Origin of the sequence: Hydrogenophaga sp. R2, assembly GCF_049843595.1 — a bacterium.
Lineage (GTDB): Bacteria > Pseudomonadota > Gammaproteobacteria > Burkholderiales > Burkholderiaceae_C > Hydrogenophaga.
Genome location: NZ_JBBHZN010000002.1, coordinates 442,923 through 498,946, shown reverse-complemented (window position 1 = coordinate 498,946; position 56,024 = coordinate 442,923). Strand labels below are relative to the sequence as shown.

The window sequence follows — 56,024 nt, the reverse complement described above, 5'->3', positions numbered from 1 at the left end:
TTGGCACGAAGATCGAACACCGAATCGGTTTCTGGAGAAGCCTGGCAAAAATCTCTGGCGTTGCCAAACGTGACCCAGCTATGCCGCAGGTCGTAAAGAGTTGAACGCTGATCTCCCGTACAGCTCTTCATGAGGATGGATGCCCACTTACGTATGTGGGCCTCATGCCAAATCTGATTGGGCTTACTCGGATCACCAAAGAGGAGGTCAGTCTGCTCGCTCATCCACGAGTTCAGTTCCCAAGTCAGGTCGTCCATGGTGCGCTCAGACACAGGTGAAGCGCCGGCAGGCCCAGAAACTGGAGCCCTGTGGCGTGCTTCAAGATACTCCAACAGGTTTTGCACTGTGCGGGGCGCGGTTGACGATACAAGCCTCCTTGACTCGGAGGTCTTGAGGCTAGGATCGGCACGGGTCGGATCCACCGCCACGTGGAGCTGCTCGTCCATCAACTGAAGGTTGTTGAGTCGAAGACGCAGGGCCTCGCCCGGACGAAGCCCAAAGTCACAGCAAAGTCCAATCAGCAAACGTGTCATCGGCAGGATCGGGTCTCCCGGGTTCAGCGCTATTGCTTCATCCAGCCAATCAAGAGCTCGATCAACTTCGTGTGGGAAGACCACTTGAGCACGAACGTTGACTGAGGTGATCTGCTTTTGCAACCGCGGCAACTTGACCGGATCCATCAGCTCCATTCTTATGAGCAGTGCTAGTAAAGCCTGGCTGAGCGCGCTTACTGACGGTTTGTTCGAATCTTCTGCGGATGCATGCACCTCTTCGATCCGTTTGATCAGCTGCTCTGGGTCGATCTTGGCCGGGTCCATGTCCTGCAAAGCAAGAAACAGTCGCTTTGCTCCGCCTGAGAAGTAGCGGCCAATGCTGGCAGGGGCAAGCTGGTGCTCCTGAACCAGGATCAAGGCCACCATGTGCAGCAGACGTGGCCACGGATGCAGGTCACCCAGTCGCGCTTGTATGTTCTTCAACTCACGCATGACCGCTGCGCGGGCTGCTCCTTGTCCCTTCCCTGCGTGAGTTGCCTTGACGATGTCATCCACCAAGTCGGCAGCACGATCGTGAACCCATGCCGAGTCGCCCTGGATCGAGACTGAGGGCAGTTGATGCAGCGATATGCTTCTTGCAAGCTTCGCCTCACCGATCGCGAGTTCCTCCTCCACCTCCAGATCAAGGACTTGCGCGTTCATAGCGAGGCGTGTGGTTTCTCTGGCTGCCGTGCTCGGATCGAGAGCGCACATGCGGAGCTGTCCGATCACATGTGCACGCAGCGCATTAGGCAGATGGACCACCGCATATGCCTGCGCGCTGGCGAGCAGCGCATTCCAGCTAGGGGGCAAATGGGCCCTTCGCGGGTGCCGTTGCATTGCAAGGAAAAGCTCTGCGATGCAGTCCTCCGGTGATTCCCATACAACCACCTCGTTTACTGCGATCACTGTGAAGCTGCTCACTGCACGCTCGTCATACATGAGCGTTTCAGGACCGCCCCTGTTGAGAATGCTGTCTGCTCGATCGTCTGCCGGCTGAGGTACGACCCAGCGAATAAAGTGCTGATCCTGGTAGGCGTGAATCTTCTTTAGCGCGGCGAAGGCGTTAGGTATGTCCTCGGGCTGCACGACTAGATCGAAGCCGACCAAGCAGCCCAGAGCAAGTGAGCTTGGTGAAATCAGCGGATTTGCTTCAAGCAAGAAAGCCTGAAAGTCCCGTAAAGGTTTTACTGGCTCATTCCCAGACTTGACTGTCAGATGGCTGCGCTGGTGCCGCTTGTGCTTTGATGTCATAGAGGTTCTCTGGTTACGCCCTGCGCAGCCCAGTTGCCATCTTTAGCCCTAGCCTTGCAATGTGGTTTGACTGAACCGCTTCAACTTCTTGCATCAGCTGCGCCAGGGTGGAGTTCCCGTACGCACTCGTGGGGCTGTTGCCAGCGACGGTGTGGCGCAAGAAGAAATCGAGCACCTTGTCTGAGCACCCAGCGCGGTGCAGATGGGTTGCCCAGTAGTGCCGGCCTACGTTTTCCTCGCAGCGCAACATCGGGGGAAGCACGTTCCACGTGGTCTTGCTGTTCGCCGGGCGGATCCCGTTCTTGTAGATACGGAAAAGCACAGGGACCCGCGCGTGCTGTCCCACCTGCATGAGGTGCAGAAGTACTTCTTTCCCAACGGTGGTTTTGCTGGTTTGGGGATCCCGTTGGTACCGACCAAGTAGAGCGTCGCAGTGGGCGTACCAGTTGGCGAGGAGGCCACGCACGATGCTTGTCAGTGCTGCGAATCGGCTGCCACTCTTGGACGGGTCCGATTTGTCGGTCAATGTCAGCAATACCGCATCTGGCCTGGCTGTGTCAGCCGTCAACTCGTACTGCACGGAAGGGCGTAGCCCCAGGAGGAAGCTGAGCGCCATCGCTGTGAAATCTGCATAGGCGTTATGGATATCGATCGCTGTCGCGAGAGACATTCGCTTGCCCTTGGGTAGCTCTTCGACGCGATCCACGTAGCAGGCCCAGATGGCTTGCAGCGCGTGATCTTTCAGGAGGTAGGGCGACCCGAAGGCACACGCTGACCCGATCGCAGCCTCGTTGGTCTTCCACCCCTCGCTTGACAGAAACCTGCACCATTCAGCTTCGAAGTCCTCACTTTCAAGGCACACGTACCATGGCCGAGCGCGTCCCACCAGATCCAGGCGCAGGAAGGCAAGAGACCGATTGGTGGACTTCATGCCATAGTCCCGGCCCTGTGTTGGGAACGTGTTGCGCGCCCTCGCTGAAGTCGGAGTGAGCCCATGTGCCGGCAGCGTTTGCTCGGAGATCGCAGAGACACCAGCTTGCAATTGATGATCTCGTTCGGCCTGCGGCAGGATGTCCACGAGTCGGATGACTGGTTGCCAATCGGATACCGATTCGGCCGCACCAGCGGACATTGTTTGCAGCGCAGCGATCAAGTTCATCGGCCAAGGGATGAAGTAGCTTTGCTGCGTAGGTTGGTAGATCTGGCCGTGGTCAAGCTCTAGGCGCCGACGTTCTACCAAGTGATTCAATGCGACATGTAACCCGCCTCGTTCGAGATCTAGCGTCAGCACTTCGCCGGGGAGTACCTCATCGCCTAACGCGAGCGTTGTGACCCCGCGTTCGTTCATCCCCGTAAACAGGCACATGGCCTCCACCACAGCGCCGGGAGCGGCCTTTTCCAGGCGTCGGCGTAAGTCCGCCTGGTACTCGACCATCTGCTCTCGTGTCAGCTGACGGTGGTTACGCACCCCGGTGCGATCTTTGACGTCTGCGTTCAGAGCGGTGCCAAGCAGATGAGCTTTATGTTCGTCGCCGACGTCCGATAGCTCCGACCTATGGACGACCTTGCCTCCATTGCGAGACGTGACGATGGCTTGCAATCGTTTGACCTTGCCGCTTACCGCCTGGCTCCACTGCTTCCCGAAACCGAGAGCCTGCATGTCAGCGGTAGTCTGAGCATTCTCAAATCCGGGCTTGGGCACCTTCCCAAGATCACGACGGAGGTGGTCCAGAAAATGCGGCTGTAAACGACGTCCTTCCGCCATCGCCAAGGCGAGTTCCGCTCCAAGCGCGATGGGTAACTCGATGCTTTCGGGGTCCAACTCCATGCAAAATGCCCAGGCCCCGCTCGTACCCAATCGGCCGTTCATGTGGATGAGCGGTGTCACATCTAGCAGGGATTGACCTTTGGCGTAGCTCGCCAAGCGGAACGCCAAATCGGTCTGGCGAGTTGTCACCTCGCCATAAAATTGGTATCGTTTGCTGAAGGCAATAAGCGATCTGCTCAGACAGTTGATCACCTGGCTGAATCTGGGCTGATCTCTAGGCACCTCAATACAGCCAATGATCTGCTTTGCCAACTCAGTGAGGTCTGGATCCAGCCCAAGAAAGAACTGGTCCTGCGGCGTGAAAATGACTCTTAACGATCCCAAATCTGACACGTAGCTACCTTGCGACTGACAGTTGTCTCAGCCCATCCCTGCCCATCAGAGGATTTCTACTGCGATCAACCCTTGGCTGCTGCGTGAAATACCTCACATCCAAATCAGATGGATTCGGTGCTGTCTACGCGTCAGCTTTTTCTAGAGTGCATGCGGCCTGAGAGGTTTGCAAGTACTGGCAGTCTTGAGGCGCTCGTGTCTATCCGAATTACGATCCGTCGAGATATCACTTACACAATTAAAGAAATTGAAACCCGCTTGATCCATCCTCTGATATCGGCAGATTAGTATTCAAATCTGTTTAATTTCGAGCCCGGCGGCCCTAGACGGCATGTAATACTAAAAAATATTTTTTGCGCCGTGGCGTTGGCGCAACAACTGCCGGGTGGGGGTTGCTGGTTTCACGTGCGGGCCAACTTTTCAGGTGTCTGTTACACGTGTCTCGCCACAGAGGTTATAGTCGTTGACTAGGTTGGTAGCGTTGGGACTGGTACAGAGGTTTTTGTGCTCGGTTTGTGACAGTCCAAGACTTATGGTCGTTGTAAGGCTCCATTTGATGTCACAACCGAAATGCGCTAAGTCATTGATCTTGTTGAATAACGTCAATGACTCCTGAATAGAGCCTCTCCAAATCGATGGAGTTACGCATCGGTTTTTTGCGCTCCGAAGCCAAGGGTCGTGGGTTCGATCCCCGCCAGCCGCGCCACCCCTCCCCGACCTTCGTCGCCCCCCGGGCGAATCCGGCTCCCGCGGCTTCAGTGGTCGCCGTCCGGCTTGTCCCGCGTCAGGCGCTCCGCAAACGAGATGCCGATGGCCGACAGCACGAAGGTGAAGTGGATCACCGCCACCACCGCCACGATCTGGATGTTCTCCAGGCTCAGGTCCCCGCTCAGGTAGGTCTTGAGCGCATGCACGCCCGAGATCGAGATGATGGCGAATGCCAGCTTGAGCTTGAGGTTGTAGGTGTTGACATGGTCCAGCCAGTCGGGCTTTTTCATGTCCTTGCTGTCGAAGTGCCCGGTGGTCACGAACAGCGACACGCCGGCCAGCGCCACCACCCACACCAGCTGGGCCACCATGGTCATGTCCACCAGCTCCAGCACCTTGATGATCAGATCGATCTTCTCCAGATCGCCGGTCAGCAGGGTGGTCATGAGCTTGTAGGTCTCCAGCAGGAACTTGCCCAGGATGCCCAGGATGATGGTCACCAGCCCCACATAGAAGAAGAGCATGGTGAAACGCATGCCGTAGAGCAGCGAGCCGATGCTGGAGAGCAGTTTTTCCATGAGGCGCGGAGGTGGTGAAAGGCGCGCCAGAATATCACTGGGGTCCGCACCCGGTGGCTGTTCCAGGACGAAGTCAGGCCGGGGTGAACGCCTTTTCCATCTCGCGCCGGAACCGCACCGCCGTGGCGTTGGCATCGAAGGCCACATCGTTCCAGCTCACCGCCTGACCGGCCGGCACCGGGCGCAGCAGCTTCACGCCATGCGCCAGACCCAGCGGCAGGCCGCCCAGGGCCAGCGATTCGCTGGTGGGCAGCAGCTTGCCGTACACCGTGTAGCCGCCTTCGCCGTCGAGCACCTCGCCGACCTTCAGGTCGCGCTTGGCCGTGGCCACCACGTCGCCATGCCAGCAGATGGGCGCGCCGGTGGATTCGCCGCGGATGCCGATGGACGCCACCGTGATGCCCAGCTCCAGGCCGATCAGGTGGAACGGCTTGTACATGCTCGAGTACTGGCCGCTGGGGTCGGTGACGAGGCCGTATTCCTTGAAGCAGCGGGCCACGTATTCGCTGTCCGCCGCGAAGGTGACATACACGCCCCAGCGCAGATCGCGGAACACCGGGCGGGTGTCGCGCTCGACGCTGGAGATCACCTCCACCTGACCGCGCTGGTCCAGGATGCCGCCGTGCTCGCGCGGCTTGAGAATGCGGGCCAGATCGTCCACGCCCACGGCCGGGAACTTCAGCCCGCTGGGCGCGGCCAGGCCGGTGGCGTTGGCCACGGCCGCCATCTCGATGGCGCTCTTGGTGCCGTCCAGGAAGCTGTTGAACATCTGGGCGTTCATGCCGCCCCGGGCCGCGTCCTCGGCGGTCAGGCCGTAGTGGTTCCACACGGTTTCGGGCGTGCTCTCGTGGTAGGTCGGCAGGTACTTGGTGCCCTTGCCGGCCGCCACCACACCGAAGCCCGCCGCCCGTGCCCAGTCGACCATCTCGCAGATGAGCGCCGGCTGGTCGCCATAGGCCAGCGAGTAGACGATGCCGGCCTCGTCGGCCCGCCGCTTGAGCAGCGGGCCGGCCAGCGCGTCGGCCTCCACATTGACCATGACGATGTGCTTGCGGTGCTCGCAGCAGGCCAGCACATGGGCAATGCCCACCGCCGGGTTGCCGGTGGAGTCGATGACGATGTCCACATGCGGCGAGGCGATCAGCGCCATGTTGTCGTCGATGATGGCCGTGTTGCCCAGGCGGGCCGCCTCGTCCAGCGTGCGGGCGCCAAACGCCTCGTCCTTCCAGCCCACGTTGCGCAGCGCAGCCCGTGCGCGGTCGGGGGACAGATCGGCAATGCCCACCAGGTGGATGCCGGGGGTGCGCGGTACCTGCGACAGGTACATGGAGCCGAACTTGCCGGCGCCGATCATGCCCACGCGAAGGGGCTGGCCGGCGGCGGCGCGCTGCTGGAGGCGGGCGTACAGGTTCATGGTCTTTCGTGTTGTGGAGACAAGGTCAGGCGCGCGGGAACGGCAGCTCGCGCAGCGGCTTGCCGGTGAGGCGGGCCAGGGCATTGGCGAAGGCCGGCGCCAGCGGCGGCAGGCCTGGCTCGCCCATGCCGGTGGGCGGATCGGCGCTGGGCACGGTGTGCACGCTGATCTGCGGCATGTCGGTGATGCGCGCCACGTTGTAGTCGCCGAAGTTCTGCTGCTCCACCACACCGTCCTTCAGCGTGATGGCGGCACCCGGCAGGCACATGCCCAGGCCCATCAGGGCGCCGCCCTGCACCTGCGCTTCCACCGTGCGCGGGTTGATCACCCGGTTGCAGTGCACCCCGGCCGTGACCTGGTGCAGCACCGGCTGGCCGTCTTTCATCGACGCCTCGACCACGAAGGCCACCACCGACTCGAACGATTCGTGCACCGCCACGCCCCAGGCGCGGCCGGCCGGCAGCGCCTTCTTGCCGTATCCGCTCTTCTCCACTACCAGCTGCAGGGCGGCGGTGTGGCGCGGGTGCTGGCTGCCGAACATCTTGAGCCGGTAGGCCACCGGGTCCTGGTTGGTCTCGCGGGCGATCTGGTCGATCAGCGTTTCCATGACGAAGGCGGTGTGTGTGCTGCCCACGCTGCGCCACCACAGCACCGGCACGTTCACCTTGGGGTGGTGCACCGTCAGGCGCATGGGCAGCGGGTAGGGCGCGCGCATGCCTTCCACGGCCGTGGCGTCCACGCCGTTCTTCACCATGCCCGATTCAAAGGGGCTGCCGGTGACGATGGACTGGCCCACGATCACATGGTCCCAGGCCAGCACCTGGCCGCTGGCGTCAAAGCCGATGCGGGCGGTGTGCAGGTGCATGGGGCGGTAGTAGCCGCCCTTGATGTCGTCCTCACGGCTCCAGACGGTGCGGATGGGTGCACGCACCCCGGCAGCCAGGGCCGCCTTGGCGATGCCGCAGGCCTCCACCACATAGTCGCTGGTGGGAATGGCGCGGCGGCCGAAACCACCGCCGGCCGACTGCACCTGCACCTTCACCTGCTCGGGCTTGAGGCCCAGCGCGCCGGCGGCGGCCATGCCGTCCAGACCGGGCATCTGCGAGCCCATCCACAGGGTGGCGGCCTTGCCGTCGAAATCCACCGTGCAGTTCAGCGGTTCCATGGGCGCATGGGCCAGGTAGGGGAACACGAACTCGGCCTCGATGGTCTTCGGTGCCTGGGCCAGCGGTGCCATGTCGGCGTCGAAATGCTTCGCGCCCGGCTGTCTGGCCAGTTCGCGGTACTGGGCCAGCTGGCGCTGGCTGTCGACCTTCTCGACCTGGCTGGTGTCCCATTCGAGCTTGAGCGCCTCGCGCGCGGTGCGGGCCGGCCAGTAGCCGTCGGCCACGATGGCGATGCCCTCGGCACCCCGGTCCAGCGGCACACGCAGCACCGCCTTCACGCCCTTGACGGCACGCGCGGCGGCGTCGTCCACCGACTTCAGGCGCGCACCGAACACCGGCGGCCGTGCCACCACGGCGGTGAGCTGACCCGGGCGGGCCATGTCGATGCCGAAGTTCTGGCGGCCGCTGCTCTTGGCCGCGGCGTCCAGCCGGCCGGTGGGCTGGCCGATCAGGCGGAACTGCTTCGGGTCCTTGAGCGTGACCTGGGTCGGCACCGGCAGGGCCATGGCGGCCTGGGCCAGTTCACCGTAGCCGGCGCGCCGGCCGCCGGGGCCGATGACCACACCGGCCTGGGTGCGCAGGCTGGCCGCGTCCACGCCCCAGCGGGTGGCGGCGGCCTGCACCAGCATGGCGCGGGTGCGGGCGCCCAGCTCACGGTACTGGGTGAAGCTGTTCTTGATGGAGTTCGATCCGCCGGTGAGGTGCAGGCCCCACAGCGGGTCGGCGTAGGCCACGTCGTTGGTGCCCAGCTGGCTGCGCACGCGCGACCAGTCGGCATCCATCTCGTCGGCCAGGATCATGGGCAGGGCGGTCTGGATGCCCTGGCCGAACTCCAGCCGGTTAACGGTGATGGTCACGGTGCCGTCCGGTGCGATGGCCACGAAGGCGCCGGGCTGCTGCACCGGCTTGAGGCCGGCGGGTGCCGGGGCGTTCTGGCTCTGCGCGGCCAGCGGGAACAGGCCGAGGGCAAAGCCGCTGGCCACGGTCATCTTGAGAAAGCTGCGGCGCGGCAGCTCGGCCACGGGCGCGTCGGCGTTGCGGGCCAGCAGGTGCTGCAGGCCCGGGGGGAGTTCGTGCAGGGAGGCGTTGAGCATGGTGGTGTCTCCTTCAGGCCAGGGCCTTGGCGGCATCGGCCACGGCGGCGCGGATGCGGGCATAGGTGCCGCAGCGGCACACGTTGCCGGCCATGGCGGCGTCGATGTCGGCTTCGCTGGGTTTCCGGCCCTTGGGCAGCGACTTCAGGAACGCGGTGGCGCTCATGATCTGGCCGCTCTGGCAGTAGCCGCACTGGGCCACGTCGTGCTTGATCCAGGCGTCGCGCACCGCGCGGCCCACCGGGTCGTCGCTGGTGACCGATTCGATGGTGGTGATCTTGCGGCCCTCGACGCTGGCGATCGGGGTGACGCACGAGCGGATGGCCTGGCCATCCACATGCACCGTGCAGGCGCCGCACAGGGCCGCGCCGCAGCCGAACTTGGTGCCGGTCAGACCCAGCGTGTCGCGCAGGGCCCAGAGCACCGGGGTGGAGGGATCGATGTCGACCTGCTGGCTGCGGCCGTTGACGTTCAGAGTGGTCATGGTTGCTCCTGAATGAGGTCGGCAGTGTCGGGTGCCCGACGGCGGGGGCGGTAGCCTGAACCTGCGCGATGTTTGCCCAATCCTGTGACCATACTGCAGGATCGTGCGAGCGTCGGTAGCATCCGCGTCACCCCAGCCGATGTCCGCCGCCATGAACGTCCCAGCCGATGCCCTCCGTGATGCCCGATCCTCTCTGGCCCGGCGCATCCTGCGCCGCGCCGGTCCCGGCCAGCTGCTGCGCCCGCCGGAGCTGCCCGGCCTCATGCTGATCCGCCAGGACGACGCGCTGCTGGACAACTGCGCGGTGTACGAGCCCTGCGTGGCCCTCATCGTGCAGGGCCGCAAGCGCGTGCTGCTGGGCGACGAGACGCTGCTCTACGGCGAGGACCGTTACCTGATCGCCTCCATGGACCTGCCGGTGCGCACGGCGGTGCTCGAAGCCTCGCCCGAACGCCCCTACCTGGGCCTGGCCCTGCGGCTGGACTGGCGCGAACTGGCCTCGCTCATGCTGGAAGTGCCGGCGCCACCGCCCGGCCGCAGGACCGTGCTGCCCGACAGCCGCGCCATGACCACCGGTGCCTTGTCGCTGCCGCTGCTGCAGGCCTTCGACCGCCTGCTGGAGCTGCTGGACCACCCTGAGGACATGGGTGCCCTCGCGCCCCTGATCCAGCGCGAGATCCACTACCGCCTGCTCACCGGCGAGGCCGGTGCCCGGCTGCGGCAGATCGCCACGGTGGACACGCAGAGCCACCAGGTCGCGCGCGCCATCGCCCGCATCAATGCGCAGTTCCATCAGCCCCTGCGGGTGGAAGAACTCGCCCGCGAGGCCGGCATGGGCCTGTCCACCTTCCACCACCACTTCAAGCAGCTCACGGCCATGACGCCGCTGCAGTACCAGAAGCAACTGCGCCTGAACGAGGCGCGCCGGCTGATGCTGTCGCAGCGGCTGGACGCCTCCACCGCGGCCTTTCGCGTGGGCTACGAAAGCCCGTCGCAGTTCAGCCGCGAATACCGGCGTCTGTTCGGCGTGCCGCCCTCGCGCGATGTGGCGGGCCTGCGCTCGGTGGCCGAGCCGCTGGCGGCCTGATCAGGCCACGGCGGCGGGTATCCAGGTCATCAGTTTCTCGCGCACGTTGCCCGGTGTGTCCAGGTGGCCGCCGCCCACTTCCACGAACTGCGAGCGTGGGTTGGCGGGCAGCTTGTCGACGAAATAGCCGCGCACGCCCTTGAACAGCGGGTCCGATTCACCGATGGCGGTGAACACCGGCACGCTGGCCGGCACGCGGGGCGCGGTGACACCCATGTCGGCGTCCGACTCGGGGTCGAACCAGGTGAGGTACTTGCGCGCCGTGGTCGCCACCGGGATGCGCCGCCCCTGGTTGATGTCGGTGAAGCGCTCCACGCTGTCGCCCTTGCCGGCCGCCACCAGCGCCCGCGCCTCGTCGATGCTCTCACGCACGGGCTTGAGGGCCGGCACCGTGTAGTAGCCCCGCGGCACATGGCCCGGGGCCAGCAGCACCAGGGCGTGCACCGTGCCGCCGCGGGCGGCGAAGCTCAGCGAGGCCGGCACGCCCATGCTGTGACCGGCCAGCACGATGCGTTCGGCGCCCTGGTCCTGCAGCGCTTTCACATGGCTGGCGATTTCCAGCATGGCCTGGTCCCAGTCGCCTTCCAGGTAGCGGTTGCGCGACCAGGGCATGTCGGGGAACAGCACCTTCCAGCCCGCTCCCCCGAATGCTGCCTGCAGACCGGTCATGCTCGGGTCCTGGTTGCTGCCGGGGTTCTTGCCGTGCAGCAGCAGCACGCCGATCTTCGGCCCTGCCGGCTGGGCCAGACCCGGACAAGCGAAAGCGCCCAGGGCAGAACCCGTGAGCGCAGAGATGACCGCATGGAACTGGCGGCGTCGCATGGTGTGTCTCCTGTCCGGCATCTGCGGCCGGTGGGACCATTATGGCGACGCCGCCGAACGCATCAACGCTGGTGCATCAACGCTGGTTGGCGCAGTTGGCGTAGAAGGTGGTGGTGGCCGGCCAGTCCGAGAACACGCCGAGCACGCCGATGTCCTTGGCCAGCACGTCGAGCACGCGGTACACATCGCCTTCGCGCTGGATGGCGCTGTCGACGTTCTGGAAGTAGAAGCCGTTGTTGCCATCGGCCAGGATGCCGGAGCGCTCCAGCGTCCAGGTGATGATGTCCAGGCCGGCGGCGCGCGCGTTGCGGGCATAGGCCGAGGGCACGATGCGGCCGTTGCCGTCGGTGCTCAGCAGGGCAAAGATGGGCGGGGCCACGATGCGGATGCCCTGGGCCTTGTACTCACGCAGCTGCTGGGCGGTGGGCAGGTCGGCGTTGGTGTTGGCATCGTCCAGGAACACGGCCTGGCGACCGAAGTCGGGCGTGTTGCGGACCCAGTACAGCACGTCACGCTGGTCGAACGACTGCGGCCACACGCGGCTGGGGTGCACGCCGGCCTGGCGGTATTCGTCGATCAGCTTCTGGGCATAGGCCTCCTGGGTGAAGCCGTTGAAGGGCATGTCCACCACCGGGCTCTTGAGTTCCGGGGTCATCTTCACGCCCAGCTTCTGGAACAGCGCGATGCTTTCCTTGTGGGTCAGCAGCGTGCCGCTGGTGGGGCCGGCATACAGGTCGGTGCGCCAGTTGGCGGTGCCGCCCAGGTACTCCTGCACGTTGCGGGCGCGCGGGTTGAAGGCGTCCATCTTGCCGCGCAGCGTCTTGAACTCGGCCAGGGTGATGTCGCTGGTGCGGCACTCGGCCGTGGCCGGCTTGACCAGCTGGCCATCCGGGCCGAAGGTGGCCGGCGTGAACGGGGTGGTGCACTTGGCGGCCAGGGGCGTGGCCAGGATGTTGGTGGTGGTGTGCAGGTCGTTCTGCGCGTGGCGGCAGACCAGTTCCTTGTCCTGGGTGAATGCCACATCACATTCCACGATGCCGGCACCCATGCGGGCTGCAGCGGTGTACGACTCCACCGTGTGCTCCGGGAACTGCAGCGGGGCACCGCGGTGGCCGATGGAGAAGTCGCTGGGCTTGAAGCGGCCGTTGCGGGCGCACTGCTGGAGCTGCTGCTTGAGCGGGCTCTCGGCCATGTCGTCGGCCAGGAAGAAGGGACGGGGACCCAGCTCGACGTGGGTCGGGCGGTCGATGCCGCGCAGGTCGCGGTCGTGGCGGTGGTGGTCGCGCGGGCCATTGGCCATGGCGCTGGTGCCGAGCGTCAGCGCGGCCAGGGCGGCAAGAATCAATCGCATGGATACCTCCTCAGGTGCAAAGGGCTGTTGGGGTGTGGCGCAGGCAAGGCCCGCGCATCCATGCTGGAAGCGCCGTATGGAAGTGCTGTGGCAGCTCCGTGGCAGTTGGGTGTCAGCCGCCCGGCTTCAGTGGCGGACCCGGATGTCGTCGTTGCGCACCTGCAGGCGCTCGATGTGGCGCTGCCACTGCGGTGCCAGTTCGCGCACGGCGAAGTGACAGGGATCGGCCGGCCGGGGTTCGAACAGCAGCAGCGGATTGCGGGCCGTGCGCGACGGCTCGGTCGGCAGGCCCTGCGCAGGCTGTTCGGTGTGACCCCAGATCATGTGGTGCTCCTGAGTGGGCATTCGCGGTACATGCCTGCACTATCGGCCGTCACCCCGCCGGACTTGACCCTGCAGCAGCTGCGAAATGTCCATGGCCGCTGCCTGCAGGGCCGGCAGCATGAGCCGGCGCATCTGGGTGGCGCTGTGGCGGCTGGCATGGCCCGACACGTTGAGGGCGGCCACCGCGCGGCCCGAGGCATCCCGCACCGCCACGGCCATGGAGATCAGTCCGTCCTCCAGCTCCTGGTCCACCAGCGCCCAGCCTTGCCGGCGCGCCTTGTGCACTTCGGTCATCAGGGCGGGTACGTCGGTCAGGGTGTGGCGGGTGCGGGGCTGGCGCTCGCTGGCGTTCAGGCGCTCGCGCACGCTGCCGTCGTCCAGCCCGGCCAGCAGCACCCGGCCCATGGAGGTGCAGAACGCCGGCAGGCGCGAGCCCACGCCGAGGTTGACCGACAGGATCTGGTGGGTGTGCACCCGCATCACATAGACGATGTCGGTGCCGTCCAGCACGGCGGCCGAACACGACTCGCCCAGCTGCTCCGACAGCCGCTCCATCACCGGCCCGGCCAGGTGCCACAGCGGCATGGACGACAGGTAGGCCATGCCCAGCTCCAGGATGCGCGGCGTGAGGCGGAACAGCTTGCCATCGCTCTCCACATAGCCCAGCGTCTGCAGCGTGAGCAGGATGCGCCGTGCGCCGGCGCGGGTCAGGCCGCTGCGCTCGGCCACGCTGCTGAGAGTCTGTTCGGGCGCCTCGGCGCTGAACGAGCGGATCACGCCCAGCCCGCGCGCGAACGACTGCACATAGCCATCGCCCGGCACGGGGGCATCGGCGGATCGGGCGGCGGTCTGGGCCATGCAGCAACTCCGGCGTAAAATTCAAATGACGAACACTTGTTCGATATTAGAATAAACGGAGACAGCCCTTGATCAACAAGATTGCCCCGTCCGTCGAGGCGGCGCTGGCCGGCATTCCCGATGGCGCCACGGTGCTCATCGGCGGCTTCGGCACCGCCGGCATCCCCGACGAGCTCATCGACGGCCTGATCGCCCAGGGTGCGCGCGACCTCACCGTGGTCAACAACAACGCCGGCAATGGCGACCACGGTCTGGCCGCGCTGCTGGCCACCGGCCGGGTGCGCAAGGTCATCTGCAGCTTTCCGCGCCAGGCCGACAGCCACGTGTTCGACGGCCTCTACCGCAGCGGCCGCATCGAGCTGGAGCTGGTGCCCCAGGGCAACCTGGCCGAGCGGCTGCGCGCCGCCGGGGCCGGCATCGGCGCCTTCTTCACGCCCACCGGCTACGGCACCGAGCTGGCAAAAAACCCCGACGGCACGCCGAAGGAAACCCGCGTCATCAACGGGCGGCCGTATGTGCTGGAGTACCCGATCCATGGCGATGTGGCCCTCATCCGGGCCGAGCGCGGCGATCGCTGGGGCAACCTGACCTACCGCAAGGCCGCGCGCAACTTCGGCCCGGTCATGGCCACGGCTGCGCGCCGCACCGTGGCCAGCGTGTTCGAGGTGGTCGAACTCGGCGCGCTCGATCCGGAGGCCGTCATCACCCCCGGCATCCACGTCACATCGGTGGTGCAGGTGCCCCGCACCGCCACCCGGGCCGGTGGCCTGAAGGAGGCCGCATGAGCTCCACCCCTTACCAGCGCCGCAGCAAGGACGAGCTGGCCCGCCGCGTGGCGCAGGACATTCCGGACGGCGCGTACGTCAACCTGGGCATTGGCCAGCCCACGCTGGTGGCCAACCACATCCCGGCCGGCCGCGAGGTGGTGCTGCACAGCGAGAACGGCATCCTGGGCGTGGGCCCGGCGCCGGCCGCCGGCGCAGAGGACTACGACCTCATCAACGCCGGCAAGCAGCCGGTCACGCTGCTGCCGGGCGGGGTGTTCTTCCACCATGCCGACAGCTTCGCCATGATGCGCGGCGGCCACCTGGACATCTGCGTGCTGGGGGCCTTCCAGGTCTCGGCCACCGGCGACCTGGCCAACTGGAGCACCGGCGAAGCGGGCAGCATTCCGGCCGTGGGCGGTGCCATGGACCTGGCCACCGGCGCCCGCCAGACCTGGGTCATGATGGACCTGCTGACCCGCCAGGGCCAGAGCAAGGTGGTGTCGGCCTGCACCTACCCGCTCACCGGCATCGGCTGCGTCAAGCGCATCTACACCGACCTGGCCACGCTGGCCTGCACGCCCGAAGGCCTGCGGCTGATCGACACGGTGGACGGCCTGTCCCGCGCGGAACTCGAACAACTGGTCGGCCTGCCCATCATCGGCTGATCCCATCCCCCGCTTTCCCTTCATTCCGGAGACCCCATGACCCAAGCCTTCATCTGCGACGCCATCCGCACCCCCTTCGGCCGTTACGGCGGCGCCCTGTCCAGCGTGCGTACCGACGACCTGGGCGCCATCCCCATCAAGGCGCTCATGGAACGCAACCCCGGCGTCGACTGGGCGGCCGTCACCGACGTGCTGTATGGCTGCGCCAACCAGGCCGGCGAGGACAACCGCAACGTGGCCCACATGGCCAGCCTGCTGGCCGGCCTGCCCATCGACGTGCCGGGCGCCACCATCAACCGCCTGTGCGGCTCCGGTCTGGACGCGGTGGGCACGGCGGCCCGTGCCATCCGCGCCGGCGAGGCCGGCCTCATGATCGCCGGCGGCGTGGAGAGCATGAGCCGCGCGCCCTTCGTCATGCCCAAGGCCGAATCGGCCTTCAGCCGCAGCAACGCGGTGTACGACACCACCATCGGCTGGCGCTTCATCAACAAGCTGATGAAGGAGAAGTACGGCGTGGACTCCATGCCCGAGACCGCCGAGAACGTGGCCACCGACCACGGCATCGAGCGCGAGGCCCAGGACCGCATGGCCCTGGCCAGCCAGATGAAGGCCGTGGCGGCCCAGAAGGCCGGCCACCTGGCGCGCGAGATCGTGCCGGTGAGCATTGCGCAGAAGAAGGGCGACCCGGTGGTGGTGAGTGCCGACGAGCACCCGCGCGAGACCAGCCTGGAGTCCCTGGCCAAACTCAAGGGCGTGGTGCGCCCCGACGGCACCGTGACCGCCGGCAACGCCAGCGGCGTGAACGACGGCGCCTGCGCCCTGCTGCTGGCTGACGAAGCCAGCGCCGCCAGGAACGGCCTGACCCCCAAGGCCCGCGTGGTGGGCATGGCCACGGCCGGCGTGGCGCCCCGTGTGATGGGCATCGGCCCGGCACCGGCCACGCAGAAGCTCATGGCGCAGACCGGCCTGAGCCTGGCGCAGATGGATGTGATCGAACTCAACGAAGCCTTTGCGGCCCAGGGCCTGGCGGTGCTGCGCCTGCTGGGGCTGCCGGATGACGACGAACGCGTGAACGCCTGGGGCGGTGCCATCGCCCTGGGCCATCCGCTGGGCGCCAGCGGTGCGCGGCTGGTCACCACGGCCGTCAACCGGCTGCACGCCACCGGCGGGCGCTATGCGCTGTGCACCATGTGCATCGGCGTGGGACAGGGCATTGCGCTGGTGATCGAACGGGTCTGACGTCGGGCCGGCACCACGCCGGCGGGGCAGGGTGAGGTCTTCGGTACGCACTTTCTCACGCCGGCGCGTCCGGATCGTGTGGCCGGCATGCATACCCAGCCGGGTAGGCTTATGCTTCCGGGTCTGCCCGCTGCCTGCCATGAATCCAGTCGACCCGAACCGCCCGCCCTTCAAGATCCTCATCATCGACGACGAGCCCAGCATCGTGCATGTGCTGGCGCGCACGCTGCTCGGCATGGGGATGTTGCGCTTTGCGGTGCGCGGCGAGGACGCCCTGCGCGTGCTGGCCGAAGATCCCCAGGACCTGGTGCTCACCGATGCCGACATGCCGGACATCTCCGGCTTCGAGATCATCGAGCGCATGCGCCAGGACCCGCGCATGGCCCATACCCCGGTGATCATGATCACCGGTCACTCGGCGCCCCAGATCCGTGAACACGCGCAGGAGCTCGGCGTGTCCGAGTTCATGGTCAAGCCCATCGACCGCGATCTGCTCAAGGCCACGGTGCAGCGGCTGCTCGGTGCCGGGCCTGCCACGCAGGAACCCCCGTCCGCGGCAGCACAGCCGGTCCCGCCCGAGCCCACGCCGGCTGCGGCGGCCGACGCAGTCGACGGACACCCTGCTCCCAGCGGTCTGGCCTCCATGCTGCTGGACCGCGTGGCCAGCATCCTGGAAGACATCGACACCCTCCGGGCTGGAGGTGCCCAGCCCGATCCACAGCGACTGACAGCCTCCCTGGCCAACATCGAAGACGCTTGCGGCGAGATGACCCGGCTGATCATCCAGCTCAACGAGCGTCAGGACCGTACGACCTGAGCCTGCTCCGACGTCTGCCCCACGCTGGCCAGGATGCCATGCAGCCGGGCGGGGGCGATCGGTGGATTGAGCGTCACCACCTGCTGCAGCCGTGCTTCCCGCGCCGTCAGCAGCGAGGTGTCGGCGGTGATGAGGACGACCGGCAGGTCAGGGCGTGTCGTGTGGCGCAGGTTCTCCATGAACTCCCACACCCTGGAGGTCTGGGCGGGTGCCGCGGTCACGATGGCCACATCCGGTGCCCAGAGCCCGAGCGGGCAGCCGCTGCCTTGCTGGGGTGCGCGCACATTCGTGACCACATCGCATCCCCAGCCGCTGAGCAGTGGTCCCAGCCACACCCAGCCCTGTGCATCCGTTTCGACCATCACGCGGCGGTTCGACAATGACCGGGAAAACAGGGCCAGTGGCTCCATCGCCGCCACGGCCGACGGCACCTCCGGTTCAGGCGCCGGACCGGGAGTGTCACTGGGCAGGGGGACCTCGATGGTGAAACACGTGCCCCGGCCCACCTCGGAACGCAGCCCGATCTGCAGGCCCAGCATGCTGGCGCAGCTGCGCACGATGGCCAGACCGAGACCGACCCCCTTGCGGCTGTCGTTGTCGCGTTCGATCCGGTAGAACTCGCGAAACACCGCGTCCTGTTTCTCCGGCGGTATTCCGGCACCGGTGTCCCATACCTGCAGACGCAGAACGCCACCCCGGCGTCTGCAGGTCAGGAGCACACCGCCTTGCTCGGTGTACTGCACCGCATTGACCACCAGGTTGGAGAGCATCCTCTCCAGCAAGGCCGGGTCGCTCATCACCACGGCATCGCTCGAGCCCACGCCGAACCGCAGCCCCTTGGCACGGGCCGCCGCCCGGTAGTTCAGCCGCAACCGGCTCATGATCGGCTCCAGATCGAACACCTGCAGGTTGGGTGTCATCTGGGCCGACTCCAGTCGCGACAGGGCGAGCACCGAGTCCAGCAAGGACTCCATCGACGCCAGTGACTGCGCCATGTGTTCCAGGATGCCGGCGGCTCTGGACGGATCAAGCGGTCGGCGGAGCTCCTCCACGAACAGGCCCATGGCATGCATCGGCTGTCTCAGATCGTGGCTGATGGCAGCCATGAACCGCGATTTGGACTGGTTGGCCCGTTCGGCCTTGAGCTTCTGCGCCACCAGCTGAGCCCGGCGCTGGGCCCATTGATCGAGTCGGCTGGATCGGGTGATGTCGGTGAACACGCCGATCACCCGCTGGACCTGTCCGTCTTTGCCGATCATCGGTTGCCGCACCACGCTCACCGGCCATCGCGAGCCGTTGCGTCGGATCAGCTGCAGCCGCTGGCTGCCACCCTCGGACCATCGGTCGCGCAAGGCCATGGACGCCGGCGCCACCAGCTCGTCGAGCGGGCGGCCCGTCAGCGCCGAGGCGGGCCAGCCCAGCGATTCGGCCAGCCGCGGCGACACCTCCAGCACCCGTCCGTCCGTTTGCCACGCCATCAGCAGAGGGCCCGTCTGCAAGGAGGGTCTCCGCCGACCGGTTCGATCCGCCCACTCGACCGCTGCATCCAGCAGGTCGAGCAGCATCGGCCCGTCCAGATCGACCGCCCTCACGGTGCGAAAAATGCCGATGCCCATGAGCCAAGCGTCGTCGTCGGTGTCGGTCTCCTGAACCACCATGATGACCGGCAGGATCGCGGAGACACCCTCCAGCCAGTCGCGCAAACCGCCAGCCCCGCTCGCACAGTGACTGCGATCGATCAGAACGATCCGGGGCGCCCGCTCCTTCATGAGGTCCAGCGCCTGATCGAGGCTGTAAGCCGGCCTCAACCGCCACTTGTGTGACGGCAGCAGGTGTTCCACCGCGACGATCTGCTGACGGCTGTTGCTGACCACCAGCAGTTCGGGCGGGACAGGATCATCACCGTCCATCGGGATCGATTCCGCGTGCGACATGGAATTGGGCATCGTGGCGTTGCAGCTGCTGGTCGCCTGAAATCATCCAGCGATCAGAAGTGATAAATTAATTCGATAATCTACAATCTACATTGGTATTTCAACAATAAATAATACAAAGGTAATATTTCGGTGAGAATGTCGGATCACAGGACCGATGACGAACACACTGGACTTGAGGCGACGCCCGCCTCGGTGGCCGCCATGCTTCCTGAACGCCTGATCGAGGGTCAGCCTCTCAAAGTGCTTGTCATTGACGACCATCAGCTGATCCGTGAAGGGTTGAAGCTGATGCTTGCCCGCCTGGACCCGCTGGCCATCGTGTTGGAGGCCAGTTCGCTGCGTCCGGCGGTCGATCTGTACCGGTGCCATGACGACATCGATCTGGTTCTGCTGGACTTGTCCATGCCGGGCAGCTATTCGGGTCAGACCCTCGACGCCTTCATCGAAGCCTGTCCGGCTTCACGTGTGGTGGTCATTTCGGCCACCTGCGACACCCATACCGTCCAGGCCACCCTGCGCAAGGGGGCCTTGGGCTTCATCCCGAAACTGACCGACAGCCGAGCGCTGGTCCAGGCGCTGCGCTTCGTGCTGCAAGGTGGCATCTACGTTCCGCTGGAGGCCTTGTCGACCGGTCAGGCGGTCCGACCCGAGCCGGCGGTGTTCACCGGCTATGTCTCCCGGTCCGATGTTCCTGCCCTCACACAACGACAGATGGATGTCTTGCGGGAACTGCTGGAGGGCAAAAGCAACAAGCAGATCTGTCGCGACCTCAACATGGCCATGGGTACGGTCAAGAGTCATCTGGCCAGCATCTTTTCAGCACTGCGGGTCAACAGTCGCACCGAGGCGATCGCGGCCGCCGAACGCATGGGATGGCGCACCCGCCTGCAGCAGGTCATGTGACCTGTCTGATCGGGTGGTCGGCGGTCCCGAGGGGCGCGGACGTCGTTGCCGGCCAGCATGGGCTCAACTCATCTTCTGCAGCAGGGCCTTCATCAGGCCGGTGTACACGGTCCTGGTGGAGGGCGACGACATGACCGAGCCGGTGGCCGACGAAACCCGCTCCATCCTGGACGGCCACATCATCCTGTCGCGCGCGCTCGCCGAGGCCAACCACTACCCGGCCATCGACGTGCTGGCCTCCGCCTCGCGCGTGATGCATGCCCTGGTGCCGCGCGAGCACCGGCTGGCGGCGGGGCGGGTGCGTGAACTGCTGGCCCGTTACCGCGACGTGGAGCTGCTGCTCAAGGTGGGCGAGTACGAGCGTGGCAGCGATCCCGCCACCGACATCGCCATCGACCGGCGCGAGGCCATCCTGCAGTTCCTGCGGCAGGACATGCACGAGATCAGCGGCTTCGACGAGGCGGTCGAGTCGCTGATGGACCTGGGCCGCTGAACCCGGCGATGAACCCCGGGATTCAGGGCGCGAGCCAGTCGTCCAGCTTCAGGCTGTCCACCACCGCCGGTTCGGTGGGCGCCTGCCAGCTCAGCCCGCTCTCGGTGGCCCAGCGCTGCAGCTCGCCGCTGGCGCGGCTGCGGGTCACGACGCGGTTGACCGCATCCAGCATGTCCTGGCGCGGGGCCAGGGCCACAAAGCCGAAGTTGACACCCAGGGCGCGGGGCGTGCCCAGCTGCAGCGGCAAGGTGCCGCCCTGGGCATGCCGGCGCCGCCAGGCGTCCACCGTGGTGCTGGGCACCAGGGCCGCGTCGATGCGGCCTTGCTGCAGCGCAGCCCAGAGGTCTTCGCGCTGCCCCAGGGACACCATCTGCCCGGACAAGGCGCCACCGCCGTGCATGGCCACCAGGGTGCCTTCCAGCGTGCCGGCCACGGCCGCCACCTTCTGCCCGCGCAGCCCGGCCAGCGTCTGCGCCGGCGGCAGGCCGCTGCGCTGCACCACCTGCAGGGCACTGCCCAGGTAGGGCTGGCTGGGCACCAGGGTGCCCAGGGTGATGTAGGGCCGGTCGCGCTTGCGTTTGGCGCCGGGGTGGTCGGCGGTCTTGAAGCGCTCGCGGGTCGGGGCGCCCAGGTCGCTCTTGAGCAGCGGGAAGCCGCTGGCCAGATCGCACACGCCCGCCGACAGCAGCGCATTGACCTCGTGGGTCAGCAGGCTTTCCTTCTCGATCTCCGGCTCGAAGGGCACCAGCCTGAGCTCGCGCCCGAGCTCGGCCGCCACGGCGCGGGCCACCAGCACGTCGAAGCCCTCCACCTGGCCGCGCCGCAGGGTGGACAGCGGCGCGTTGTCCTCGCTCACGCACACGGTGAGCGCCGGGCTGGCCGACGTGGCCGCCGGGGACTGGGCGGCCGCCGGCCCCGGCAGGACCAGCGACAGCGCAGCAGCCAGCGCAGGCAGACGTCGCATGTCAGAGCTCCTTGCCGCCGCGCGTGACCACATAGGCCCACAGCACCTGCAGCGCCGCGTCGTCGATGGCGCCCTTGAACGACGGCATGTTCCCCTTGCCCTGCATCACCGAGGTGACGAAGCGCTCGTGCTGGTCGGTGGGGAACTTGCGCAGGTCATACACCGTGGTGCCGGAGTTGACCATGTTGCGGCCGTGGCACTGGGCGCAGGTGCGGTGGTACTGCTCGCGGCCTTTCTCGACCGCCTCCATGGTGATGGGGGCGGTCGGGGCCGAGGACGGTGAAGGGGAGGACTGTGCATGGGCGGCCCCGCTCAGGGCCGCCACACACACCAGAAGCATTCGCAGTGTCATGGCAGGGTGGTCGGGTTCAGTCCAGTGCAAAGGTCCAGACCGAGCCGCCGGCCGGCACCTGGCTCATGCGCTCGTCGCCCAGCAGGGCCCAGACGCCGCCGGCGCCCGAGACGATGCTCACGTACTGCTTGCCATTGACCTCGAAGGTCACCGGCAGACCGATGATGCCGCTGCCGGTCTGGAACTCGTAGAGCTTCTTGCCGTTGCGGGCATCCACCGCCATGAATTCGCCGGTGGCGGCACCGGTGAACACCAGGTTGCCGGCGGTGGACAGGGTGCCGGCCATGCTGGGCTGGCCGGGCCAGGCCATCTGCCACTTGCTCTTGCCGGTCATGGGGTCGATGGCCGACAGGTAGCCGTGCGGCTCGTTCTTGGGCATGTTCACGCCGCGGAAGTTCACGCCCAGGTACCACTCGCCCTTCTTGTACTCGGGCTTGGCCAGCTGGTAGGGCCAGCTGATGTTGAGGGTGTTGGCATAGGCCAGGCCGGTGGCCGGGTTCCACGACATGGGCGTCCAGTTCTTGCCGCCCAGCACGCTGGGGAAGATCTCCACGTCCTCGCCGGCGCGGGCCTTGCGGTCGGTCTCGGTCAGCACCGGGCGGCCGGTCTTGAGGTCGATGCGCTCGGCCCAGTTGACCTTCACGTAGGGGTTGGCCGCCAGCAGTTCGCCGTTGGCACGGTCCAGCACATAGAAGAAGCCGTTGCGGTTGGCCTGGGCCAGCACCTTGCGCTGCTTGCCGGCGATCTTCATGTCGACCAGCATGCCCACTTCGGTGGCGTCGTAGTCGTAGGGATCGTTGGGGCTGAACTGGTAGTGCCAGACCAGCTCGCCGGTCTTGGGCCGGATGGCCACGACCGAGGCGATGTAGAGGTTGTCACCCTTGCGGGCGTTGGGGTTCCACGGGCCGCCATTGCCGGTGCCCCAGTACACCAGGTCGAGCTCGGGGTCGTAGGCGCCGGTCAGCCAGGTGGGGGCGCCGCCTTTCTGGTAGGTGTCGCCGGGCCAGGTGTCGCCGCCTTTCTGGTCGGGGGCGGCGGTGGTGTAGAAGCGCCAGAGCTGCTTGCCGGTGGCCGGGTCCCAGCCGTCGATGAAGCCGCGCGTGCCGTACTCGCCGCCGGCAATGCCGGTGAGCACCACGCCGTTGGCGATCAGGGGCGCGCTGGTCATGGCCTGGCCGTTCTGGTAGTCGGCGGCCTTGCTCTTCCAGAGCTGCTTGCCGGTCTTGGCGTCCAGCGCGATCACGTGCGCGTCCAGCGTGGAGCGGAACAGCTTGCCGTCGTAGATGGCGGCGCCGCGGTTCAGGATGCCGCAGCAGGCCATCTTGAACACGTCCTGCGGCAGCTCGATCTCCTGCTTCCAGATCTGCTTGCCGGTCACCGGGTTGATGGCCACCGTGGTGTTGTGCGTGGTCACGTACATCACGCCGTTGTGCACGATGGGCTGCGACTCCTGGCTCTGCGGGTTGTTCAGGCTGTAGGCCCAGACCGGGCGCAGCTTGGCCGCGTTGCCGGTGTTGATCTGCTTGAGCGCGCTGTAGCGCTGGTTGTTGTAGCCCATGCCGTAGGTCAGCACGTCCTTGGACGTGGCGTGATCGGCCTTGAGGTCGTCCAGGGTCTGGGCCTGTGCGGGCAGGCCGGCGAAGGTGACAGCGGCCAGCGCCAGGCTGCCGATGAGGCGGTGTTTCATGGGTGGTCTCCTCGTCTTGTGGGAATGGGGTCCATGCGCATTCTGGAAAGTCGCGGCCTGCGGCGCATGCCCGGGTTTTCCCGGTGGTCGAAGTGTTCTGCTTCGGAACAGGCTTGGCAGATGTCCTTGTCCACCGGCAGCCCCTTCTTCCAGACCGCCGAACAGCGCGCGGCCCTGGCCCGCCAGCGCTTCTTCGAGGAGTCCGGGCGCCCCACCGGCCTGGTCAGCGAGGCGGTCATCCAGAGCTGGTCGCGCTGCCAGTCGCTGGGGCACCAGCCGCACCGGCGCGCCGCCGTGGACCCGGTGAGCGCCAGCGCCTTGTCGGCGGTGCGCCAGCGCAACCGCGACCTGCTGCTGGCCGCCGGGCAGGAGCTGTCGCAGCTGGAGGCCTCGCTGGCCGGCACCGGCTGCCGCGTGCTGCTGACCAATGCCACCGGCGTGGTGGTGCACGCCACCGACATGCCGTTCGCCCCCGACCAGCACATGCTGGACGTGGCCGGTCGCACCGGCGTGCGCCTGTCGGAAGACCGGGTGGGCACCACCGCGCCGGGCATCGTGGTGCGCACCGGGCAGGCCTGCTGCGTGTCGGCCGGCGAGCACTACTACGAGGTGTTCCAGGGCGTGCACTGCGCGGCCGCGCCGATCTTCGATGTGCACCGCCGTCTGGCCGGCGTGCTCGACGTGTCGACCGAAGGAAGTCCGTTCGGTTTCGACGCCGCCTCGGTGGTGGGCGTGTTCGCCACCTCCATCGAGAACCGGCTGCTGCAGGCCCAGTCGCGCGAGCATGTGGTGCTGCAGTTCCAGACCACCCCCGGCCTGCTGGACACCCCGTTGCAGGGGCTGGCCGCGCTGGACGGCGAGGGCCGTGTGGTGTGGATCAACACCGCAGGCCGGCGCCTGCTGGGCCGGTACCCCGTGGGTTCGGCCATCGGGGGTGCAGACGGACCGCCGGAGGTGGCCGAGGCGGTGTTCGGCACCGCGCCCAATGCCCTGCTCGACCTGGGGCTGCAGGCCAGCCCGGGGGTGCTGCGCCTGCCCAACGGCCTGGGCATCTGGCTGCGCGCGCGTGTGCAGTGGCGTGAAGGCCAGGACGTGCGCCACACCGTGGCACTGTCGCGGCCGGTGGCGCCGGTGGCGGACGAACCCGCCGCCGCTGTCGCCGATGCCGCTGATGCGGCGGAATCTTCACCGGCCTCGCTGGCCGATGCCAACCGCCGCCTGATCGACACCACCCTGGCGCGCAACGGCGGCAATGTGGCCCGCACCGCGCGCGAACTGGGTGTGTCGCGCGGCCTGCTCTACCGCCACCTGCGTCGCCCGAACGACGGACAAGACCCTCACCCGCCGGCCTGATTGGCGGGCGGCCGCCGCGCCACGCGCCGGGCCTGGGTATGCTGCGCTGCAATATGCACGGTGCCGCTGCCTCCCGCCCCCCATCCCTTCCGCTGCTGCTGGCCGGTCCGGTGCTGCGCCGCGTGCAGGCGCACCGGCTGGTGCTGTGGCTGGCCACCAGCGAACCGGTGTCGCTGCGGCTGCGGCTGAACGGCCACGTGGTGCCGGGATCGACCCCGCACACCCTGCAGGCCGGCGCCCGCCTGTTCCACCACCTGATCGACGCCGAGCTGCCCGAGCCTCTGGTGCCCGGCGCCTGGACCGCCTACACGCTGGAGGTGTCCGACCCTGCCGCGCCCGAAGGCTGGCGCGACCTGCTGGCCGCCGACCCCGCCCTGTGCTATCCCGGCCACGCCAGCCCCGGGCTGCGCTGGGAACCGCGTGTGGCCTCGCTGCTGCACGGCTCCTGCCGCAAGCCGCACCACCGCGCTGCCCACGGGGAAGGTGCCGGCGACGGCCTGGCCGAGGCCGACCGCCTGCTGCAGCGCCTGCTGGCCGGCGAGACCACCACCGCCTGGCCCAGCGCGCTGGTGCTCAGCGGCGACCAGATCTACGCCGACGACGTGGCCGGCCCGTTGCTGCGCGCCATCCACCAGCTCGCCCGGCAACTGGGCCTGCCCGACGAAGCACTGCCCGGCGTGGGCCCCGACGGCCCGGCCACCGCCCATGCGCTGGTGGAGCACCCCATGGGCTACTACCGGCGCGAGCAGCTGCTGCCCAAGCAGGCGGTCAAGTCCGGGCTGAAGGACATCCTGTTCGGCGGCGTGGCCAAACCCGTGTTCACCACCGACAACGCGCACAACCACCTGATCTCCTTGTCCGAGGTGCTGTGCATGTACCTGCTGGTGTGGTCGCCGCTGCCCTGGCAGGGGCTGGACCTGTCGCCGCCGCCGGGCCTGGCGCCGAAGCAGGCGCAGCGCTACGAGCGCGAGGCCGCCGCCCTGGCCGATTTCGTGCAAGGGCTGCCGGCGGTGCGGCGGGCCATGGCCCACCTGCCGGTGGCCATGATCTTCGACGACCACGACATCACCGACGACTGGAACCTGAGCGCCGAGTGGGAGACCGTGGCCTACGGCCATCCGTTCTCGCGCCGGGTCATCGGCAATGCGCTGCTGGGCTACCTGCTGCACCAGGGCTGGGGCAACCGCCCCGAAGCCTTCAAGGAGGCGCTGCCGCACCTGGAACGCGCCCTGCAGCAGCCCGGCTCGGACGATCACGATGCCGCCATCACCCACCTGCTGCACTTCCACCAGTGGCACTACGTGTGGCCCACCGAGCCGGCCCTGGTGGTGCTGGACAGCCGCACCCACCGCTGGCGCTCCGACCTGTCCTCGCGCCAGCCCTCGGGCCTGCTCGACTGGGAATCGCTCACCGACCTGCAGCAGACCCTGCTGGACCGCGAGGCGGTGCTGCTGGTGTCGTCGGCGCCCATCTTCGGCGTCAAGCTGATCGAGACGCTGCAGCACCTCTTCAGCTGGGCCGGCAGCCCGCTGGTGGTGGACGCCGAGAACTGGATGGGCCACCCCGGGGCGGCCAGTGCCATCCTCAACATCTTCCGCCACCCGCGCACGCCGCAGCACTTCGTGGTGCTCTCGGGCGATGTGCACTACTCGTTCGTGTACGACGTCAAGCTGCGCCGCCGCACCCGGCTGCGCACCGGGGCCCGCAGCCCGGACATCTGGCAGATCTGCAGCAGCGGCCTGCGCAACACCTTCCCCGGCGGTCTGCTGGCGGTGCTGGACCATGGCAACCGCTGGCTGTACTCGCCGCGATCGCCGCTGAACTGGTTCACCCGCCGGCGCCACCTGCGGGTGGTGCCACGCAAGCCCGAGGGGCTGCCGCATGGCCGCCGGCTGCTGGACGCCAGCGGCGTGGGCCTGGTGGAACTGGACGAACACGGTCGGCCCTGGCGCATCCGCAGCCTGCTGGCCGACGGCCGCGACGTGGCCTACGTGCCCAGGGAAGCCGAGGCCCGCTGGGATTGAGCGGGATCGCGCTGCAGGTCCTGCCGCAGGTAGCCCAGCAGGGCGCGGTTACGGCCCACGCGCAGGCGGTCGGGTGTGGTGAGTGCGGTGATGAGGGTGCCGAACTTGGTGTGCGGCACCCAGTCCGGCAGCACCGGCCGCAGGCGGCCGTCGTCCAGCGCGTCCTGGCACAGGTAGCTGGGCATCATGGCAATGCCCAGGCCGGCCAGGGCCGCGTCCACCACGGCCTCGGGGTTGTCCACGTGGTAACGGCTGCTCACCCGCACCTGCACTTCCTCGCCCGGCGCGTCGGCCCGCGCCAGTCGCCAGGCCTCGTCGGACGACTCGCGCCAGTAGGCCAGGCAGGTGTGGTGCCGCAGGTCCTGGGGTGAGGCGGGCGTGCCGGCGTCCAGCAGGTAGGCCGGCGTGGCGGCCAGCACCCAGTCGATGCGGGCCACCGGGGTGCAGACGAACTCGGGCGCCGGCGCGGTGGACCAGCGCAGCGCGATGTCGATGCGCTCGAACGCCAGGTCCATGATGCGGTCGGCCAGCTGCAGGTCGATCTCGATGCCCGGGTATTCCTTCAGGAAGCAGGGCAGCCGCTTGGCCAGCACCCGCTGGCCCCAGGACACCGGAGCGGTCAGCCGGATGCGCCCGCTCATTTCCGAGCGCAGGGCGCGCACCTCTTCCTCGCCGGCCCGCAGCTCGGCCAGGGCCCGCCGCGCGTGGGCGGCGTACACCTCGCCGGCCGGGGTGAGCACGATGCGCCGGGTGCTGCGCGCGAACAGGGTGGCGCCCAGCGCCTCTTCGAGCTGGGCCACCCGCTTGCTGACCACGCTCTTGCCCACGCCCAGTTCGTCGGCCGCGTGGCTGACGCTCAGGCCGTCGACCACCTGCAGGAAGGTGGCCAGCATGTCGCGGGAAATGGTCATGGCGGTGGCGGGGATTGTTTCCGGATCGGACACAAAGCGTTCGCATTCGAGCAGATGCGCCCGGGGGTGTCCATCCCTAGACTCCCCAACCGGTGGCACAGACCGCCCTGACAGCAGACCAACCTACGGAGACAAACAGCATGAAGATCTACGCCGACCCGATCACGGTCAACTGCCGCAAGGTGCTCGCAGGCCTGGACCTGATGGGGGCGCCCTACGAGCTCCACCATGTGGACTACTTCAAGGGCGAACAGAAGGGCGATGCCTACACGGCCATCAACCCCAACCAGTCGATCCCGGCCATGGTCGACGGTGACCTCGTGCTGTGGGAATCCAACGCCATCCTGCAGTACGCAGCCGACAAGAACGGCGCGGCCTCGGCCTACCCGACCGACCTCAAGACCCGCGCCGACATCAACCGCTGGCTGCTGTGGGAATCGTCCAGCTGGTTCCCGAGCTGCTACGTGTACCTGGTGGAGAACTGCGTGAAGCCCTTGCTGGGCGGTGCCGCCGACCCGGCCATGCTGGCCGCGCAGGACGCCCAGTTCCACAAGCTCGCCGGCATCCTGGATGCGCGCCTGAACGGCCGCCAGTGGATCGCCTCCGACCGCCCCACCATCGCCGACATCGCGCTGGCCTCGCCCATGCACCTGCACGGCTGGCAGCGCCTGCCGCTGGACCCGCACCCCCACCTGCGCCGCTGGCTGTTCGAGAGCGTCGAACGCCTGCCCAGCTGGGACAAGACCTGGGTCGGCGAAGGCTTCACCACCCAGCGCGCCCAGCAGGCCGCCTGACTTTTTCCTGTGCCTTGATGCCATGACACCCGCACGTTCCGTCCGCGCCACCCTCAACTACACGGTCGACAACGGCCGGCCGCCCGACTACTACTTCTACGAACCCGATCCCGGCGTGGAGCTCAACCCGCCCGGGACCGACCTGAAGGAGGTGGACATCCACGACGGCTGGCCCGAGGTGCACCAGCTCTCGGCCGACCGCGAGGGCTTCGAGCTGCACGACTTCGGCGCCGACTTCCAGCAGTTCGACGACGACGCCGCCATCCAGTCGCAGTTCTACGACCAGGTGATCGGCTTCGTGAAGCGCCACACCGGGGCGCGGCGCGTGGTGGTGTTCGACCACACCATCCGCAAGCGCCTGCCGGCCGACCTCAAGGCCCAGACCACGGTGCAGCGACCGGCCGTGCTGCTGGTGCACAGCGACTACACCGTCAACAGCGGGCCGCAGCGGGTGCGCGACATCCTGCCCGACGAGGCCGACGCGCTGCTGCAGCGCCGGGTGGCGTTCTTCAACGTGTGGAAGCCGCTGCGCGAGCGCGTGGAGGAACTGCCGCTGGCCATGTGCGATGCGCGCACCCACGACGAAGGCGACATGCTGCGCATGGACCTGAAGTACCGCGAGCGCACCGGCGAGATCTATGTCATGCGGCACTCGCCCAAACACCGCTGGCTGTACTTCCCGCAGATGCAGGCGCACCAGGCGCTGCTGCTCAAGACCTACGACTCCGAGACCGACGGCCGTGCCCGCTTCATGGGCCACACCGCGTTCGAGGACCCCACCACGCCCCCCGGCGCTCCCAGGCGCGAGAGCATCGAGGTGCGCACCATGGCGTTCTTCTGACGCTCAGGCGCGGACGTCCTGCGGGGCGTCCAGCGAAGCCAGGGCCTGCAGCGCCTCCGCCTCGGTGCGGTAGGTGCGCAGGCCCTGTCCGTTGTCCAGGTGGCCGGCGGCGCGCAGCAGCTGCTCCACCGGCAGCTTGATGCCCACCAGGTGCAGCGTGATGCCGCGCAAGGCCAGGGCATGGCGCAGGCGGCCGAAGGCCTCGGCGCCGGTCACATCGGTCCAGTTCACCGGGTGGGCGATCCACATCACGTGGCGGGTGTCGGGGTGGGCCTCCAGGTGCTCGGCCACGGTGCGCTCGAAGCCGGCGGCGGTGGCGAAATCCAGCGCGGCGTCCATGCGCAGGGCGTACAGGTGCGGCGCCAGCGGCGGCAGCTGCCACAGGTGCCGGTCGCGCAGGCTGCCGTCCGGGTGCAGGCCCACCTCGATGATGCGCGGGTGCAGCCGCAGGTACAGGAAGTGGCTGAGTGCCATCAGCACGCCGGCCAGCACGCCCCAGTACAGCGCCGGTGCGGCGGCCAGCGTCACCAGCAGCGTGCTGCCCGCGATCACGGCCTCCACGCGCGACAGGCGCCACAGCCGCACGAACGACGCCGGCCGGATGAGCCCCACGATGGCCACCAGCACGATGGCCGCCAGCACCGGGCGCGGCACATGGTGCAGCACCGGCATGAACAGCAGCAGCGCCAGCCCCACCACCGCCACCGACACCACCGTGGCCCAGCCGGTGCGTGCGCCGGCGTACAGGTTGAGCGCCGAGCGCGAGAACGACGAACTGGTGGGAAAGCTGCCGCTGAGGCCCGCCGCCAGCTTGGCCAGGCCCTGGCCGATCAGGTCCTGGTCCTGGTCCCAGCGGGTGTGGCGCCCGGCGTTGTCCACCTGGGCGCTGGAGGCCGTTTCCAGAAAGCTCACCAGCGAGATCACCAGCACCGGCAGCACCAGCTGCCCCAGCACCGGCCAGCCCGGCCAGCCCGGCCACACCAGCGCCGGCAGCCCTTCGGGCAGGGTGCCCACCACGGCGCCGCCTCCGGCCTCGAAGCCCGCCAGGCGGCTGATGCCGGCACTGGCCACCACCACCAGCAGCACCACCGGGAAGGTGGGCCGCCAGCGCCGGGCCAGCCACAGCAGCAGCAGGCTGCCCAGCCCGAAGGCCATCGAGGGACCGTGCCAAAGACCGGCTTCCAGACCCGACCGGGCCTCGGCCCAGCCCGTCCAGCCCAGCAGCGGCGGTATCTGCGAGGCCACGATCAGCAGTGCCGCCGCCTGGGTGAAGGCCATGAGCACCGGCGAGTTCACCAGGTTGAGCAGCCAGCCGAACCGCACCAGCCCCAGCACCACCTGCAGCGCGCCGCACAGCAGCGCCAGCCAGGCTGCCAGCATCACCCACTGCGCACTGCCGGCCGAGGCCAGCGGCGCCAGCGAGGCCCCCACCAGCAGGCTGGTCAGCGCCGTGGGCCCCACCGACAGCCGCGGCGATGCGCCGAACAGCACCGCCACCAGCGCCGGCAGCAACGAGGCGTAGATGCCGGTCACCAGCGGCATGCCGGCCAGGGCGGCATAGGCCACGCCCTGGGGCACGATCATCAGCCCCACGGTGATGCCGGCCAGGAGCTCGCCGCGCAGCAGCGCGCGGTCCGGGCGCGGCCAGTTCAGGAAGGGCAGGGCGCGGCGCCAGCGGCGGGTCGTGTTCAACTTCTCTGTCCCCGCCGGATCATGACCGCCACCAGCGTGACCACGGTGAGCGGCGCCACGAAGCCCATCAGCACGGCCGAGAAGGTGCCGAGTGCGGCATGCTGCTGCGCGGCCAGGATCAGCCAGGCCACATAGGCCGCGTAATAGGCCAGGAACACGCCGCCTTCCCAGCGCGCGATCTCGCGCCCGGTCAGGAACACCGGCAGGCAGGCCAGGGCCGTGGCCAGCATGACCCACATGTCCAGTGCCAGCAGCGAGGAGGGCACGCCCAGCCCGTCCGGGCTGACCACCGAGGCCAGGCCCAGGCAGCCCAGGATGTTGAAGGTGTTGCTGCCCACCACGTTGCCCACCGCGATGTCGCGCTCGCCCTTGATGGCCGCCATGATGGAGGTGGCCACCTCGGGCATGGAGGTGCCGGCGGCCACGATGGTCAGGCCGATCACCAGATCGCTCACGCCCAGGGCCTTGGCGAAGGCAATCGAGGCGGTGACCAGCGCCTCCGAGCCCAGCACCAGAAAGCCCAGGCCGACCGCGATCAGCAGCAGCTGCACCGGCAGCCGGCTGTCCCAGGCCCCGACGGATGCGGGCTGCACCTCGGCCGCGTACTCGTCTTTCGCGGCCTGGCTTTCGCGCCGCGACTGGATGATGAGGAAGGCGGTGTAGGCCACCATCAGCCCGCACAGCAGCAGCCCGTCCATGAGACCGATGCGGCCATCCAGGCACACCAGCAGCAGGATGACCGAGGCGCCGATCATGATGGGCACCTCCTGCCGGATGAGCTGGATGTGGACCACCAGCGGGGTGATGAGCGCCGACACCCCGAGGATGAACAGCACGTTGAAGATGTTGCTGCCCACCACGTTGCCCAGGGCCAGGTCGGTCTGGCCGTCCAGCGCGGCCCCCACCGACACCGCCACCTCGGGCGAGCTGGTGCCGAAGGCCACGATGGTCAGACCCACCACCAGCGGCGATATGCCGAAGGACAGCGCCAGCTTCGAGGCGCCACGCACCAGCAGTTCGGCCCCGGCGATCAGGCCGGCCAGACCGGCCAGGAAAAGCAGGATGTTCATGTTCGGCAGTGGTTGGCACGCCCGTGTGGCGCGGTCCCGAGCATAGACGCCAGCCGTGCTCCTGCCAGCGCCTGTGCCCGCATTTGGGCCCCCGGCAGAGGCCGGGATTGGCCCCTGCACCGGCATGGATCGGGGCGACAATGGCTTGTTCCCCGGAACCATTCCCTGGCGGTCGTCCGGCCGGTGCCTGTCGCACCGCGATGCCGGCCCTTGCTGACAGCCCCTGCCCCGACCCGCGCGGACCGCAGGGCCTCCATGCTGCACATCGGGCCACCCGACCCGCCACGTCCACAACCAACGCCGGCCCGAGCCGGGTTCGCCGCATCGCCCGCTGGCCATGCGGGTCGTGCCCATGGCCTGTCCGGCGCAACGGGAGGTCTGCATGCAACTCTTCATCTCGGCCGGTCTGATCCTGGCCATCGTCCTGTGGGGCGTCCTGGCGCCGGATTCGCTGGGCACGGTGTTCGACACCGCCCTGGCCCACATCACCCGCGACTTCGGCTGGTTCTACCTGTGGGTGGTGCTGGGGCTGGTGATCGCCGCCCTGGCGCTGGCCTTCGGCCGGTACGGGCAGCTCAGGCTCGGGCAGGAAGACGACGAGCCCGAGTTCTCGGTGGGGGCCTGGTTTGCCATGCTGTTCGCGGCCGGCATGGGCATCGGCCTGGTGTTCTGGGGGGTGGCCGAGCCGGTCTCGCATTACACGTCGCCCCCGCCCGGCATCACCCCCGGCACGCCGGAGGCGGCCAACGCCGCCATGCGCTACAGCTTCTTCCACTGGGGGCTGCATCCCTGGGCGGTCTACAGCATGGTGGCGCTGGCGATTGCCTTCTTCCAGTTCCGCCGGGGCGGTGCCGCGCTGGTGAGCACGGCGGTGGAGTCGCTGCCCTGGGCGCCGCTGCGCCGGCTGGGACCGGTGGCCAATGTGCTGGCCGTGATCGCCACCGCCTTCGGCGTGGCGGCCTCGCTGGGCATGGGGGCGCTGCAGATCAACAGCGGTCTGGCGGCCGTGGCCGGTGTGCCGGTGAGCACCACGGCCCAGGTGGTCATCATCGCGGTCACCACCGCGCTGTTCCTGGCGTCCGCCCTGTCGGGTCTGGGGCGCGGCATCAAGTGGCTCTCCAGCGCCAACCTGGTCATGGCCGGTCTGCTGGCCCTGGCCGTGTTCCTGCTGGGCCCCACCGTGGCCATCATCGACACCTTCACCACCACGCTGGGCAGCTACGCCAGCGAACTGGTGCGCATGAGCCTGCGCATGACCCCGTTCCGCGACAGCGGCTGGGTCGGTGGCTGGACGGTCTTCTACTGGGCCTGGTGGCTGAGCTGGTCGCCGTTCGTGGGCCTGTTCATCGCCCGCATCTCGCGCGGCCGCACCATCCGCGAATTCGTGCTGGGCACGGTGCTGGTACCCACCCTGGCCGCCTTCGTGTGGTTCTCGGTGTTCGGCGGTACGGCACTGCACCTGGAGATCATGCAGGGCGTGCCCATGGCCGAGGCGGTGAAGGCCGATGTGGCCGGTGCGCTGTTCGCCCTGTTCGACGCACTGCCGGCCGGCACGCTGATGGCGGCCGTGGCCACCGTGCTGGTGCTGGTGTTCTTCGTCACCTCCGGCGACTCGGCGGTGCTGGTGCTGGGCACCATGAGCACCGGCGGCCAGGCCGATCCGCCGGCGCGCATCAAGGTGGTCTGGGGCCTGCTGGTCTCGGGCATGGCCGTGGTGCTGCTGCTCACCGGCGGCGTCAAGGCCGTGCAGACCGCCACCATCGTGTTTGCCCTGCCGTTCGCAGCCGTGGTGGTGTTGATGGTCGTGGCCCTGTGGCGTGCGGTCAGGGAAGACGGCCAGGCCGAGGAGCGCCGTGAGCGCAACTGGCGCCGGGTCGCCCGCCAGCGATGGGAGCAGGTCGGCACCGGCGACGCCTCCCGTCCAGCCTGACCCGCCAGGGCGGATGGTCGCCCCTGCTCTGGGACAATCCAGCCCTTCATGAGCGACCGCCCCTCCATCCGCCCCGACATGGCAGCCGCGCCTGTGGAAGGCCCGCTGGCGCGTGAAGCCCTGGCGCTGGCCGCGTTCGACCATGTGGTGTCGCGCGCCAGCGGCTTTCGCCCGCGTGAAGGGCAGCGGCAGATGGCCGCCTTCATTGCCAGCACGCTCTCGGGCGTGCGGCTGGGCGACGAGTCGGTCAGCGGTGACGCTGCGCTGCCCGACCGGGGCATCGCGGTGGTGCAGGCCGGCACCGGCGTGGGCAAGTCGGCGGCCTATGCGGCCACCGTCATTCCGCTGGCGCTGGCCCAGGGCCGGCGGGTGGTCATCTCCACCGCCACCGTGGCGCTGCAGGAGCAGCTCATCCACAAGGACCTGCCGGCGCTGGCCGCCTTGTTGCCACAGCCCTTTGCCTTTGCACTGGCCAAGGGCCGTGGCCGTTATGTGTGCCGCCTCAAGCTCGACCAGCTCAGCGGCGGTGATCCGGCCCATGCCGACCTGTTCGGCACCGAGGACGGCCTGTCCCAGGCCACGGCCGACACCTGGCAGGAGCGTGGCCGGCAGTACCAGCAATGGAGCCAGGCACTCGACCAGGGCGACTGGGACGGCGACCGAGACCGGCTCGACGACCCGCCCGATCCCGCCCTGTGGGGCCCGGTGGCGGCCGAGCGCCACACCTGCACCGCCCGCCATTGCCCGGCCTACAACAGCTGCAGCTACTACCAGGCGCGCCAGCGGCTGGCGCAGGCCCAGGTGATCGTGGTCAACCACGACCTGCTGCTCTCCACCCTGGGGCTGCACGCGCTGCCGGCCCCGCAGGACTGCTACCTGGTGCTCGATGAAGCGCACCACCTGGGCCCGATCGCTCAGGGCCAGTTCACCGCGCAGGTCGACCTCATGCGCACCAGCTGGCTCGACCGCCTGCCCCGCGCCTTCGACGAGGTGGCCAGCGCCATCTCGCACCACCCGGCCGACGATGTGGCGGTGCGCGCCCGTGAACTCAAGGCCGCCATGGGCGAGCTGGCCCGGCTGGCCATGGCCCGCGTGGGCGGCATGCCCGGCTGGGGCGAACGCCGGCCCGATGCGCCGCCGGCGGTGGACCGCTTCGAGGGCGGCGTGCTGCCGGCCGGCTGGGACGAGGTGGTGGGCACCATGGCGGCCCACGCCACCGCGCTGCTCAAGGTGGCCGAATCGTTGGCCACCCAGCTCAAGGCTCTGGCCCGGGAGGAGCCGTCCGAGGCTTCGCGCTGCGCACAGCTTTACAGCCGCATCGGCGGTTTTGCGCCGCGCCTGCAGCACGCCCAGGAAACCGCCGACCTGTGGCTGCAGACGGCGGCCGACGGCCAGCCGCCGCTGGCCAAATGGCTGGAGGCCGGCGTGCACCACGGCCTGGTCACGCTCACCGCCCATGCCTGTCCGCTGCAGCCCGGCCATCTGCTGCGCAGCCACCTGTGGCGCCATGTGCGCGGCGCGGTGGTCACCTCGGCCTCGCTCACCACCTGCGGCGGTTTCGAGCACTTCCTGCACGAGTCCGGCCTGGCCTGGGACGAGGCGGTGGCCACCTGCCAGGTGCAGAGCCCGTTCGACCATGCCCGCCAGGGCCGGCTGGTGGTGGTGCAGACCCGTGCCGACCCCAAGGACGTGGATGGCTACACCCGCGAGATGCTGGATGCCCTCATGGCCGACCTGCAGCAGGTGCGCCGGGGCGCACTGGTGTTGTTCACCTCGCGCGCGCAGATGGCGCAGGCCCGCCTGCTGCTGGAGCGCGGCGAACACCGCGACCTGCGGGATGCGGTGCTGGTGCAGGGCGATGCCTCGCGCACCGCGCTGCTGCGCCGCCACGCCCAGCGCGTGGCCGACGGCGAGGTGTCCATCCTGTTCGGCCTGCAGTCCTTCGGCGAGGGGCTGGACCTGCCCGGCGAGCTGTGTGAATGGGTGTTCATCACGAAGCTGCCGTTCGCCTCGCCGGCCGACCCGGTGGGGCAGGCGCGGGCCGACTGGCTGCGCAGCCAGGGCCGCGACCCGTTCAGCGAACTGGTGGTGCCGGCCACCGGGGCGCGCCTGCTGCAATGGACCGGCCGCGCCCTGCGCAGCGAGACCGACGAAGCGGTGGTGGTTTGCTACGATGGCCGGCTGCTGCGCCAGAGCTACGGCCGGCGCATGCTGCAGGGCCTGCCGCCCTACCGGCTGCAGCGCCGCAGCGGCGGCGTCACCACCGACGTCTGAGGCGGCACACGGAACCAACGCCGGCAACCCGCCTCCATTCCCGCATCCTCAACCCACGGCTGTTCCTCATGCTCTACGCCACCCTCAAGCTGCTGCACGTCCTGTCCATCATCGTCTGGATCGGCGGCATGGTCTTTGCCCATCTGTGCCTGCGTCCGGCCGCCCAGGCGCTGGATGCGCCGCTGCGCCAGCGCCTCATGCACGACGCCCTGCAGCGCTTCTTCCGCCTGGTGTCGGTGGCAGTGCTGGTGGTGCTGGCCAGCGGGGTCTGGATGATCGGCCGGGTGGCCAAGGAAACGGTGCAGGCCGGCCTGCCCTTCAACATGCCGCTGGGCTGGACCGTGATGGTGGTGCTGGGCGTGCTGATGATGGCCATCTTCGGCCACATCCGGTTTGCGCTGTTCAAGCGCCTGTCGCGCGCCCTGGCCGCCGGCGACGGCACCGGTGGTGCTGCGGCCCTGGCGTCGATCCGCACCTGGGTGTCCATCAACCTGGTGCTGGGCGTGCTGGTGGTCGCTGCCACGCTCCTGCTGGTCTGACGCGCCGGTCCTGACGCCGGCCTGACCCGCCGCCCGCCCGGGCGGGCGGGTTTTCCCTGTAAACAGCGCTGTATCACCCGCCGCCGGGAGGTGGGTGGAATACTGCCTGCACGCCCGCCGCTTTGAGCGGACGACGACCCCATGCAGGAGACAACATGCGCATCATCCCCATCCAGGCCACGGTCGCGGCCGGGTTCAGCGACTGCAACGAAGACTCGGGCGAAGTGCCCCGCATGAACCACCTGCCGCTGGCGCGGCGGGAGTTCCTCAAGGGCAGCGGGGTGCTCATGGGCACGCTGGCCACCGGCTCCATCCTGGCGGGCCTGGCACCGTCCACCGTGTGGGCCGTCGAGCTCAAGACGCTGAGCAAGGCCGAGGGCGAGGCCCTCATGGCCATGGGCCGGGTGCTCTACCCGCACGAGAAGCTGCCCGATGCCGTGTACGCCCTGCTGGCCAAGGACCTGGACGCCAAGGCCGCCGGCGACGCCGCTGCCGCCAAGACCCTCAAGGATGGCGTGGCCGCCCTGAACCAGGCCGCCGGTGGCGACTTCACCCAGGCCGATGCCGCCCGCAAGCTGGCCATCGTCAAAGGCATGGAGGGCCAGCCCTTCTTCGGCACGGTGCGCGGCCAGTGCATCACCTCGCTCTACGACAACGACATGGCCTACGCCACCTTCGGCTACCCCGGTTCGGCCTGGGAGAAGGGCGGGTACATCACCCGCGGCTTCCAGGACCTCAAGTGGCTCCCGGAGCCCGGCAAGGCAGCCAGCCCCAAGGCTGACCTCTGATCCGACCACCGAGCACCGAACAGGAGACAAGCAACATGGCGAAATTTGCAACCAACGACGACAGCGTGGTCGTCATCATCGGCTCGGGCGCTGGCGGCGGCACCCTGGCCAACGAACTGGCCCAGAAGGGCATCAAGGTGGTCTGCCTGGAGGCCGGCGCCCAGCAGTCCAATGCCAGCTTCATCAACGACGAGTGGAAGTCGTTCAGCCAGCTGGCCTGGCTGGACACCCGCACCACCTCGGGCAGCTGGCGCGTGGCCAAGGACTTCTCCGGTCTGCCGGCCTGGATCTGCAAGACCGTGGGCGGCACCACCACCCACTGGGCCGGTGCTTCGCTGCGCTTCCAGGAACACGAGTTCCGCACCAAGACCGTGTACGGCAACATCCAGGGCGCCAACCTGCTGGACTGGCCGGTCACGCTCAAGGAGCTGGCGCCCTACTACGCCCGCGCCGAGAACAAGATGGGTGTGACCCGCACCAACGGCATTCCGGGCCTGCCGGGCAACAACAACTTCAAGGTCATGCACGCCGGCGCCAGGAAGCTGGGCTACAAGGAAGTGCACACCGGCAACATGGCCATCAACAGCCAGCCGCGTGACGGCCGGGGCCGCTGCCTGCAGCTGGGCTTCTGCTTCCAGGGCTGCAAGAGCGGCGCCAAATGGAGCACGCTCTACACCGAGATCCCGCGGGCCGAGGCCACCGGCAACTTCGAGCTGCGCAGCGAGTGCCACGTGACCCGCATCGAGCACAACGACAAGGGCCTGGTCACCGGTGTCGTGTACTACGACAAGGACAAGAAGGAGCAGCGCCAGAAGGCCCGCATCGTCTGCGTGGCCGGCAACGCCATCGAGACCCCGCGCCTGCTGCTGCTGTCGGCTTCCAACATGTTCAAGGACGGCCTGGCCAACAGCTCCGGCCAGGTGGGCCGCAACTACATGCGCCACATGACCGGCTCGGTCTATGCCGCCTTCAAGGACCCGGTGCACATGTACCGCGGCACCACCATGGCCGGCATCGTGCGCGACGAGGCCATCCACAACCCCAAGCGCGGCTTTGCCGGCGGCTACGAGCTGGAAACCCTGTCGCTGGGCGTGCCCTTCATGGCCGCCTTCCTGAACCCGGGCGGCTGGGGTGCCGACTTCTCCTGGTGGATGGACCACTACACCAACCTGGCCGGCATGTGGCTGGTGGGCGAGGACATGCCGCGCGAGACCAACCGCATCACCCTCAACACCAACGTCAAGGACCAGTGGGGCAACTACGTGCCCAACGTGCACTTCGACGACCACGACAACGACATCGCCATGCGCGAGCACGCCTTCCGCCAGGGCGAGCGCATCTACCAGGCCGCCGGTGCGATCAAAACCTTCCGCACCCCGCCGTACCCGAGCACCCACAACCTGGGCACCTGCCGCATGAGTGCGCGCAAGCAGGACGGTGTGTGCAACCAATGGGGCCAGACGCACGACATCCCGAACCTGTTCATCAGCGACGGCAGCCAGTTCACCACCGGCGGTGCAGAGAACCCCACCCTCACCATCGTGACACTCGCCATCCGCCAGGCGGATTACATTGCGAAGCAGATGAAATCAAGGGCGATCTGATCCGCCCTGAGCTCTGGAGGAGACCCCCATGTGCGAATTTTTCGTCAAGGCCGACCCGATCCAGTACGAGCAGCGGTCACGCACCGTGCGCATGCACGGCGTGCTGACCAGCATCCGGCTGGAGAACATGGTGTGGGACATCCTGGCCGAGATGGCCGAGGACGAGGGCTGCACCACCAACGCGCTCATCGCCCAGTTCCACGACGAAATCCTGGCGCACCGGGGCGAAGTGCCGAACTTTGCCTCGTTCCTGAGGGTCACCTGCATGCGCTACCTGCGCCGCCGCATGATGGAGATGGAGCGCCTGCGCGCCGACGTGGCGGACCCCCCGGTCCAGGCCACCGGCACGCACGGCCGAAGCCTCCCTGTGTCGGTCGGCACGGTGGCGCCGCTGCGTCCCCGCTGACCCGGCGCTCCCCTTGTATTTGTTGATGTCACCCACCGCATGAGCTTCCACACCGAAAACCAGCCGGGCGTCCACGCCCAACCCGATGCCGCCACCCGCGGCTTTGTCTTCAACCACACCATGATGCGGGTCAAGGACCCCAAGGTGTCGCTGGACTTCTACACCCGCGTCATGGGCATGCGCCTGCTGCGCAAGCTCGACTTCCCCGAGATGTCGTTCTCGCTGTTCTTCCTGGCGCGCCCGGAAGACGGTCAGGCGCCCGAGGACGTGGGTGACCGCACCGCCTGGACCTTCAGCCAGCGGGGCGTGCTGGAGCTCACCCACAACTGGGGCACCGAGACCCAGGCCGACTTCAAGTACCACGACGGCAACGCCCAGCCCCAGGGCTTCGGCCACATCTGCTTCTCGGTGCCCGACCTGGCCGCCGCCGTGGCCTGGTTCGACCAGAACAAGGTCACCTACGTCAAGCGGCCCGACCAGGGCAAGATGAAGGACGTGGCCTTCATCAAGGACCCGGACGGCTACTGGATCGAGATCGTCCAGCCGGACAAGCTCACCGCACTGGGCCGCTGAGTTCCGCCGCCCCCAGCCGCTTCACGCCGGGGGTCCGGGCGCCGGGTGAGGGCACCTCGATGCCGCGCACCCGGGCCGAGAGCCACTTCAGGCCGCTCTCCACATCGTTGCGCTCACCGGTGCGGGCCGTGGGCACCGAGCCGCTGCCGTCGCCCAGGTCGAACCGGAAGATGTAGGTGGGCTCCTGGCCCATGCGCAGGTCGGTGATGGCGTAGCCGCTGCCCTCGCGCGAGAGGGCGTAGAAGCCGTGGCTGAAGGCGCGGATGCGTTGTGCGCCCGCATGCCCTGCCACGGCAGTTTCCAGATCGACGCCGCGGTCGTGCACCGTCCAGGTGATGCTCCGGTCGTCGTCCAGCAGGCCGTAGTGGCCCTCCAGGTAGTGGGTGGGCGTCATGGCCACCAGCCGCCACAGCACCGTGTTGAAGGGCGCCGGCGTGACCAGCAGCTGCTGCACGTCCACGCCCTTGGCCTGCAGGTCGGCCCGGGCCACCTCGGTGGCGTGCTGCTGGGCCAGCACGCTCCAGCCGATGTAGAGCGTGCTCAGTGCCAGGCCGGCGTGGTTCCAGCGCAGCCTCGCTCCGCACAGCACGGCGATCACGCCCGCCAGCAGCGGCAGGGTGTAGGCCGGGTCGATGATGAACAGGCTGCCCACGCCGAAGGGATGGTCCGAGAAGGGCTGCAGCAGCTGCGTGCCGTACACCGTCATGGTGTCGAGCAGCGGATGCGTCACCAGCGCCAGCCACAACGCCAGCCACCAGCGCCGCCACAATGCGCCTTCGCCATGCAGCCGCGTCACCAGCCAGGCCAGCAGCGGCGAGAACAGGGTGAGCAGCACCAGCGCGTGCGATTCGGCCCGGTGCAGCACCATGTTGAGCACGGCGTCGCCATGGTCGATGAAGGCGTCCAGGTCGGGCAGGGTGCCGGCCACGGCGCCCCACAGGGCCGATTTCCAGACGGCGGTACGCCGCCCCATGACGGCCACGGTCACGGCCGAGCCCAACGCGATCTGCGTCAATGAATCCATGCCGGCCTCAGATCTGAACGGTGATGGGGAAATGCGCCCGCAGGCCGTCCACCCCGGGGGTGAAGGGCACGGTCAGCGCCGCGCGCCCGGCCTCATCGAGCCGGCGCCAGAGAAAGTCGCGTTCGTTGCCGGGGTCGCCGGCCACGTAGAGCTGGGTGGTCAGCAGCTCCAGGCGGTCCAGCCGCACCTTCACATGGATGTGCGGCGTGCGGCCGCTGTACGGCGCCGGGCGCAGGGTGCGGAAGCGGTAACGGCCGTCGCGCCCCACACTGACCCGACCGAAGCCCTGGAAGGCCGGATCGGCCCGGTTGCCGTCGCCGGGGTGGTGGTAGTGGCCGGCGTGGTCGCACTGCCAGATCTCCACCACTGCGTCCTGCACCGGGCGGCCATCCAGGTCGGTCACCACGCCGTCGAGCCAGACCGCCTGGCCCCGGTCGTAGCGGCGGTGGCCGCTGCGCAGCAGGTCGCCGTCGTGGTCGTCGGGCAGGCGCACCGGGTAGAACGGACCCTCCGTCTGACCCGGGGTGGGGCGGCGGACGGGCGGGGCGGATGGGGTGGTCTGGGCCAGCGCCGGGGTGAGCCAGCCAGGGGCGGCCACCGAGGCCACCGCTGCAGCGGCGCCCAGCAGCCAGGGGCGTCGGGACAAGGTCATGGGCCTTGGAAGCGGGGCTGGGGCCGGAGTTCCGAAGTTTTCAGGCGCAGCAGCGTCAGCCCGCACTCACTCCGGCTTGCGGTTCGACGCCATCCAGGCGATCAACGACGAGCGCATGGCTTCTTCCACCGACATCTCGATCGGCGTGATCCAGCTGCGGGGCACGAACACGGTGTAGCCACCGATCATGTAGCCCATGGGCAGGTACACCGCCACCTGGTCGAGCTCGCCCAGTGCACCGGGCAGGCCGTCGAAATTCTGGCGCGTGACCAGCCCGACGATGGACATGTCGTCGCCCGGCTTGCGCAGCAGCACCACCTGCTGGCTGTCCTTCTCGTGCGGGGCAAAGTAGTCGGCAAAGTTCTTCAGCGACGAGTAGATGCTCTTGATCACCGGCAGGTTGGTGAACGGCAGCTCCAGCCACGACAGCGCCTGCGACACATAGCGCTGCGACACCAGCACGCCCAGCGCCAGGATCAGCACCGCGCCCAGCACGATGCCCAGCCCGGGCAGGTAGAAGTCGCCGGTGATGGGCCGCACCAGCCGCATGGCCAGCGTCTCGACCCAGACCACGAACACATACAGCAGGTAGACGGTGAGCGCCACCGGCAGGAAGGTGATGAGACCGCGAAAAAAGTAGGAGTACAGGCGTTTCATGGTGTGACCGCAAGAGCCGGCCAGCATAGCAGCGCCCCTTGCAGTTCGGCACAATGGCCGCATCTGCCGTCTTCTCCCCGGAACTCCGGCGCCCGCCACCACTCCCACTGTCCATGAACAACTTCACCGACCTGGTTTCGCGTCTGTTGCGCTTTGCGCTGCGGCTGGTGTTTGCGCTGGCGGCCACCGTGTTCCTGGTCAGCCTCATGCTGGCCTCGCTGGTGGTGGTGCTGGCGGTGTCGATCTGGTCGCTGCTGACCGGCCGCAAGCCGGCGCCGGTGGTGCTGTTCCAGCAGTTCCGCCAGGCGCGCGAGCGTTATGCCCAGGGCATGTTCCGCACCGGCGCTGCGGCGTCCGACGTGGTGGACGTGCAGGCCACCGAAGTGCGCGAGCACGGCGCCCCGGCTCCGGCCCCGGCCGACGGACCGGTGGGCCGGCTCAGTCGCTGACGCTGTCCTCGCCGCGCCGCGCCAGGGCCGCCTGGTAGACCGCGTTGCGCGGCTGCCCGGTGATGTCGGCGCACAGCTTCACCGCCGTCTTGAGGGGCAGTTCGGCCAGCAGCACATCCAGTGTGCGCAGGGTGGTCGCATCCAGACCTTCGTTGGCTGACGCTGCCGCCGGGTGCACCATGAGGGCGAATTCACCCCGGGCCCGATGAGGCCCGCCCGCCAGCCAGTCCGGCAGGTCCTTCGCCGGCAGGCGCACCACTTCCTCGAACTGCTTGGTCAGCTCGCGCCCCAGGCTGATCCCGCGGTCTCCCAGCGCCGCCAGGTCCTGGGCCAGGGCCTCGATGCGGTGTGGTGCCTCCAGCAGCAGGTGCGCGCGGCCGTCGGCCGCCATGTCCTGGATCTGCCGTTGCCGCTCGGCCTTGCGGGACGAGAGGAAGCCCTGGAACACGAAGCGCCCGTCCCAGCCGGTTTCGCCGGCCACGCTCAGCAGCGCCGTGATGGAACTCGGGCCGGGCAGGGGCACGCACCGCAGCCCGGCTGCCTGCACGGCGGCCACCAGCCGTGCACCGGGGTCGCTCACGCCGGGCGTGCCGGCATCGCTGACATAGGCCACCCGTTCGCCGCGCTGCAGCCGCTGCACCACCGCCTGGGCAGCCTCGGCCTCGTTGTGTTCGTGCACCGCCAGCAGCGGCTTGTGCAGCCCGTAGCTGCCCAGCAGTGTTCCGGTGTGGCGGGTGTCCTCGCAGGCCACCGTATCGACCATCGACAGCACGTATAAGGCGCGCAGGCCGATGTCGGCCAGGTTGCCGATGGGCGTGGCCACCATGTACAGGGTGGACGGCGGATGGTCCTGGTGCCGGGCCGCGTCGGCCGCAGCGCTCAGCAAGGATGGGGAAGGAGCAGACACATGGACCTCGAAGATGGGCATCGACGGCCGCAGCGCCCGACGGCGCCGTTGCAGCACACCACCACCCGGGAGCGGGGCAACGCCGCCGAAGACCGGGCCCTGCAGCACCTGCAGCAGCAGGGGCTGGTCTTGGTGGCCCGCAACTTCCGGACCCCGGGGCGGGGCGGCGGCGAAATCGATCTGATTATGCGGGAGCGTGACGGCACGCTGGTGTTCGTCGAGGTGCGCCAGCGCAGCCGCAGCGACCGGGGCGGCGCGGGCGCCAGCATCACCGCCACCAAGCGCCGGCGCATCGTGCTGGCGGCGCGGCACTTTCTGATGCGATGCCGATCACAGCCCGCATGCCGTTTCGACGCGGTGCTGATCGACGGCCCGCAGGGCAGCCTGCAGTGGCTGCGCGCCGCGTTCGATGCGCATGATGCCTTTTGACACGTCTGTCGACCCATCGCCCGCCGCTATCATCGCCCCATGCTTTCGCAGCGCATCCAGCAACAGTTCATCGACAGCGCCGATCTCAAGTACCAGTGCGCACCGGCGCTGGCACCCATGGTGGAGTCGGCCATCCACGCGGTGCTGGCCTGTGTCACCGGGGGCGGCAAGGTGCTGGCTTGCGGCAATGGGCCGTCGGCGGCCGCCGCGCAGATCTTTGCCGCCAGCTTCATGGGCCGTTTCGAGCGCGAACGCCCCGAACTCGCGGCCCTGGCCCTGTCGGCCGACTCCGCCGTCATCACCGCCGTGGCCCAGGACTTCGATCCCGGCTGGGTGTATGCCCGCCAGGTGCGTGCCCTGGGGCAGACCGGCGACGTGTTGCTGGTGGTGGGCGGCATCGGCCAGGCCGGCAACCTGCTGGCCGCCGTGGAAGCCGCGCACGAGCGCGACATGACCGTGGTGGCCCTGACCGGTGCCCGCGGTGGCCGGCTGACCGCCGTGCTGCGCGACACCGACGTGCACATCTGCGTGCCGCACGACCATCCCGCCCGCATCCTGGAAGTCCACCAGCTCGTGCTGCACTGCCTGTGCGACGGTGTGGATGCCCAGCTGCTGGGCCTGCCTGAAGAATCCCTTCCCGATCCGGAGAACCTTGCATGAGCCATCTTTCTGCCCCTTCCCGCCGCCGCGCCGGTCTGCTGCTGGCCGGTCTGGCCCTGTCCGGCGCCCTGAGCGCCTGTGCCCCGCTGGTGGTGGGTGGTGCCGCCGTGGGCACTGCGCTGGTGGCGGTGGATCGCCGCACCTCCGGCGCCCAGCTGGACGACCAGGGCATCGAACTGCGCGCCAGCAACCGCATCAAGGAGCAGTTCGGTGAACGCGCCAATGTCGCGGTCACCAGCTACAACCGCCAGGTGCTGCTCACCGGCGAGGCCGCCAGCGAGGCGGTCAAGGCCGAGGTGGAGCGGGTGGTGGCCGGTGTGGACAACGTGCGCAGCATCGTCAACGAGCTGGCCGTGGTGAATTCGCCCACCTTCAGCCAGCGCTCGTCCGACACGCTGATCACCGGCAAGGTCAAGGCCGGCATGGTGGACGCCAAGGACCTCTCGGCAGTGGCCTTCAAGGTGGTCACCACCCGGGGCACCGTCTACATGATGGGCCGCGTGACCCAGCGTGAAGCCACCCGGGCCACCGACATCGCCCGCAACACCTCCGGTGTGCAGCGTGTGGTCCGGGTGTTCGAGATCCTGACCGAAGAAGAGCTGGCCCGCATCGGCACCCAGGGCCCGACCGAGTCGCCGGCCAACCGCCCCGCGCCGCAGCCCAACTGAGCGGCGAACGCCCATGAAAAAGGGGCCCTGCGGGGCCCCTTTCTGTTGCCGGCGTGCCGGATCAGCGCAGGCGCTTGATCAGGCTGGAGGTGTCCATGCGGTTGCCGCCCATGGCCTGCACGTCGGCATAGAACTGGTCCACCAGCGCGGTCACCGGCAGGCGGGCGCCGTTGCGCTTGGCTTCGTCCAGCACCAGGCCCAGGTCCTTGCGCATCCAGTCCACGGCAAAGCCGAAATTGAACTGGTCGGCCACCATGGTCTTGCCCCGGTTGTCCATCTGCCAGCTCTGGGCCGCGCCCTTGCCGATGACATCGAGCACCAGGTTCACGTCCAGGCCGGCTTTCTGGCCGAAGGCAATCGCTTCCGACAGGCCCTGCACCAGGCCGGCAATGGCGATCTGGTTGACCATCTTGGTCAGCTGGCCGGCACCGCTCTCGCCCATGCGGGTGAAGGCCTTGGAGAAGGCCATGCCCACCGGGCGTGCCACATCGAAGGCCGCCTGGTCGCCGCCGCACATGACGGTGAGGGCGCCGTTCTCGGCACCGGCCTGACCGCCGGAGACCGGGGCGTCGATGAACTGCAGGCCCAGGGTGCGGGCGGCCGCCGACAGCTCGCGGGCCACGTCGGCCGAGGCGGTGGTGTGGTCGACAAAGATGGCGCCGGGCTTCATGCCGGCAAAGGCACCGTCGGCACCCAGCACCACCGAGCGCAGGTCGTCGTCGTTGCCCACGCAGGCGAACACGATGTCGGCGCCCTGGGCGGCTTCGCGGGGGGTGGTCTTGAAGCTGCCACCGTAGGTCTTGGCCCAGGCTTCGGCCTTGGCAGCGGTGCGGTTGTAGACGGTGACGCGGTGACCGGCGCGGGCCAGGTGGCCGGCCATGGGGGAGCCCATGACGCCCAGGCCGATGAAGGCGACCTGGCGGGGTTCGATGGCGTCGTAGGTGCGGGCAGCAGCAGTCATGGGGAGCCTTGTCTCTGGGTTGTTGTGAGGCCCCGGACTGTAAATCAATCGCGCATCAGATGATGGTCAGGTGCTCGGTACCGGCTGCCAGGTCCTGGGTTTTTGCCCGCTGGCTGTTGAGCTTGATCTGCAGGCGCAGGTCGTTGAGCGAGTCGGCGTTGCGCAGGGCGTCTTCCAGCGTGATGAGGTTGGCCTCGAAGGCGTTGAACAGCGCCTGGTCGAAGGTCTGCATGCCGATGTTGGTGCTCTTCTTCATGATCTCCTTGATCTCGGCCACCTCGCCCTTGAAGATCAGGTCGGAGATGAGTGGCGAGTTCAGCATGATCTCCACCACCGCGTGCCGGCCCTTGTTGTCCTGCCGGGGGATCAGGCGCTGCGACACCAGTGCCCGCAGGTTGAGCGACAGGTCCATCAGCAGCTGGGCACGACGCTCCTCGGGGAAGAAGTTGATGATGCGGTCCAGCGCCTGGTTGGCGCTGTTGGCATGCAGCGTGGCCAGGCACAGGTGACCGGTTTCCGCGAACTGGATGGCGTGTTCCATGGTCTCGCGGTCGCGGATCTCGCCCATGAGGATCACGTCGGGTGCCTGGCGCAGCGTGTTCTTCAGCGCCGCTTCCCAGCTGTCGGTGTCCAGCCCGACTTCACGCTGGGTCACCACGCAGTTCTTGTGCGGGTGCACGAACTCGATCGGGTCCTCGATGGTGATGATGTGGCCCTGGGTGTTCTCGTTGCGCCAGTCCACCATGGCGGCCAGCGAGGTGGACTTGCCCGAGCCGGTGGCGCCCACCAGGATGCACAGGCCGCGCTTGCTCAGCGCCACATCCTTGAGCACCTGCGGCAGGCCCATCTTGTCGATGCTGGGCAGGGTCATGGGGATGGTCCGCATCACCATGCCCACCTTGCCCTGCTGCACGAAGGCACTCACCCGGAAACGGCCGATGGAGGGAGGCGAGATGGCGAAGTTGCACTCCTTGGTGCGCTCGAACTCGGCCGCCTGCTTGTCGTTCATGATGGACCGCGCCAGCGCCAGCGTGTGGTTGCCGGTCAGGGGCTGCGGCGATACCTTGACCACCGAGCCATCGACCTTGATGGCGGGCGGGAAGTCGGCCGTGATGAACAGGTCGCTGCCGCCCCGGCTCAGCATGAGCTTGAGCAGGTCGTTGATGAACTTGGATGCCTGGTCGCGTTCCATGGTGCTTATCCGGGGAAGTTCTCGGGGATCTTCGCCTTGCTGCGGGCCTCGGCGGCGCTGATCACGTTGCGCTTGACCAGCTCGGCCAGGTTCTGGTCTAGGGTCTGCATGCCGACGTTGTTGCCGGTCTGGATGGCGGAGTACATCTGGGCCACCTTGGCCTCGCGGATGAGGTTGCGGATGGCGCTGGTGCCCAGCATGATCTCGTGCGCCGCCACCCGGCCGCTGCCGTCCTTGAGCTTGCACAGCGTCTGCGAGATCACGGCCACCAGCGATTCGGACAACATGGCGCGCACCATGTCCTTTTCTTCGGCCGGGAACACGTCGATCACGCGGTCGATGGTCTTGGCCGCGCTGCTGGTGTGCAGGGTGCCGAACACCAGGTGGCCGGTCTCGGCGGCGGTCATGGCCAGGCGGATGGTTTCCAGGTCGCGCATCTCGCCCACCAGGATGGCGTCCGGGTCTTCGCGCAGGGCCGAGCGCAGGGCGTTGGCAAAGCTCAGCGTGTGCGGGCCCACTTCGCGCTGGTTGACCAGGCACTTCTTGGATTCGTGCACGAATTCCACCGGGTCCTCGATGGTCAGGATGTGACCGTACTCGGACTCGTTGAGGTGGTTGACCATGCCGGCCAGCGTGGTCGACTTGCCCGAGCCGGTAGGGCCGGTCACCAGCACCAGACCGCGTGGCTTGAGGGCCAGCTCGCCGAAGATCTTGGGCGCGTTGAGCTGCTCCAGCGTCAGGATCTTGCTCGGGATGGTCCGGAACACGGCGCCGGCGCCGCGGTTCTGGTTGAACGCGTTGACCCGGAAGCGCGAGAGGCCTTCGATCTCGAACGAGAAGTCGACTTCCAGGAATTCCTCGTAATGCTTGCGCTGGCTGTCGTTCATGATGTCGTACACCATGGCGTGGACAGCCTTGTGGTCCAGCGGCTCGACGTTGATGCGTCGCACGTCGCCGTGCACCCGTATCATGGGTGGCAGACCGGCGGAGAGGTGAAGGTCGGATGCTTTGTTCTTGACGCTGAAGGCCAGCAGCTGGGTGAGATCCATCCGGGATCCGTGCAGTAAGTGAATGTTCGAACCGATTATGACGACGATTGGCGACAACCTGTATAGCGTTTCCACACGCCTGCAACAGGCGTGCGAACGGGCAGGCCGTGCGGCGTCGGACGTCCGCCTGCTGGCGGTTTCCAAGACCTTCGATGCCGACGCGGTGCGCCAGGCCTGGCAGGCGGGGCAACAGGCCTTCGGCGAGAACTATGTGCAGGAGGGCGTGGCCAAGATCGAGGCCCTGCGGTCGGCCGGCGACTGCCCCGGTCTGCAGTGGCACTGCATCGGTCCGTTGCAGAGCAACAAGACCCGGGCGGTGGCCGAGCATTTCGACTGGGTGCACAGCGTGGACCGGCTCAAGATCGCCGAACGGCTGTCGGCGCAGCGCCCGCCGCAGCTGCCGCCGCTGCAGGTGTGCCTGCAGGTCAATGTGGATGGTGGCGCCAACAAGTCGGGCGTGGCGCCGGACGAACTGCCCGCGCTGGCCCAGGCGGTGGCGGGGCTGCCCGGGCTGCGCCTGCGTGGATTGATGTGCATTCCCGAGCCGGCCCCGGATTTCGAGGCTCAGCGGGCCGTGTTTCTGCAGGCCCGCGCCCTGTTCGACGACCTGCGCGCCCGTGGCATGGCGCTGGACACCCTGTCCATGGGCATGAGCGACGATCTGGAGGCGGCCGTGTCGGCCGGTTCCACCCTGGTGCGGGTGGGGCGCGCCATCTTCGGCCACCGCGAGCGCAAGCCCGGTCCGGCCGACGCGGTCACAACGGCAGCCGGGTGAGGTTCTTCACCTCTTCCATCACCGCGTAGGTGCGGGTCTCGCGCACGCCGGGCAGCTGCCACAGCACCTGGCCGGCAAAGGCGCGGTAGGCCGCCATGTCGGCCATGCGCGTCTTGAGCAGGTAATCGAACCCGCCCGCCACCATGTGGCACTCCATGATCTCGTCGTGCACCTGCACGGCGGCCTTGAAGGCGTCGAACACATGGGGCGTGGTGCGGTCGAGCAGCACCTCCACGAACACCATCATCCCGCGCCCGAGCTTGAAGGGATCGAGCCGGGCCTCGTAGCCCAGGATGTAGCCGTCCCGCTGCAGCCGCTGGGTGCGTGAGAGCACGGCAGTGGGCGACAGGCCGATGGTCTCGGCCAGTTTCAGGTTGCTGATGCGGCCATCGGTCTGCAGCACCTGGAGGATGCGCAGGTCGATGCGGTCGAGGTCGTCGGATTGCATTTTGTTCTGTAGATGCTGGAGTATTTGGTGAATTATTCACCGATACCTTGGGCAAAGTGGCGACATTCCATGTAAATCGAGCCGCCATGAACACCCTTTGCACCGCCCCCGACGACCGACTGCCCCCGCCCTGCCGACCCGAAGCCGAGGTGCTGCATCACCAGCTGCAGGCGCTGCAGGGTTGCCTGGACTGGAGCGACGTGACCCGCATGGCCGCGCCCTGGGTGCAGGCGGTGCGCGACAACCCGCCACCGTTCTGGGCCATGGAAAGCCTGCTCAAGGAGTACCCCATCAGCAGCGCCGAAGGCCTGGCCCTGATGCGTCTGGCCGAAGCACTGCTGCGCGTGCCGGACGCCGAAACCGCCATTGCGCTCACCGCCGACCAGCTGGGGCGGGCCGATTTCGACGGATCGGCCGACGCCACGCTGGCGCGCCTGTCGTCCACGGCCATTGCCATGAGCAAGCGCTTCCTGCCCGATGCCGGCCAGGAGGCCGGGCTGATGGCCCGCCTGGGGGCGCGCACCGTGGTGGGTGCCACCGTGCGCGCGGTGCAGTTGCTGGGCCGCCAGTTCGTGCTGGGCCAGACCATCGGCGAAGCGCTGGACACGGCGGCCGGGCAACGCCGTCGGCAGGCCGGTCTGCGGTTCAGCTACGACATGCTGGGGGAGGGCGCCCGGACCGACGCCGACGCCCTGCGTTACGGGCAGGCCTATGCCGAGGCGCTGGCGGCCATCGCCCGCCGCTCCGATCCGGCGGCCGGCCCGGCGGCGCAGGACGGCATCTCCATCAAGCTCAGCGCCCTGCACCCGCGTTACGAACATGCCCAGCATGAGCGCGTGATGGCCGAACTGGTGCCCCGGGTCTGGGTGCTGTGCGAGCAGGCGGCCGCCGCCGGCCTGAACCTGACCATCGACGCCGAGGAGGTGGACCGGCTGGAACTGTCGCTGTCGGTGTTCGAGGCGCTGGCCGAGCGCGTGGCCCGGCACTGCCCGGCCTGGCATGGCCTGGGTCTGGCGCTGCAGGCCTACCAGACGCGTGCGGTCGACCTGATCGCCGAGGTGGCGGCCATCGCCCGGCGCCACCGGCTGCGCTTCATGTGCCGGCTGGTCAAGGGCGCCTACTGGGACGCCGAGATCAAGCGCGCCCAGGAGCTGGGGCTGTCCGGCTACCCGGTGTTCACCCGCAAGCACCACACCGACGTGAGCTATCTGGCCTGTGCCCGCGCGCTGCTGGACGCGGCCGACGTGATCCATCCGCAGTTCGCCACCCACAACGCCGGCACCATTGCCGCCATCATCCAGATGGCCCGCGCCCGGGGCGCTGCCTTCGAGCTGCAGCGACTGCACGGCATGGGCGAGGGCGTGTACCGCGAGGTGCTGCGCGACCCGGCCATCACCTGCCGGGTGTATGCCCCGGTGGGCGCCCACCGCGACCTGCTGGCCTACCTGGTGCGGCGTCTGCTGGAGAACGGCGCCAACTCGTCGTTCGTGCACCAGCTGGCCGATGCACAGGTGCGCATCGACGACCTGCTGGAATCACCCCTGGCCGCGGCCAGCCTCACCGCCGCCGAGCCGTCCCCCTTGCCCCTGCCGCAGAACCTGTACGGCGCCGCGCGGCTCAACAGCGCCGGACTCGACCTGTCGGTGGCCCGCGTGCGGGCCGGCCTGTCGGACGCCTGGGGCCGCTGCCAGGTGCCGGTGGTGCCGGAGGCCCCGGCCGACGCTGCGCCGCAGGCGGTCGCCCGGGCGGTGGCGGCCTTTGCGGCCTGGAGCCGCCGCCCGGTGTCCGAGCGGGCGCAGATCCTGCGCCGCGCCGCCGATGCCCTGCAGCAGCAGATGCCCGAGCTGTGCGCCCTGCTGGTGCGCGAGGCGGGCAAGACCTGGGGCGATGGCGTGGCCGAGGTGCGCGAGGCCATCGACTTCCTGCGTTACTACGCCGCCGAGGCCGAGACCCTGATGGCGCCCCGCCACCTCGACGGCCCCACCGGCGAGAGCAATGTGCTGCGCCTGCACGGGCGGGGTGCGTGGGTCTGCATCAGCCCCTGGAACTTTCCGCTGGCCATCTTCGTGGGCCAGGTGGCCGCGGCCCTGGTCACCGGCAACACCGTGCTGGCCAAGCCGGCCGAACAGACCCCGGGCATCGCCCGCGTGGCGGTGGACCTGCTGCTGGCCGCCGGCGTGCCGGCCGATGTGCTGCAGCTGCTGCACGGTCCGGGCGAGACCATCGGTGCTGCTCTGGTGGCACAGCCGGCGGTGGCCGGCGTGGTCTTCACCGGTTCCACCCCGGTGGCCAAGCTCATCCAGCGTGCCCTGGCGGCCAAGGACGGTCCCATCGTGCCCCTGATCGCCGAGACCGGCGGCATCAACGCCATGCTGGTGGACAGCACGGCCCTGCCCGAGCAGGTGGCCGATGCCGTGGTGCAGAGTGCGTTCCGCAGCGCCGGCCAGCGCTGCTCGGCCCTGCGGGTGCTGTGCGTGCACGAGGCCGTGGCCGATGCGGTGATCGCCATGGTCGACGGCGCTGCCCGGGAGCTGGTGCTGGGCGATCCGGCCCGGCTGGCCACCGATGTCGGGCCGGTGATCGACGACGAGGCCGCCCAGGGCATCCGCCAGCACCTGCTGAGACTGGGACAGGAGGGGCAGGTCCGCCGGGGCGGTGCCGGCGAAGGGCGGTTCATTCCGCCTCAGCTCATCGAGGTGACCGATCTGTCCCGCATCACCCACGAGATCTTCGGTCCGGTGCTGCAGGTGGTACGCTGGAGCGGCGATCCGGCCCAGGTGGTGGCGTCGATCAATGCCCTGGGTTTCGGTCTGACCCTGGGCCTGCAGACCCGCATCGACAGCCGCGCCCAGGCACTGGCGGCCCAGGCCCGGGTGGGCAACGTGTACGTCAACCGCAACATGATCGGCGCGGTGGTCGGGGTGCAGCCCTTCGGTGGCGAAGGCCTCAGCGGCACCGGACCCAAGGCAGGGGGCCCGAACTACCTGCCCCGCTTCTGCGCCGAGCAGACCGTGACCATCAACACCACGGCCGCGGGCGGCAACGTGCAGCTGTTCGCGGGCTGAGCGTCTGTGGCGGGAGATATGTAACAAAACGCTTGCAAACTGTTGCTTTTGGATTAGCATGCGCTCACGACACCCGCTGCCACCGGCAGCATCCACCGCCAGGTTCCAGGGGGCGTTCATGAGCACACTGGCCAGACTTCAACAACACGCCGACGTGGCGAGCCTCAAGTCGGCGCTGCACCAGCTGTGCAGCGAATTCGGCAGGATCACCCGTCTGGATGTGCTGGCCGCCACCCAGCAGGGTGTGCGCCAGGCGGTGTGCTTCCTGCGCATGGACCGCCCCGAGCAGGAGCAGCAGCTCATGAAGACCCTGGGTGTGGGGCGTTACGGCGGCGAGGTGGTGTTCGTCATCCGCCTCGGCGAGCCCGAAACCAGCGACCAGGACGACGACACCCCGGCCTGGGCCGATTCCGACATCTACGGCAGCTGATACCCCGGTGTGTCAGTGCAGGTCGCCGAAGCCGGTGTTGCGCACACCGGCGCCCGGGCGCGACGGGGCGGTCTGGTTGATGTTCACCCAGAACTCGCAGACATGCTTCATGGCGCTGAGGAACTGCGAGAACTCCGTCGGCTTGGCGATGTAGGCGTTGGTGCCGGCGTCGTAGGCCCGCAGCAGGTCGCTCGGTTCGGTGGACGAGGTGAGGATGACCACCGGGATGTTGTGCAGCGCTTCCGACCCCTTGATCTCGCGCAGCACGCCGATGCCGTCCAGCAACGGCATCTTCAGGTCCAGCAGCACCAGGGACGGGTTGGCACCGCTGCGGTGGTGGAACTCGTTGCGGCAGTACAGGTAGTCCAGGGCCTGCATGCCGTCGGACACATGGGTCACCCGGCCCTCGAGACCATGGCGTGACAGCGCCAGCTTGGTCAGTTCGGCGTCGTCCGGGTTGTCCTCCACCAGGAGGATGGATTCGTTGAGGTGGTTCATGAGTCCAGGGGTACCGGCATGGAGAGCGGGTTCGCCTCGTTGGGGTTGAGTCCTTCGATGGGCAGCGAGAAATGGAACACGCTGCCCTCACCCAGACGGCTTTCCGCCCAGATGGTTCCGCCATGCCGCTCCACGATGCGCCGGGTCAGTGCCAGTCCGATGCCCGTTCCCTCGAACTCGGTGGCTCGGTGCAGACGCTGGAATACGCCAAACAGTTTCTGCGAATATTTTGAATCAAACCCCACGCCGTTGTCACGCACCGCAAAGGTGTAGCCCAGCAACGGATCGATCTGCCACGTGACTTCGATCACCGCGCGTTCCCGCGGGCGGGTGTACTTGAAGGCGTTGCCCAGCAGGTTGGTCCAGACCTCCCGCAGCAGCAGCGCATCGCCCTGCACCACCGGCAGGTCGGGGTCGATCAGCCAGTCGACGATGCGGCCGTCGGTGTCGTGGGCGATCTGGCTCACCACCGTCGCCACCAGGGCATTCGTGTCCACCGGCGCCGGGTTCAGGGCGGCACGTCCCAGGCGCGAGAAGGCGAGCAGGCCGTCGATGAGCTGGCTCATGTGGCGGGCCGAGTTGCCGATGGTGTGCAGGTAGCGCACGCCCACCTCGTCGATGCGGTCGCCCAGGTGTTCGTGCAGCAGGCTCACGAAGCTGGAGATGTGCCGCAGCGGCGCCCGCAGATCGTGCGACACCGAATACGAGAACGACTCCAGATCCCGGTTGGCCGCCACCAGCTGCTCGGTGCGTTCGACCACCCGCTGCTCCAGCTCGTCGTTGATGTTGCGCATCATGTCGTCGAGCCGCTTGGCATCGGTCATGTCGCGGTTGACGTTGGCATAGCCCAGCAGCTCGCCCTGGTTGTCCCGCAGGGCGATCAGCACCGAGTGCGACCAGTAACGGCTGCCGTCCCGGCGCTCCTGCCAGGCCTGCATGTCGTGCTGCCCGCGCGAGGCCGCCAGCCGCAGCATGCGCCGCGCCTCCTCGATGCCGGCGTCGGGATCGTTCGGTCGCAGCAGCAGCCCGAAATGCCGACCCATCATCTGCACCGGGCTGTAGCCGTTCATGCGCTGGGCGCTGTCGGTCCAGTCGGTGATGCGACCGGCCGTGTCCATGAAGAAGATGGAGTACTCGCGCAGGTTGTCCACCATCAGGCGGAAGCGCTGCTCGCTGGCCATGAGTTCGGCGGAGCGCACCCGGATGCGGGTTTCCAGCTCCTCGTTCATGTCGTGGATGCGTTCCTCGATGCGCTTGCGCTCGGTGATGTCCACCATCTGCAGGAACACCCCGCGCGTGATGCCGCGCACCGTGTCGGGCCGGTAGTACGCCTGGACAAAGATGGCCCGGCCGGCCGCATCCCGCCGCCACGCCTCCAGCTGGCGGGCCTCGCCATTGAGGGCCGCCTTCAGCAAGGGCTCCACGTCCTGCCAGATCGGCTGTGGCAGCACCTCGCTCATGTGCTTGCCGATCAGGGCTTCCGGTTCGACGCCGTACATGGCGCGGTGCCCCGCGTTGGCAAACCGGTAGATGCCGCGCCGGTCCACATAGGCGATGAGCACCGGCACATGGTCGGTGATGTCGCGCAGGAAACGCTGGTGCTCCTGCAGCGCTTCTTCGGCCGCCTTGCGTTCGGTGATGTCCACCAGCGTGTTGTTGGTCCGCACGAAGCGGCCTTCGTCGTCGAACACGGCCGTGGTGTT

52 protein-coding genes (2 of these 52 cut by a window edge) are annotated in these 56,024 nt (G+C 68.2%); 25 read left to right on the top strand and 27 right to left on the bottom strand.

The window, feature by feature from the left end; genetic code table 11:
• The 6 genes from WD026_RS10900 to WD026_RS10875 all read right to left on the bottom strand — a co-directional run.
• A protein-coding gene (locus tag WD026_RS10900; RefSeq protein ID WP_425723677.1) for a hypothetical protein crosses the window boundary here: on the bottom strand, positions 1–1,787 show its 5' portion. It extends 1,078 nt beyond the left edge of the window; the window shows 1,787 of its 2,865 coding nt (coding positions 1–1,787); the start codon lies at positions 1,785–1,787; its stop codon lies beyond the left edge, outside the window.
• A gap of 13 nt (positions 1,788–1,800) precedes the next feature.
• Complete coding sequence (locus WD026_RS10895) at positions 1,801–3,948, bottom strand: hypothetical protein (protein ID WP_425723676.1); 2,148 nt, start codon at positions 3,946–3,948, stop codon at positions 1,801–1,803.
• Positions 3,949–4,703: 755 nt separating this feature from the next.
• Positions 4,704–5,234, bottom strand: a complete 531-nt coding sequence (locus tag WD026_RS10890; protein ID WP_425723675.1) for a YqhA family protein — start codon at positions 5,232–5,234, stop codon at positions 4,704–4,706.
• Positions 5,235–5,307: 73 nt separating this feature from the next.
• Positions 5,308–6,648: an NAD(P)H-dependent oxidoreductase gene (locus tag WD026_RS10885; RefSeq protein WP_425723674.1), complete on the bottom strand. Its 1,341-nt coding sequence runs from the start codon at positions 6,646–6,648 to the stop codon at positions 5,308–5,310.
• A 25-nt stretch (positions 6,649–6,673) separates the two neighbouring features.
• Positions 6,674–8,908, bottom strand: coding sequence for a molybdopterin cofactor-binding domain-containing protein (locus WD026_RS10880; RefSeq protein ID WP_425723673.1), 2,235 nt, complete (start codon positions 8,906–8,908; stop codon positions 6,674–6,676).
• A 13-nt stretch (positions 8,909–8,921) separates the two neighbouring features.
• Entirely contained in the window at positions 8,922–9,392 is a 471-nt protein-coding gene (locus tag WD026_RS10875) for a (2Fe-2S)-binding protein (RefSeq protein WP_425723672.1), read from the bottom strand.
• A 151-nt stretch (positions 9,393–9,543) separates the two neighbouring features.
• On the opposite strand from WD026_RS10875, the gene WD026_RS10870 reads away from it, so the two are divergent.
• Positions 9,544–10,479 (top strand): AraC family transcriptional regulator, encoded by a 936-nt coding sequence (locus WD026_RS10870; protein ID WP_425723671.1) that lies wholly within the window; start codon positions 9,544–9,546, stop codon positions 10,477–10,479.
• On the opposite strand, the gene WD026_RS10865 is transcribed toward WD026_RS10870, so the two are convergent.
• The 4 genes from WD026_RS10865 to WD026_RS10850 form a co-directional block, all read right to left on the bottom strand.
• On the bottom strand, positions 10,480–11,301 hold the full coding sequence (locus WD026_RS10865; protein ID WP_425723670.1) for an alpha/beta fold hydrolase: 822 nt from the start codon (positions 11,299–11,301) through the stop codon (positions 10,480–10,482). It lies immediately after the preceding gene.
• 76 nt (positions 11,302–11,377) lie between these two features.
• Entirely contained in the window at positions 11,378–12,652 is a 1,275-nt protein-coding gene (locus WD026_RS10860) for a glycerophosphodiester phosphodiesterase family protein (protein ID WP_425723669.1), read from the bottom strand.
• 126 nt (positions 12,653–12,778) lie between these two features.
• Positions 12,779–12,976: a hypothetical protein gene (locus WD026_RS10855; protein WP_425723668.1), complete on the bottom strand. Its 198-nt coding sequence runs from the start codon at positions 12,974–12,976 to the stop codon at positions 12,779–12,781.
• Between the two features lie 39 nt (positions 12,977–13,015).
• Positions 13,016–13,834 carry an IclR family transcriptional regulator gene (locus WD026_RS10850; protein ID WP_425723667.1) on the bottom strand — a complete coding sequence of 273 codons (819 nt, stop codon included), beginning with the start codon at positions 13,832–13,834 and terminating at the stop codon, positions 13,016–13,018.
• A gap of 68 nt (positions 13,835–13,902) precedes the next feature.
• Here WD026_RS10850 and WD026_RS10845 point away from each other — a divergent pair, with 68 nt between their 5' ends.
• The 4 genes from WD026_RS10845 to WD026_RS10830 all read left to right on the top strand — a co-directional run bounded on the left by WD026_RS10845 (position 13,903) and on the right by WD026_RS10830 (position 17,322).
• On the top strand, positions 13,903–14,619 hold the full coding sequence (locus WD026_RS10845; RefSeq protein WP_425723666.1) for a 3-oxoacid CoA-transferase subunit A: 717 nt from the start codon (positions 13,903–13,905) through the stop codon (positions 14,617–14,619).
• The gene (locus WD026_RS10840; protein ID WP_425723665.1) at positions 14,616–15,266 is read left to right on the top strand and encodes a 3-oxoacid CoA-transferase subunit B; all 651 of its coding nucleotides are present in this window, start codon (positions 14,616–14,618) and stop codon (positions 15,264–15,266) included. The genes WD026_RS10845 and WD026_RS10840 overlap by 4 nt, the downstream gene beginning before the upstream one ends.
• A gap of 36 nt (positions 15,267–15,302) precedes the next feature.
• Positions 15,303–16,505, top strand: coding sequence for a 3-oxoadipyl-CoA thiolase (gene pcaF, locus WD026_RS10835; protein WP_425723664.1), 1,203 nt, complete (start codon positions 15,303–15,305; stop codon positions 16,503–16,505).
• Positions 16,506–16,644: 139 nt separating this feature from the next.
• Positions 16,645–17,322, top strand: a complete 678-nt coding sequence (locus WD026_RS10830; protein WP_425723663.1) for a response regulator — start codon at positions 16,645–16,647, stop codon at positions 17,320–17,322.
• Here the strand turns inward: WD026_RS10830 and WD026_RS10825 are convergent.
• A complete protein-coding gene (locus WD026_RS10825; RefSeq protein ID WP_425723662.1) occupies positions 17,304–19,256 on the bottom strand; it encodes an ATP-binding protein in 1,953 nt (650 codons plus the stop codon). The two genes, WD026_RS10830 and WD026_RS10825, sit on opposite strands and share 19 nt — an antisense overlap.
• A gap of 204 nt (positions 19,257–19,460) precedes the next feature.
• Here WD026_RS10825 and WD026_RS10820 point away from each other — a divergent pair, with 204 nt between their 5' ends.
• Positions 19,461–20,162, top strand: a complete 702-nt coding sequence (locus WD026_RS10820; protein WP_425723661.1) for a response regulator — start codon at positions 19,461–19,463, stop codon at positions 20,160–20,162.
• Between the two features lie 100 nt (positions 20,163–20,262).
• Entirely contained in the window at positions 20,263–20,655 is a 393-nt protein-coding gene (locus WD026_RS10815) for an ATP synthase (RefSeq protein WP_425723660.1), read from the top strand.
• Positions 20,656–20,677: 22 nt separating this feature from the next.
• Here the strand turns inward: WD026_RS10815 and WD026_RS10810 are convergent, their stop codons facing one another.
• Genes WD026_RS10810 through WD026_RS10800 form a run of 3 tightly spaced genes read right to left on the bottom strand, consistent with a single transcriptional unit; the run spans position 20,678 to position 23,658 of the window.
• Positions 20,678–21,619 carry a substrate-binding periplasmic protein gene (locus WD026_RS10810; RefSeq protein WP_425723659.1) on the bottom strand — a complete coding sequence of 314 codons (942 nt, stop codon included), beginning with the start codon at positions 21,617–21,619 and terminating at the stop codon, positions 20,678–20,680.
• A 1-nt stretch (position 21,620) separates the two neighbouring features.
• On the bottom strand, positions 21,621–21,971 hold the full coding sequence (locus tag WD026_RS10805) for a c-type cytochrome (protein WP_425723658.1): 351 nt from the start codon (positions 21,969–21,971) through the stop codon (positions 21,621–21,623).
• A 16-nt stretch (positions 21,972–21,987) separates the two neighbouring features.
• Complete coding sequence (locus WD026_RS10800) at positions 21,988–23,658, bottom strand: PQQ-dependent dehydrogenase, methanol/ethanol family (protein WP_425723657.1); 1,671 nt, start codon at positions 23,656–23,658, stop codon at positions 21,988–21,990.
• 120 nt (positions 23,659–23,778) lie between these two features.
• Between WD026_RS10800 and WD026_RS10795 the strand changes: the two genes are divergently transcribed.
• Together WD026_RS10795 and WD026_RS10790 are read left to right on the top strand one after the other, a co-directional pair.
• Positions 23,779–25,011: a helix-turn-helix domain-containing protein gene (locus tag WD026_RS10795; RefSeq protein ID WP_425723656.1), complete on the top strand. Its 1,233-nt coding sequence runs from the start codon at positions 23,779–23,781 to the stop codon at positions 25,009–25,011.
• Positions 25,012–25,049: 38 nt separating this feature from the next.
• On the top strand, positions 25,050–27,035 hold the full coding sequence (locus tag WD026_RS10790; protein WP_425723655.1) for an alkaline phosphatase D family protein: 1,986 nt from the start codon (positions 25,050–25,052) through the stop codon (positions 27,033–27,035).
• Here the strand turns inward: WD026_RS10790 and WD026_RS10785 are convergent.
• Positions 26,999–27,946 (bottom strand): LysR family transcriptional regulator, encoded by a 948-nt coding sequence (locus WD026_RS10785; RefSeq protein ID WP_425723654.1) that lies wholly within the window; start codon positions 27,944–27,946, stop codon positions 26,999–27,001. The genes WD026_RS10790 and WD026_RS10785 overlap by 37 nt on opposite strands.
• Positions 27,947–28,086: 140 nt before the next feature.
• Here WD026_RS10785 and WD026_RS10780 point away from each other — a divergent pair, with 140 nt between their 5' ends.
• Both WD026_RS10780 and WD026_RS10775 read left to right on the top strand, forming a co-directional pair.
• A complete protein-coding gene (locus WD026_RS10780) occupies positions 28,087–28,740 on the top strand; it encodes a glutathione S-transferase family protein (RefSeq protein ID WP_425723653.1) in 654 nt (217 codons plus the stop codon).
• 22 nt (positions 28,741–28,762) lie between these two features.
• The gene (locus WD026_RS10775; protein WP_425723652.1) at positions 28,763–29,581 is read left to right on the top strand and encodes a CmcJ/NvfI family oxidoreductase; all 819 of its coding nucleotides are present in this window, start codon (positions 28,763–28,765) and stop codon (positions 29,579–29,581) included.
• A gap of 3 nt (positions 29,582–29,584) precedes the next feature.
• Here the strand turns inward: WD026_RS10775 and WD026_RS10770 are convergent, their stop codons facing one another.
• Positions 29,585–31,273 (bottom strand): SulP family inorganic anion transporter, encoded by a 1,689-nt coding sequence (locus WD026_RS10770; RefSeq protein WP_425723651.1) that lies wholly within the window; start codon positions 31,271–31,273, stop codon positions 29,585–29,587.
• Complete coding sequence (locus WD026_RS10765; protein ID WP_425723650.1) at positions 31,270–32,343, bottom strand: calcium/sodium antiporter; 1,074 nt, start codon at positions 32,341–32,343, stop codon at positions 31,270–31,272. Before WD026_RS10765 ends, WD026_RS10770 begins: the two co-directional genes overlap by 4 nt.
• A gap of 382 nt (positions 32,344–32,725) precedes the next feature.
• Between WD026_RS10765 and WD026_RS10760 the strand changes: the two genes are divergently transcribed.
• From WD026_RS10760 to gloA, 7 genes are all read left to right on the top strand, one after another.
• A complete protein-coding gene (locus WD026_RS10760) occupies positions 32,726–34,273 on the top strand; it encodes a BCCT family transporter (RefSeq protein WP_425723649.1) in 1,548 nt (515 codons plus the stop codon).
• A 48-nt stretch (positions 34,274–34,321) separates the two neighbouring features.
• On the top strand, positions 34,322–36,547 hold the full coding sequence (gene dinG / locus WD026_RS10755) for an ATP-dependent DNA helicase DinG (protein WP_425723648.1): 2,226 nt from the start codon (positions 34,322–34,324) through the stop codon (positions 36,545–36,547).
• A gap of 68 nt (positions 36,548–36,615) precedes the next feature.
• Complete coding sequence (locus WD026_RS10750) at positions 36,616–37,086, top strand: CopD family protein (protein WP_425723647.1); 471 nt, start codon at positions 36,616–36,618, stop codon at positions 37,084–37,086.
• A gap of 155 nt (positions 37,087–37,241) precedes the next feature.
• Positions 37,242–37,874: a twin-arginine translocation signal domain-containing protein gene (locus WD026_RS10745; protein WP_425723646.1), complete on the top strand. Its 633-nt coding sequence runs from the start codon at positions 37,242–37,244 to the stop codon at positions 37,872–37,874.
• A 35-nt stretch (positions 37,875–37,909) separates the two neighbouring features.
• Positions 37,910–39,478, top strand: coding sequence for a GMC family oxidoreductase (locus WD026_RS10740; protein ID WP_425723645.1), 1,569 nt, complete (start codon positions 37,910–37,912; stop codon positions 39,476–39,478).
• Between the two features lie 28 nt (positions 39,479–39,506).
• Positions 39,507–39,884: a ribbon-helix-helix domain-containing protein gene (locus WD026_RS10735; RefSeq protein WP_425723644.1), complete on the top strand. Its 378-nt coding sequence runs from the start codon at positions 39,507–39,509 to the stop codon at positions 39,882–39,884.
• 39 nt (positions 39,885–39,923) lie between these two features.
• Positions 39,924–40,457 carry a lactoylglutathione lyase gene (gene gloA, locus WD026_RS10730; RefSeq protein ID WP_425723643.1) on the top strand — a complete coding sequence of 178 codons (534 nt, stop codon included), beginning with the start codon at positions 39,924–39,926 and terminating at the stop codon, positions 40,455–40,457.
• On the opposite strand, the gene WD026_RS10725 is transcribed toward gloA, so the two are convergent.
• The 3 genes from WD026_RS10725 to WD026_RS10715 all read right to left on the bottom strand — a co-directional run bounded on the left by WD026_RS10725 (position 40,438) and on the right by WD026_RS10715 (position 42,790).
• Complete coding sequence (locus tag WD026_RS10725; RefSeq protein WP_425723642.1) at positions 40,438–41,481, bottom strand: metal-dependent hydrolase; 1,044 nt, start codon at positions 41,479–41,481, stop codon at positions 40,438–40,440. The two genes, gloA and WD026_RS10725, sit on opposite strands and share 20 nt — an antisense overlap.
• Before the next feature lie 7 nt (positions 41,482–41,488).
• Positions 41,489–42,133 carry an intradiol ring-cleavage dioxygenase gene (locus WD026_RS10720; protein ID WP_425723641.1) on the bottom strand — a complete coding sequence of 215 codons (645 nt, stop codon included), beginning with the start codon at positions 42,131–42,133 and terminating at the stop codon, positions 41,489–41,491.
• Positions 42,134–42,199: 66 nt separating this feature from the next.
• Positions 42,200–42,790 carry a DUF502 domain-containing protein gene (locus tag WD026_RS10715; protein ID WP_425723640.1) on the bottom strand — a complete coding sequence of 197 codons (591 nt, stop codon included), beginning with the start codon at positions 42,788–42,790 and terminating at the stop codon, positions 42,200–42,202.
• Between the two features lie 113 nt (positions 42,791–42,903).
• Between WD026_RS10715 and WD026_RS10710 the strand changes: the two genes are divergently transcribed.
• Positions 42,904–43,239, top strand: coding sequence for a hypothetical protein (locus tag WD026_RS10710; protein WP_425723639.1), 336 nt, complete (start codon positions 42,904–42,906; stop codon positions 43,237–43,239).
• Here the strand turns inward: WD026_RS10710 and rsmI are convergent.
• Positions 43,229–44,146 (bottom strand): 16S rRNA (cytidine(1402)-2'-O)-methyltransferase, encoded by a 918-nt coding sequence (rsmI, locus tag WD026_RS10705; protein WP_425723638.1) that lies wholly within the window; start codon positions 44,144–44,146, stop codon positions 43,229–43,231. The two genes, WD026_RS10710 and rsmI, sit on opposite strands and share 11 nt — an antisense overlap.
• Between rsmI and WD026_RS10700 the strand changes: the two genes are divergently transcribed.
• Genes WD026_RS10700 through WD026_RS10690 form a run of 3 tightly spaced genes read left to right on the top strand, consistent with a single transcriptional unit; the run spans position 44,147 to position 45,903 of the window.
• On the top strand, positions 44,147–44,575 hold the full coding sequence (locus WD026_RS10700) for a YraN family protein (RefSeq protein WP_425723637.1): 429 nt from the start codon (positions 44,147–44,149) through the stop codon (positions 44,573–44,575).
• A gap of 39 nt (positions 44,576–44,614) precedes the next feature.
• The gene (locus tag WD026_RS10695) at positions 44,615–45,235 is read left to right on the top strand and encodes an SIS domain-containing protein (RefSeq protein WP_425723636.1); all 621 of its coding nucleotides are present in this window, start codon (positions 44,615–44,617) and stop codon (positions 45,233–45,235) included.
• Complete coding sequence (locus WD026_RS10690) at positions 45,232–45,903, top strand: BON domain-containing protein (protein ID WP_425723635.1); 672 nt, start codon at positions 45,232–45,234, stop codon at positions 45,901–45,903. Before WD026_RS10695 ends, WD026_RS10690 begins: the two co-directional genes overlap by 4 nt.
• A 61-nt stretch (positions 45,904–45,964) precedes the next feature.
• On the opposite strand, the gene WD026_RS10685 is transcribed toward WD026_RS10690, so the two are convergent.
• From WD026_RS10685 to WD026_RS10675, 3 genes are read right to left on the bottom strand one after another with little or no spacing between them, the layout of a single operon-like run.
• Complete coding sequence (locus WD026_RS10685; RefSeq protein ID WP_425723634.1) at positions 45,965–46,864, bottom strand: NAD(P)-dependent oxidoreductase; 900 nt, start codon at positions 46,862–46,864, stop codon at positions 45,965–45,967.
• A 55-nt stretch (positions 46,865–46,919) separates the two neighbouring features.
• Positions 46,920–48,056, bottom strand: a complete 1,137-nt coding sequence (locus WD026_RS10680) for a PilT/PilU family type 4a pilus ATPase (protein WP_425723633.1) — start codon at positions 48,054–48,056, stop codon at positions 46,920–46,922.
• Positions 48,057–48,061: 5 nt separating this feature from the next.
• Positions 48,062–49,105, bottom strand: a complete 1,044-nt coding sequence (locus tag WD026_RS10675) for a type IV pilus twitching motility protein PilT (RefSeq protein WP_425723632.1) — start codon at positions 49,103–49,105, stop codon at positions 48,062–48,064.
• A 37-nt stretch (positions 49,106–49,142) separates the two neighbouring features.
• On the opposite strand from WD026_RS10675, the gene WD026_RS10670 reads away from it, so the two are divergent.
• Positions 49,143–49,880 (top strand): YggS family pyridoxal phosphate-dependent enzyme, encoded by a 738-nt coding sequence (locus tag WD026_RS10670; protein ID WP_425723755.1) that lies wholly within the window; start codon positions 49,143–49,145, stop codon positions 49,878–49,880.
• Here the strand turns inward: WD026_RS10670 and WD026_RS10665 are convergent.
• Entirely contained in the window at positions 49,861–50,328 is a 468-nt protein-coding gene (locus tag WD026_RS10665; RefSeq protein WP_425723631.1) for an Lrp/AsnC ligand binding domain-containing protein, read from the bottom strand. The two genes, WD026_RS10670 and WD026_RS10665, sit on opposite strands and share 20 nt — an antisense overlap.
• A gap of 86 nt (positions 50,329–50,414) precedes the next feature.
• Between WD026_RS10665 and WD026_RS10660 the strand changes: the two genes are divergently transcribed.
• Both WD026_RS10660 and WD026_RS10655 read left to right on the top strand, forming a co-directional pair.
• Positions 50,415–53,393: an L-glutamate gamma-semialdehyde dehydrogenase gene (locus WD026_RS10660; RefSeq protein ID WP_425723630.1), complete on the top strand. Its 2,979-nt coding sequence runs from the start codon at positions 50,415–50,417 to the stop codon at positions 53,391–53,393.
• A 118-nt stretch (positions 53,394–53,511) separates the two neighbouring features.
• Complete coding sequence (locus WD026_RS10655; RefSeq protein ID WP_425723629.1) at positions 53,512–53,823, top strand: RNA-binding protein; 312 nt, start codon at positions 53,512–53,514, stop codon at positions 53,821–53,823.
• A 12-nt stretch (positions 53,824–53,835) separates the two neighbouring features.
• Here the strand turns inward: WD026_RS10655 and WD026_RS10650 are convergent, their stop codons facing one another.
• Positions 53,836–54,321: a response regulator gene (locus tag WD026_RS10650; protein WP_425723628.1), complete on the bottom strand. Its 486-nt coding sequence runs from the start codon at positions 54,319–54,321 to the stop codon at positions 53,836–53,838.
• Positions 54,318–56,024: the 3' portion of a PAS domain-containing sensor histidine kinase gene (locus WD026_RS10645; RefSeq protein ID WP_425723627.1), read on the bottom strand. The gene runs 1,383 nt beyond the window's last position; 1,707 of the gene's 3,090 nt are visible here — the last part of the coding sequence; the start codon falls outside the window, past its right edge — the gene reads right to left on this strand; it ends in the stop codon at positions 54,318–54,320. The genes WD026_RS10650 and WD026_RS10645 overlap by 4 nt, the downstream gene beginning before the upstream one ends.

Excerpts from the sequence above, each read along its gene's own strand:
- WD026_RS10710 (WP_425723639.1), top strand. The coding sequence starts at position 42,904 with ATGAACAACTTCACCGACCTGGTTTCGCGTCTGTTGCGCTTTGCGCTG.
- WD026_RS10655 (WP_425723629.1), top strand. The coding sequence starts at position 53,512 with ATGAGCACACTGGCCAGACTTCAACAACACGCCGACGTGGCGAGCCTC.
- WD026_RS10805 (WP_425723658.1), bottom strand. The coding sequence starts at position 21,971 with ATGACACTGCGAATGCTTCTGGTGTGTGTGGCGGCCCTGAGCGGGGCC.
- WD026_RS10675 (WP_425723632.1), bottom strand. The coding sequence starts at position 49,105 with ATGGATCTCACCCAGCTGCTGGCCTTCAGCGTCAAGAACAAAGCATCC.
- WD026_RS10660 (WP_425723630.1), top strand. The coding sequence starts at position 50,415 with ATGAACACCCTTTGCACCGCCCCCGACGACCGACTGCCCCCGCCCTGC.
- WD026_RS10700 (WP_425723637.1), top strand. The coding sequence starts at position 44,147 with ATGGACCTCGAAGATGGGCATCGACGGCCGCAGCGCCCGACGGCGCCG.
- WD026_RS10760 (WP_425723649.1), top strand. The coding sequence starts at position 32,726 with ATGCAACTCTTCATCTCGGCCGGTCTGATCCTGGCCATCGTCCTGTGG.
- WD026_RS10725 (WP_425723642.1), bottom strand. The coding sequence starts at position 41,481 with ATGGATTCATTGACGCAGATCGCGTTGGGCTCGGCCGTGACCGTGGCC.
- WD026_RS10685 (WP_425723634.1), bottom strand. The coding sequence starts at position 46,864 with ATGACTGCTGCTGCCCGCACCTACGACGCCATCGAACCCCGCCAGGTC.
- WD026_RS10740 (WP_425723645.1), top strand. The coding sequence starts at position 37,910 with ATGGCGAAATTTGCAACCAACGACGACAGCGTGGTCGTCATCATCGGC.
- WD026_RS10890 (WP_425723675.1), bottom strand. The coding sequence starts at position 5,234 with ATGGAAAAACTGCTCTCCAGCATCGGCTCGCTGCTCTACGGCATGCGT.
- WD026_RS10800 (WP_425723657.1), bottom strand. The coding sequence starts at position 23,658 with ATGAAACACCGCCTCATCGGCAGCCTGGCGCTGGCCGCTGTCACCTTC.
- WD026_RS10885 (WP_425723674.1), bottom strand. The coding sequence starts at position 6,648 with ATGAACCTGTACGCCCGCCTCCAGCAGCGCGCCGCCGCCGGCCAGCCC.
- WD026_RS10870 (WP_425723671.1), top strand. The coding sequence starts at position 9,544 with ATGAACGTCCCAGCCGATGCCCTCCGTGATGCCCGATCCTCTCTGGCC.
- WD026_RS10670 (WP_425723755.1), top strand. The coding sequence starts at position 49,143 with ATGACGACGATTGGCGACAACCTGTATAGCGTTTCCACACGCCTGCAA.
- WD026_RS10780 (WP_425723653.1), top strand. The coding sequence starts at position 28,087 with ATGAAGATCTACGCCGACCCGATCACGGTCAACTGCCGCAAGGTGCTC.
- WD026_RS10795 (WP_425723656.1), top strand. The coding sequence starts at position 23,779 with ATGTCCTTGTCCACCGGCAGCCCCTTCTTCCAGACCGCCGAACAGCGC.
- WD026_RS10810 (WP_425723659.1), bottom strand. The coding sequence starts at position 21,619 with ATGCGACGTCTGCCTGCGCTGGCTGCTGCGCTGTCGCTGGTCCTGCCG.
- pcaF (WP_425723664.1), top strand. The coding sequence starts at position 15,303 with ATGACCCAAGCCTTCATCTGCGACGCCATCCGCACCCCCTTCGGCCGT.
- WD026_RS10765 (WP_425723650.1), bottom strand. The coding sequence starts at position 32,343 with ATGAACATCCTGCTTTTCCTGGCCGGTCTGGCCGGCCTGATCGCCGGG.
- WD026_RS10790 (WP_425723655.1), top strand. The coding sequence starts at position 25,050 with ATGCTGCGCTGCAATATGCACGGTGCCGCTGCCTCCCGCCCCCCATCC.
- WD026_RS10690 (WP_425723635.1), top strand. The coding sequence starts at position 45,232 with ATGAGCCATCTTTCTGCCCCTTCCCGCCGCCGCGCCGGTCTGCTGCTG.
- gloA (WP_425723643.1), top strand. The coding sequence starts at position 39,924 with ATGAGCTTCCACACCGAAAACCAGCCGGGCGTCCACGCCCAACCCGAT.
- WD026_RS10840 (WP_425723665.1), top strand. The coding sequence starts at position 14,616 with ATGAGCTCCACCCCTTACCAGCGCCGCAGCAAGGACGAGCTGGCCCGC.
- WD026_RS10820 (WP_425723661.1), top strand. The coding sequence starts at position 19,461 with ATGCTTCCTGAACGCCTGATCGAGGGTCAGCCTCTCAAAGTGCTTGTC.
- WD026_RS10695 (WP_425723636.1), top strand. The coding sequence starts at position 44,615 with ATGCTTTCGCAGCGCATCCAGCAACAGTTCATCGACAGCGCCGATCTC.
- WD026_RS10865 (WP_425723670.1), bottom strand. The coding sequence starts at position 11,301 with ATGCGACGCCGCCAGTTCCATGCGGTCATCTCTGCGCTCACGGGTTCT.
- WD026_RS10715 (WP_425723640.1), bottom strand. The coding sequence starts at position 42,790 with ATGAAACGCCTGTACTCCTACTTTTTTCGCGGTCTCATCACCTTCCTG.
- WD026_RS10785 (WP_425723654.1), bottom strand. The coding sequence starts at position 27,946 with ATGACCATTTCCCGCGACATGCTGGCCACCTTCCTGCAGGTGGTCGAC.
- WD026_RS10860 (WP_425723669.1), bottom strand. The coding sequence starts at position 12,652 with ATGCGATTGATTCTTGCCGCCCTGGCCGCGCTGACGCTCGGCACCAGC.
- WD026_RS10665 (WP_425723631.1), bottom strand. The coding sequence starts at position 50,328 with ATGCAATCCGACGACCTCGACCGCATCGACCTGCGCATCCTCCAGGTG.
- WD026_RS10775 (WP_425723652.1), top strand. The coding sequence starts at position 28,763 with ATGACACCCGCACGTTCCGTCCGCGCCACCCTCAACTACACGGTCGAC.
- WD026_RS10680 (WP_425723633.1), bottom strand. The coding sequence starts at position 48,056 with ATGGAACGCGACCAGGCATCCAAGTTCATCAACGACCTGCTCAAGCTC.
- dinG (WP_425723648.1), top strand. The coding sequence starts at position 34,322 with ATGAGCGACCGCCCCTCCATCCGCCCCGACATGGCAGCCGCGCCTGTG.
- WD026_RS10735 (WP_425723644.1), top strand. The coding sequence starts at position 39,507 with ATGTGCGAATTTTTCGTCAAGGCCGACCCGATCCAGTACGAGCAGCGG.
- WD026_RS10745 (WP_425723646.1), top strand. The coding sequence starts at position 37,242 with ATGCGCATCATCCCCATCCAGGCCACGGTCGCGGCCGGGTTCAGCGAC.
- WD026_RS10750 (WP_425723647.1), top strand. The coding sequence starts at position 36,616 with ATGCTCTACGCCACCCTCAAGCTGCTGCACGTCCTGTCCATCATCGTC.
- WD026_RS10830 (WP_425723663.1), top strand. The coding sequence starts at position 16,645 with ATGAATCCAGTCGACCCGAACCGCCCGCCCTTCAAGATCCTCATCATC.
- WD026_RS10720 (WP_425723641.1), bottom strand. The coding sequence starts at position 42,133 with ATGACCTTGTCCCGACGCCCCTGGCTGCTGGGCGCCGCTGCAGCGGTG.
- WD026_RS10850 (WP_425723667.1), bottom strand. The coding sequence starts at position 13,834 with ATGGCCCAGACCGCCGCCCGATCCGCCGATGCCCCCGTGCCGGGCGAT.
- WD026_RS10880 (WP_425723673.1), bottom strand. The coding sequence starts at position 8,908 with ATGCTCAACGCCTCCCTGCACGAACTCCCCCCGGGCCTGCAGCACCTG.
- WD026_RS10650 (WP_425723628.1), bottom strand. The coding sequence starts at position 54,321 with ATGAACCACCTCAACGAATCCATCCTCCTGGTGGAGGACAACCCGGAC.
- WD026_RS10825 (WP_425723662.1), bottom strand. The coding sequence starts at position 19,256 with ATGTCGCACGCGGAATCGATCCCGATGGACGGTGATGATCCTGTCCCG.
- WD026_RS10855 (WP_425723668.1), bottom strand. The coding sequence starts at position 12,976 with ATGATCTGGGGTCACACCGAACAGCCTGCGCAGGGCCTGCCGACCGAG.
- WD026_RS10875 (WP_425723672.1), bottom strand. The coding sequence starts at position 9,392 with ATGACCACTCTGAACGTCAACGGCCGCAGCCAGCAGGTCGACATCGAT.